Origin of the sequence: Streptomyces sp. NPDC088732, from assembly GCF_044751205.1 — a bacterium.
Classification (GTDB): Bacteria; Actinomycetota; Actinomycetes; order Streptomycetales; family Streptomycetaceae; genus Actinacidiphila.
Genome location: NZ_JBIVLI010000008.1, coordinates 57,672 through 115,342, shown reverse-complemented (window position 1 = coordinate 115,342; position 57,671 = coordinate 57,672). Strand labels below are relative to the sequence as shown.

At 72.1% G+C, this 57,671-nt stretch carries 39 protein-coding genes and 1 pseudogene (2 of these 40 cut by a window edge); 23 read left to right on the top strand and 17 right to left on the bottom strand.

What is annotated here, in order from left to right; all coding sequences use genetic code 11:
- A protein-coding gene (locus ACIP9H_RS15870) for an amino acid adenylation domain-containing protein (RefSeq protein WP_401959458.1) crosses the window boundary here: on the top strand, positions 1–1,635 show its final stretch. Its footprint begins 3,177 nt before the window's first position; the window shows 1,635 of its 4,812 coding nt (coding positions 3,178–4,812); its start codon lies beyond the left edge, outside the window; its stop codon occupies positions 1,633–1,635.
- A gap of 123 nt (positions 1,636–1,758) precedes the next feature.
- Here ACIP9H_RS15870 and ACIP9H_RS15865 read toward each other — a convergent pair whose 3' ends face one another.
- Positions 1,759–2,199: a hypothetical protein gene (locus tag ACIP9H_RS15865; protein WP_401592208.1), complete on the bottom strand. Its 441-nt coding sequence runs from the start codon at positions 2,197–2,199 to the stop codon at positions 1,759–1,761.
- 556 nt (positions 2,200–2,755) lie between these two features.
- A complete protein-coding gene (locus tag ACIP9H_RS15860) occupies positions 2,756–4,429 on the bottom strand; it encodes a B12-binding domain-containing radical SAM protein (RefSeq protein ID WP_401592210.1) in 1,674 nt (557 codons plus the stop codon).
- Positions 4,430–4,909: 480 nt separating this feature from the next.
- Between ACIP9H_RS15860 and ACIP9H_RS15855 the strand changes: the two genes are divergently transcribed.
- The 5 genes from ACIP9H_RS15855 (at position 4,910) to ACIP9H_RS15835 (ending at position 25,573) form a co-directional block, all read left to right on the top strand.
- A complete protein-coding gene (locus ACIP9H_RS15855; RefSeq protein ID WP_401959457.1) occupies positions 4,910–11,245 on the top strand; it encodes an amino acid adenylation domain-containing protein in 6,336 nt (2,111 codons plus the stop codon).
- Positions 11,242–12,555, top strand: a complete 1,314-nt coding sequence (locus ACIP9H_RS15850; protein WP_401592214.1) for an ATP-grasp domain-containing protein — start codon at positions 11,242–11,244, stop codon at positions 12,553–12,555. The genes ACIP9H_RS15855 and ACIP9H_RS15850 overlap by 4 nt, the downstream gene beginning before the upstream one ends.
- 94 nt (positions 12,556–12,649) lie before the next feature.
- Positions 12,650–17,983, top strand: a complete 5,334-nt coding sequence (locus ACIP9H_RS15845) for an amino acid adenylation domain-containing protein (RefSeq protein WP_401592216.1) — start codon at positions 12,650–12,652, stop codon at positions 17,981–17,983.
- Between the two features lie 97 nt (positions 17,984–18,080).
- Positions 18,081–24,524, top strand: coding sequence for an SDR family NAD(P)-dependent oxidoreductase (locus ACIP9H_RS15840; protein WP_401959455.1), 6,444 nt, complete (start codon positions 18,081–18,083; stop codon positions 24,522–24,524).
- Positions 24,521–25,573, top strand: a complete 1,053-nt coding sequence (locus ACIP9H_RS15835) for a ketoacyl-ACP synthase III family protein (RefSeq protein WP_401959453.1) — start codon at positions 24,521–24,523, stop codon at positions 25,571–25,573. Before ACIP9H_RS15840 ends, ACIP9H_RS15835 begins: the two co-directional genes overlap by 4 nt.
- Before the next feature lie 79 nt (positions 25,574–25,652).
- Here ACIP9H_RS15835 and ACIP9H_RS15830 read toward each other — a convergent pair whose 3' ends face one another.
- Together ACIP9H_RS15830 and ACIP9H_RS15825 are read right to left on the bottom strand one after the other, a co-directional pair.
- Positions 25,653–26,006 carry a nuclear transport factor 2 family protein gene (locus ACIP9H_RS15830; protein WP_401959451.1) on the bottom strand — a complete coding sequence of 118 codons (354 nt, stop codon included), beginning with the start codon at positions 26,004–26,006 and terminating at the stop codon, positions 25,653–25,655.
- A gap of 109 nt (positions 26,007–26,115) precedes the next feature.
- A pseudogene (locus ACIP9H_RS15825) lies at positions 26,116–26,861 on the bottom strand (SDR family NAD(P)-dependent oxidoreductase).
- A 122-nt stretch (positions 26,862–26,983) separates the two neighbouring features.
- On the opposite strand from ACIP9H_RS15825, the gene ACIP9H_RS15820 reads away from it, so the two are divergent.
- Complete coding sequence (locus tag ACIP9H_RS15820; protein WP_401592226.1) at positions 26,984–27,595, top strand: TetR/AcrR family transcriptional regulator; 612 nt, start codon at positions 26,984–26,986, stop codon at positions 27,593–27,595.
- Positions 27,596–28,211: 616 nt separating this feature from the next.
- Positions 28,212–28,673: a pyridoxamine 5'-phosphate oxidase family protein gene (locus ACIP9H_RS15815; RefSeq protein ID WP_401959450.1), complete on the top strand. Its 462-nt coding sequence runs from the start codon at positions 28,212–28,214 to the stop codon at positions 28,671–28,673.
- Positions 28,674–28,716: 43 nt separating this feature from the next.
- Here the strand turns inward: ACIP9H_RS15815 and ACIP9H_RS15810 are convergent, their stop codons facing one another.
- Entirely contained in the window at positions 28,717–29,148 is a 432-nt protein-coding gene (locus ACIP9H_RS15810) for a hypothetical protein (RefSeq protein ID WP_401959448.1), read from the bottom strand.
- 159 nt (positions 29,149–29,307) lie between these two features.
- Here ACIP9H_RS15810 and ACIP9H_RS15805 point away from each other — a divergent pair, with 159 nt between their 5' ends.
- Complete coding sequence (locus ACIP9H_RS15805) at positions 29,308–31,446, top strand: HEAT repeat domain-containing protein (protein ID WP_401959446.1); 2,139 nt, start codon at positions 29,308–29,310, stop codon at positions 31,444–31,446.
- Positions 31,447–31,451: 5 nt separating this feature from the next.
- Complete coding sequence (locus ACIP9H_RS15800; RefSeq protein WP_401592234.1) at positions 31,452–32,228, top strand: alpha/beta fold hydrolase; 777 nt, start codon at positions 31,452–31,454, stop codon at positions 32,226–32,228.
- A gap of 39 nt (positions 32,229–32,267) precedes the next feature.
- Here ACIP9H_RS15800 and ACIP9H_RS15795 read toward each other — a convergent pair whose 3' ends face one another.
- Positions 32,268–32,756 carry a cupin domain-containing protein gene (locus tag ACIP9H_RS15795; protein WP_401592236.1) on the bottom strand — a complete coding sequence of 163 codons (489 nt, stop codon included), beginning with the start codon at positions 32,754–32,756 and terminating at the stop codon, positions 32,268–32,270.
- Between the two features lie 273 nt (positions 32,757–33,029).
- On the opposite strand from ACIP9H_RS15795, the gene ACIP9H_RS15790 reads away from it, so the two are divergent.
- Together ACIP9H_RS15790 and ACIP9H_RS15785 are read left to right on the top strand one after the other, a co-directional pair.
- Entirely contained in the window at positions 33,030–33,614 is a 585-nt protein-coding gene (locus tag ACIP9H_RS15790) for a helix-turn-helix domain-containing protein (RefSeq protein WP_401959444.1), read from the top strand.
- Positions 33,615–33,712: 98 nt separating this feature from the next.
- Positions 33,713–34,864, top strand: a complete 1,152-nt coding sequence (locus ACIP9H_RS15785) for a hypothetical protein (RefSeq protein ID WP_401959442.1) — start codon at positions 33,713–33,715, stop codon at positions 34,862–34,864.
- On the opposite strand, the gene ACIP9H_RS15780 is transcribed toward ACIP9H_RS15785, so the two are convergent.
- The gene (locus tag ACIP9H_RS15780; RefSeq protein WP_401959441.1) at positions 34,834–35,856 is read right to left on the bottom strand and encodes an LLM class flavin-dependent oxidoreductase; all 1,023 of its coding nucleotides are present in this window, start codon (positions 35,854–35,856) and stop codon (positions 34,834–34,836) included. The genes ACIP9H_RS15785 and ACIP9H_RS15780 overlap by 31 nt on opposite strands.
- 71 nt (positions 35,857–35,927) lie before the next feature.
- Positions 35,928–37,193 (bottom strand): cytochrome P450, encoded by a 1,266-nt coding sequence (locus ACIP9H_RS15775; protein ID WP_401959439.1) that lies wholly within the window; start codon positions 37,191–37,193, stop codon positions 35,928–35,930.
- 194 nt (positions 37,194–37,387) lie between these two features.
- On the opposite strand from ACIP9H_RS15775, the gene ACIP9H_RS15770 reads away from it, so the two are divergent.
- The 3 genes from ACIP9H_RS15770 (at position 37,388) to ACIP9H_RS15760 (ending at position 40,784) form a co-directional block, all read left to right on the top strand.
- Complete coding sequence (locus ACIP9H_RS15770) at positions 37,388–37,705, top strand: hypothetical protein (protein ID WP_401592246.1); 318 nt, start codon at positions 37,388–37,390, stop codon at positions 37,703–37,705.
- A gap of 174 nt (positions 37,706–37,879) precedes the next feature.
- Positions 37,880–40,306, top strand: coding sequence for a SpoIIE family protein phosphatase (locus ACIP9H_RS15765; RefSeq protein ID WP_401959437.1), 2,427 nt, complete (start codon positions 37,880–37,882; stop codon positions 40,304–40,306).
- 82 nt (positions 40,307–40,388) lie between these two features.
- A complete protein-coding gene (locus ACIP9H_RS15760) occupies positions 40,389–40,784 on the top strand; it encodes a hypothetical protein (protein ID WP_401592250.1) in 396 nt (131 codons plus the stop codon).
- A gap of 380 nt (positions 40,785–41,164) precedes the next feature.
- Here ACIP9H_RS15760 and ACIP9H_RS15755 read toward each other — a convergent pair whose 3' ends face one another.
- Both ACIP9H_RS15755 and ACIP9H_RS15750 read right to left on the bottom strand, forming a co-directional pair.
- A complete protein-coding gene (locus tag ACIP9H_RS15755) occupies positions 41,165–41,833 on the bottom strand; it encodes a hypothetical protein (protein ID WP_401959435.1) in 669 nt (222 codons plus the stop codon).
- Positions 41,834–41,917: 84 nt separating this feature from the next.
- A complete protein-coding gene (locus ACIP9H_RS15750) occupies positions 41,918–42,565 on the bottom strand; it encodes a hemerythrin domain-containing protein (RefSeq protein ID WP_401592254.1) in 648 nt (215 codons plus the stop codon).
- A 73-nt stretch (positions 42,566–42,638) separates the two neighbouring features.
- On the opposite strand from ACIP9H_RS15750, the gene ACIP9H_RS15745 reads away from it, so the two are divergent.
- Positions 42,639–43,262, top strand: a complete 624-nt coding sequence (locus ACIP9H_RS15745; RefSeq protein ID WP_401959434.1) for a TetR/AcrR family transcriptional regulator — start codon at positions 42,639–42,641, stop codon at positions 43,260–43,262.
- A 159-nt stretch (positions 43,263–43,421) separates the two neighbouring features.
- On the opposite strand, the gene ACIP9H_RS15740 is transcribed toward ACIP9H_RS15745, so the two are convergent.
- The 3 genes from ACIP9H_RS15740 to ACIP9H_RS15730 form a co-directional block, all read right to left on the bottom strand.
- Entirely contained in the window at positions 43,422–43,901 is a 480-nt protein-coding gene (locus ACIP9H_RS15740; RefSeq protein ID WP_401592258.1) for a hypothetical protein, read from the bottom strand.
- Between the two features lie 217 nt (positions 43,902–44,118).
- A complete protein-coding gene (locus tag ACIP9H_RS15735; protein ID WP_401592260.1) occupies positions 44,119–45,732 on the bottom strand; it encodes a peptidoglycan-binding protein in 1,614 nt (537 codons plus the stop codon).
- Between the two features lie 183 nt (positions 45,733–45,915).
- Positions 45,916–46,758 carry a phosphotransferase family protein gene (locus ACIP9H_RS15730; protein WP_401959433.1) on the bottom strand — a complete coding sequence of 281 codons (843 nt, stop codon included), beginning with the start codon at positions 46,756–46,758 and terminating at the stop codon, positions 45,916–45,918.
- 299 nt (positions 46,759–47,057) lie between these two features.
- Here ACIP9H_RS15730 and ACIP9H_RS15725 point away from each other — a divergent pair, with 299 nt between their 5' ends.
- Together ACIP9H_RS15725 and ACIP9H_RS15720 are read left to right on the top strand one after the other, a co-directional pair.
- Complete coding sequence (locus ACIP9H_RS15725) at positions 47,058–47,732, top strand: RraA family protein (protein WP_401959432.1); 675 nt, start codon at positions 47,058–47,060, stop codon at positions 47,730–47,732.
- 254 nt (positions 47,733–47,986) lie between these two features.
- A complete protein-coding gene (locus ACIP9H_RS15720) occupies positions 47,987–48,661 on the top strand; it encodes a flavodoxin family protein (RefSeq protein WP_401959586.1) in 675 nt (224 codons plus the stop codon).
- 45 nt (positions 48,662–48,706) lie between these two features.
- Here the strand turns inward: ACIP9H_RS15720 and ACIP9H_RS15715 are convergent, their stop codons facing one another.
- Positions 48,707–50,542 carry a hypothetical protein gene (locus ACIP9H_RS15715; RefSeq protein ID WP_401959431.1) on the bottom strand — a complete coding sequence of 612 codons (1,836 nt, stop codon included), beginning with the start codon at positions 50,540–50,542 and terminating at the stop codon, positions 48,707–48,709.
- Positions 50,539–51,600 (bottom strand): ATP-binding protein, encoded by a 1,062-nt coding sequence (locus tag ACIP9H_RS15710; protein ID WP_401592268.1) that lies wholly within the window; start codon positions 51,598–51,600, stop codon positions 50,539–50,541. Before ACIP9H_RS15710 ends, ACIP9H_RS15715 begins: the two co-directional genes overlap by 4 nt.
- Positions 51,601–51,938: 338 nt before the next feature.
- On the opposite strand from ACIP9H_RS15710, the gene ACIP9H_RS15705 reads away from it, so the two are divergent.
- The 3 genes from ACIP9H_RS15705 to ACIP9H_RS15695 all read left to right on the top strand — a co-directional run bounded on the left by ACIP9H_RS15705 (position 51,939) and on the right by ACIP9H_RS15695 (position 54,102).
- Complete coding sequence (locus ACIP9H_RS15705) at positions 51,939–52,280, top strand: antibiotic biosynthesis monooxygenase family protein (protein WP_401592270.1); 342 nt, start codon at positions 51,939–51,941, stop codon at positions 52,278–52,280.
- 288 nt (positions 52,281–52,568) lie between these two features.
- On the top strand, positions 52,569–53,438 hold the full coding sequence (locus tag ACIP9H_RS15700) for a D-alanyl-D-alanine carboxypeptidase family protein (protein ID WP_401592272.1): 870 nt from the start codon (positions 52,569–52,571) through the stop codon (positions 53,436–53,438).
- A 214-nt stretch (positions 53,439–53,652) separates the two neighbouring features.
- Positions 53,653–54,102: a peptidoglycan-binding protein gene (locus ACIP9H_RS15695; protein ID WP_401592274.1), complete on the top strand. Its 450-nt coding sequence runs from the start codon at positions 53,653–53,655 to the stop codon at positions 54,100–54,102.
- 103 nt (positions 54,103–54,205) lie between these two features.
- Here the strand turns inward: ACIP9H_RS15695 and ACIP9H_RS15690 are convergent, their stop codons facing one another.
- On the bottom strand, positions 54,206–55,534 hold the full coding sequence (locus ACIP9H_RS15690; RefSeq protein ID WP_401592276.1) for a VanZ family protein: 1,329 nt from the start codon (positions 55,532–55,534) through the stop codon (positions 54,206–54,208).
- Between the two features lie 96 nt (positions 55,535–55,630).
- Complete coding sequence (locus ACIP9H_RS15685) at positions 55,631–56,101, bottom strand: hypothetical protein (protein WP_401592278.1); 471 nt, start codon at positions 56,099–56,101, stop codon at positions 55,631–55,633.
- A 218-nt stretch (positions 56,102–56,319) separates the two neighbouring features.
- Between ACIP9H_RS15685 and ACIP9H_RS15680 the strand changes: the two genes are divergently transcribed.
- Both ACIP9H_RS15680 and ACIP9H_RS15675 read left to right on the top strand, forming a co-directional pair.
- Entirely contained in the window at positions 56,320–56,757 is a 438-nt protein-coding gene (locus ACIP9H_RS15680; RefSeq protein ID WP_401959430.1) for a hypothetical protein, read from the top strand.
- A 73-nt stretch (positions 56,758–56,830) separates the two neighbouring features.
- Positions 56,831–57,671, top strand: the 5' portion of a protein-coding gene (locus tag ACIP9H_RS15675; protein WP_401959428.1) for a hypothetical protein. It continues 1,064 nt past the right edge of the window; 841 of the gene's 1,905 nt are visible here — the first part of the coding sequence; the start codon lies at positions 56,831–56,833; its stop codon lies off the right edge, out of view.

Sequence of the window (57,671 nt, the reverse complement as noted above, 5' to 3'; positions counted from 1 at the left end):
CTGGCCGTCCTGTCCGCCCGTGCCGCCTCGGGACTGCTCGCCGCCGGGACAGGCGCCGGGGACGTCGTGGGCGTGAGCGTGCCCCGCGATCATCTGCTGCCCGCGGTCCTGCTGGCGGTGTGGCGGGCCGGCGCGGCCTATCTGCCGCTCGACCCGGACCAGCCGGCCGAACGGCTTGCGGGGCTCGCCGCGGACGGCGGCGTCAAGGCCGTGATCGTGCGCGGGCCTGCCGTACCCGGCCTGCCCGGCGCGCTCGACGGCGACGCGTTGTTCGCCTGCGACGCCGTGCGCGCGCTGCCCGGGGCGTGCCCCGACGACCTCGCCTACGTCCTGTACACCTCGGGGTCGAGCGGCCGCCCGAAGGGTGTCGAGGTCACCCACGCCAACCTGGCCGCCTGCGTCGAGGGATTCCGCGTGACGCCCGGGGTCGGACCGGAGGACGCGATGGCGGCCGTCGCGCCCCTGTCCTTCGACATCTCGGCCCAGGAGATCTGGACACCGCTGGCGGCCGGAGGCCGCTGCGTCGTCGTCGAACGGGCCTGCGCCAACGACGGGTACGCGCTGGCCGAGCGGATCACGGGCAGTGGCGTCACCCTCGTGGACCTGACCCCCACGACGATGCGCATGCTGCTCGCCGCGGACTGGCCGGGAGGCCCGGGGACGAGGGCGGTCACCGGCGGCGAGGCGCTGGACGCGACGCTCGCCCGTGAACTGCTGGCCAGAGTCGATGAGTTGTGGAACGCGTACGGGCCCACCGAGGCGACCGTGACGACCACCGTGCACCGCGTGACCGAGTCGCCGGACGGGCCGGTCCCGATCGGCCGGCCCGTGGCGGGCGCCCGCTGCTACGTGGTGGATCCGCTCGGCCGCCTGGTGCCGCCAGGGGTGACCGGCGAGCTGTGGGTGGCCGGTCGCGGCGTGGCCCGCGGCTACCGGAACCTGCCGTCGGCGGCGTTCACGGACGACCCCTTCGTGCCCGGCGAACGGTGCTACCGCACCCGCGACATGGTCCGCCGGTCGGGCGACGGGACGCTGGAGTACCGGGGCCGCCGCGACAGCCAGGTGAAGGTGCGCGGTTACCGGATCGAACTGGGGGAGGTGGAGGCCGCGTTGCGGGCCGACGCCGAGGTGGCTGACGCTGCGGTGGCGGTCTCCGGCGAGGGCGGTTCCGCCCATGTGGTCGGCCACCTCGTCCCCGACGGCGTCGACACGGCGGCCGTCGAGGCCCGGCTTCGGCGCCTGCTGCCCGACCACATGGTGCCCCGCCGATGGCTGACGTCGGCGGCGCTGCCGACCCTGCCGAGCGGCAAGGTCGACCGTGCGGCGCTTCCGCAGCCCCCGGAGAGTTCGGGGCGCGCCCGGGTGCCGCTGCAGGGGGAGGCCGAGTACTTCGTCGCCGACGTCTGGACGTCGGTGCTGGACGTTCCCCGCGTCTGGTCGGACGACCACTTCTTCGCGCTCGGCGGCCACTCCCTCGCCGCCACCCGCGTCGTCGGCCGGCTGCGCGAGGCCTTGCGGGTCCAGGTGGCGGTGCAGTTGCTCTTCGACCACCCCGTCCTCTCCGACTTCGCGACCGCCGTCGAGGCGCTGCTGATCGACGACGTGACCGGTGAGGACCGGGGCGCCCCGGACTGAGCGGCGGCGTCGACCGTGGCACGACCAACCGCCCGACCCCACTCGCCCAAGCCCTGGCGGGGCCCGCCTGCAATAAGTGCTTTGACGCGGTTTTGTGCGGCGCCCTCGACGCCCCGCCGTGCTTTACGGCTGAACGGCAGGATCAATCGCTCTTACCACGTGACCCTCTGCATTCCCTCCTGTGCATTTCCAGACCGCGGTCTCATGGAAGTAACCCACATGCAGACCGCGGTCGTGCTCGTGGCAGACGGGCCAGGTCACGCGATGGTGGCTCATGACGAATTCCTGCACTCCTTCCGCCACAGCACCCAGAACCTCTGCCGAATCGGGTGCGGAGACCTCCGCCGACTTGATGTGGACCACGCCGACCGGTCCCAGGTCCGGGTCGCGCACGTAGTCGATGCAGCAGAAGTCGTCGCCGGTGGCCCCTTTCCCGGTGTCCTGCTCCGCCGACCTGGTGACCGTCTCGAAGGCCGATCTCGCCATGGAGAAGGTTCGCGCGGTCCAGGATTCACAGAACTCCGATTCGCGAATTTCTCCACGCTCGCTGTACAGCTCGGCCATCCACGTCAGTACCTCCTCGGGGAGCTGCTCCCCGTGCCGCCAGACCGCTCGCAGCATCCGGTCCTGCCAGTCCGAGAAACTCGACATCATCGCTGCCTTCCGATGGCAAGGAAAGCCGGGGGAGAAGTGGTTGCCCACTTCTCCCCCGGCGGTGAGCAACCCGTATGGTCTCAGGTGAAGAGGCCGTGGACGTTCAGGTTCGGGTTCTTGGCGCAGATGTTCATGACGGTGAACTTTCCGCTGAATGCAACGTTGTCCGACCAGTCGAACCAGAAGGTCATGCCCATGGCCCTGTACTTCCCCAGGTGCCCGACTCCAGGTGGCCGTAGTTCTGATTCCTCTTGCCGTAGTACTGCACCAGGTCAGAGACGTGACCTTGGCCGAGGACGCCTCACCATCCACACCGGCACCGCACCCCGCGCCATGGCGACCCTCCGCAACCTCGCCATCGGCCTGCTGAGAATCCTCGGACTCGAGGAACTTGATCAAGCCCTGGCCCGTCAGGGGTGGCACCGAAGCGTCGGTGCCACCCCTGACGGGCCGGTCGGCCGGCGGGTCAGCGGAGTTGGGTGAAGATCTCCTGGAGCAGACGGCGTTCGTACGTCTCCTCGTGGTCGACGCCTCCCAGCATGTAGCCGCCGAACTTGATGTTGCCGCCGGCGTTGTCCAGGGCGATGACCCCGCGGCCGAGTTCGGTGAGGGCCGCTTCGACGTCCGCCAGTTCCACTTCGGTGTTCTCGCGGATGTACAGTTCGGAGAGCTTCCTGATGGGAAGCAGTTCGCCGTGCCATTCCCGGACCACCGCGTGCTGCTTGAACGCGTCACGGTACATGCGGGAGCCGGGAATGATCGCGGGCGCGGCGACGGATATCGTGGTGATCGATCCCGCGTAGGTCTCCGCTATGGAGAGCCAGTTGTCGACTTCTTCCTTCAACTGCCGCAATGTGGTTCCCGGAAGGCCCAGGATTCCCGAGAGGTACATCTTGTAGTCGAGGCTCTGCGCCAGGTCCAGGGCCTCGATGACCCGGTCGGGCCCCTTGTTGATGCCCTTGGAGTTGTCCTTCAGCAACTTGGGGTCGAACGCCTCGATGCCGACGTTCCAGGTCTTCACGAAGCCCTTGCACAGCTCGGCGGACTGCAGGAATTCGTAGACGAGTCCGTAGGCGAGCATGAACCGCTCGCCCCGGAGGATCTCCGACGCGGCGCAGGCCTCGGCCAGTTCGTCGAGGAACGAGGTCTGCCCGCCCCATTGCGCTTTCGACATTCCCAGGGTGGAGTCGCCGGCGGCGTAGACATTGGACTTCAGCTCGCCGACCAGGATCTCCAGAGCGGAGACGGCCGCGTTGACGTCGGTCGTCTTCGGGGTCAGTCCCTGGATGGAACAGTGCAGGCACCGGCGGGTGGGGCGCCGGCCCCAGTTGCAGCCGCCGTCGAGCGGGAAGGTGACCATGCGCTGCAATGCGTAGTGCGACGCATACCAGACCTTGAACGCGTCGTCGTAGTGGGCCTCCAGTTCGGCCTCGATGAGACGGTAGTCGGGGAGCATCCGCTCGTTCAGCGGATAGGTGGGCGCCGGCTGGTTGCGGACCTCCCCGGAGGCGTCCCGGTAGGCCAGCGACGGGATCCGGGAGAGTTCCAGCCCTCCCTCGAGCCAGGACAGCAGCCCCATCATGGTGAAAGGCCCGTTGTTGCCGGTGCAGACGAAGTCCACGATCTTCGACCCGTACGCGCCCGTCAGGACCTCGCGGTGCAGGATCCCCGGGTGGTCGTTGCCGAAGACGATCACGGCCCGCGGATTCACCCGCTTGATCTCGGCGGCGACGATGTAGGCCCACATGGCGGTCGAGGAATAGACGGTGAAGGCCGCCACGTCCGGCGGGTCCGCCTGGATCCGCGCCCGCACGTTCTCCCAGTCGAGATGGCTCATGTCCAGGTACTGCCAGCCGATTTCCGGGAAGCACGCGTTCTGATACGTGATCATCTCGACCAGCGAGGAATGCGGATAGACCGTTCCCTCATTCGCGTAGCGGGACTGGTCGCCCGCGTCGTCGATCAGGGCACCGCCGCCGGAGTGGCTGCCGCGATGAGCGGATGTGAGCGGCAGCCCGACGTACCAGACCGTCCGGACCTTTTTCTCCCGCGAGCCCGCGACGGGCTGATCGACCGGATAGGACCACACATATCGGGAGTCGGTGGCGGAGACCAGCTCTTCCACTGGCTCAAGGCTCATCATCACGGTCTCTCAGCTTTCTGAAAAGGGGAGCTCGCTGCGATCGGCGTACTCGCCGGCATCGCATTCATCGGTGCGACCAGGTCGCCGACGGCCCGGTGTCGCCATTCCGGCTCGATCGGTCAGCGGTCCCGTGCACGACAAGGAGCATCCGCCGCACCAGATCGTACGGGGGCGGCCCGTGTGGATCACGTCAAGACGGGATCGATCGCCGTCATGAAAGCGTCAATCGCCGAGTGACCGGCCGGGGTCCGATTCATGATGATCCGCGGACACCCCTGGAAACAGAAGTCCGCCCGCGTCGCGCACGGTTGGAGGACGACGGCCTCCCCGGAACCAGAAAGGGACCGTCCCAGGAATGCGTGCCCGGGTTTCCGCTCCACCGGAAGCGCAACCGGAATCGCACCCGGAAGCGCACGTGCCGCTCACTGTGGCGGGAACCCTCTGGGCGAGCCCGGCGAAAGAACGAAGAAGAGGAACATGAGCAACACAGGCGACGGCCTGCGCGAACAGCTGACGGTGCGCTTCGCGGCCGGCCGCGAAGCCGTGGCCCGGGCAACGGCGCTCCCCGCGACCGCCGCCGCGGAAGGGCCTGCCCCGCTGTCGCCCGTGCAGCGCCGACTGTGGTTCCTCTCGCTGCTGGAACCGGACAGCGCGGCGTACAACGTGCCCGTGGTCGTGCGGCTCACCGGACAGGTGGACGAGCCGGCGCTGACCGGCGCCCTGCGGGACCTGGCCGAGCGGCACCGGGTGCTGCGCGGCGTCGTCGACGCGGACGGCCCCGAGCCGCTGGTGCGGACCCGCCCGGCCGCCGAGGTCCCGGTGACCGTCACCGACCTGGGCGCGGACGAGCTGGACGCGGCGCTCGCCGAGGAGACCGGCCGCCCGTTCCGGCTCACGGCAGAACCGCCCATGCGCGCCGTGGTGTTCCGCACGCCGGGCAGCTGGGTGCTGGCCATGACGCTGCACCACATCGCCACGGACGGCTGGTCCCAGCGCATCCTCATGGCGGACCTGGCGGCCCTCTACGCCGTCCGGCGCGGGGACGGCGAACCGCTGCCCCCGGCACCGCAGTACGCGGACCTGGCCCACGACAGGCCCGATGAGCCGGGTGCGCCGGACGCGCCGGACGGGCTCGACTGGTGGACGGCGCAGCTGGCCGGGCTGCCCGCCGTGCTCGACCTGCCCACCGACCGCCCGCGGACCCTGGAATCGGCCTGGCCGGGCGCGGCGGCACCGGTCGCCGTACCGCCCGCGACCGCGGACCGGGTGCGCACGGTCGCCGCGGAGACCGGGGCCTCCCCGTTCATGGTGCTCATGGCCGCCTGGCAGGCCCTGCTCGGACGGCTCGCCGACACCACGGACATCGCGGTGGGCGTACCGCACGCGGGCCGCCACACCGAGGCGAGCGAGCCGGTCGTCGGCTGCTTCCTGGACACCGTCGTGGTGCGCACCGACCTCAGCGGCGAGCCCTCCGGCCGCGACCTGATCGCCCGCGTGCGGGCCGGATCCCTTGACGCCTTCGGCCACTCCCGCGTCCCGTTCGAGCACGTCGTGCGGCGGCTCCGCCCCGAGCGGATCCTGTCGGCCACCCCGGTCTTCCAGGTGCTGCTCAACCTGTACGACGAGGTGGCGCCGCCCGCGCTGCCCGGCACACGGGCCGAGTGGTCGCACGTGCCGCCCCGCACGGCCAAGTTCGACCTCGGCATGGAACTCGCCGACTCAGGCCCGGGCCTGGGGCTGAACGGCCGGCTGGAGTACCGGCGCGACCTGTTCGAGCCCGGCACCGCGGACAGGATCGTGCGCTGGTTCCTCGCCCTGCTGGAGGCGATGACCCTCGACCCGGGACGTCCGGTCGGCGACATCCCCCTGGAACCGGCGACGGGTCCCGCCCTGGCGGGCCCGGCCGCGGAACCGGCCGAAGTGCCGGTCCACGTGCTCGTCGAACGCCAGGCGGACGAGCGCCCCGACGCGACCGCCGTGACCGCGGCGGACGGCTCCCTCACCTACCGCGAGCTGGATGCCAGGGCCAACCGGCTCGCGCACCGGCTCATCGCCCTCGGCGTCGTCCCGGACCAGCCGGTGGGCATCCTGCTGGACCCCGGGACCGGCTTCGCCACGGCCGTGCTGGCCGTCCTCAAGGCCGGTGGCTCGTACCTGCCGATGGACACGGCCTGGCCCGCCGCCCGCATCCACGCCCTGCTCCGCACCGCGGGCGCCCGGCTGGTCGTGACGACGGGCGAACCCGCCGACCGCGTCCGCGGGTTCGCCGACGTCGTGGAACCCGGTGCCGCCTCCGACGCCTGGCCCGACACGCGCCCCGCCGTGCGGATCGCCCCCGAACACCTGGCCCACGTCGTCTTCACCTCCGGATCGACCGGCGCGCCCAAGGGCGTGGCCGTGACGCACGGCAACCTGGCGCACTGCGTGACCGGTCTGACCGCGCGTATGCCCCATGTCGCGGGCGGGTCCTTCGCGATCGTGTCCACGGTCGCCGCCGACCTGGGCCTCGCCTGCCTCTACGGCGCGTGGCTCACCGGCGGCACCCTCCACCTGCCGGACCGGGAGACCGCCACCGACCCGCGGGCCTTCGCCGCGTACCTCGCGCGGCACCGGGTGGACGTGGTCAAGCTCGTCCCCAGCCACCTGGCCATGCTCGCCCGCCACGGCGACCTGGCCGCCGTCCTGCCCGCGAAGCTGCTGGTCCTCGGCGGGGAGGGCTGCCCGTGGTCCCTGGTGGAGGAGGTCCGCCGGGTGCGGCCCGGTCTCGGCGTGCACACCCACTACGGGCCCACCGAGGCGACCATGATGTCGCTCGTCTGCGACGTGGACGAGGTCACCGAGCAGGGGCGCACCGAACTGGTGCCGCTCGGCCGCCCGTTGCCCAATGTGACCGGCCTGGTCGTGGACCGCGCGGGCCGGCCCCGGCCGGCCGGCGTCCCCGGTGAACTGCTGCTCGGCGGGCCCGGTGTGTCCCGCGGCTACGTGGGGCGCCCGGACCTGACCGCCGAGCGGTTCGTGGACGGCCCGGACGGCGGGCGCTGGTACCGCACCGGCGACCTCGTCCGGCTGCGCGACGGCGGCGAGGTGGAGTTCCTCGGCCGCACCGACGACCAGGTCAAGGTGCGCGGCCACCGGGTCGAACCCGGCGAGGTGACCGCCGCGCTGCGAGCGCTGCCCGAGGTCGCCGACGCCGTCGTCCTGCCCGAGGGGGACGGGGACCAGCGGCGGCTGGCCTGCTGGGTCGTGCCCGCCCCCGGCCGCACGATCCGGGCGGACGCGATCCGCTCGCGGCTGAGGGAGTCGCTGGCCGCCCACATGGTGCCGGACGCGATCGTCGTGGTGACCGGCATCCCGCTGACCCCCAACGGCAAGCCCGACCGGGCGGCCCTGCGGGAGGCGCCGCGGCCCGTCGAGCCCGGGACCGCCCCTGCGGCACCGGCCTCGCACGCCGAGCAGGCGGTGGCCCGGGTCTGGGAGGCCCTTCTCGGCCTGCCCCGGGTCGGCGCGGCGGACGACTTCTTCGCGCTCGGCGGTCACTCCTTCGCGGCCACCCGGATGGTGGGCATGCTGGCCGAGGCCACCGGTTGCAGGCTGCCGGTGCGCGTCGTCTTCGAACGGCCGGTGCTGCGCGACCTGGCCGCCGAGCTGGAGCGCCGCACGGAGGGGCCGGCGGTGTCCGGGCCGGTGCCCCGGCGCCAGGACCCCGGCGCCCCGGTCCGGTTGTCGCCCGCACAGGAGCGGCTGTGGTTCCTGTGGCGGCTGCGTCCCGACAGCGACGCCTACAACACCAGCGTCGCGCTGCGGCTGGGCGGCCCGCTCGACGTCGAGGCCCTGCGCGCAGCGGTGTGCGACCTCGGCGCCCGTCACGAAGTGCTGCGTGCCGTCGTCGCCGAGACGGAGGCGGGGCCGGTGGCCGTACCGGCCGCCCCCGAGTCCCTCGCGATGCCCGTGACCGGGGCCGCCGCGGACGAGGTCGGTGCCGCCGTGCGCGCCGAGACCTCGCGCCCGTTCGCGCTGGACGCCGAACCGCCCCTGCGGGCCCTGCTGTTGCGGGTGTCCGCCGCCGAGCACGTCCTTGTGCTGACGGTGCATCACATTGCCGTGGACGCATGGTCGTGGACGACCGTCCTGGACGACCTGTCGGCCCTGTACGCGGCGCGGCGCGGCACCGGCCCCGCTCCGGAGCCGCTCACCGTCCAGTACGCGGACCTCGCCGAGTGGCAGCGCACCGGGCGCGACCGCGCGGACGCGGACGCGCACCTGGCCTGGTGGACGGCGCACCTGGACGGCCTGACCCCGGTCGCCCTCCCGGTGGACCGGCCGCGCGGCCCGGCGGCCGGCTGGTCGGGAGCGTCCGAGCCGGTCGTGCTCCCGGCGCATCTGGCCGTACGGCTGCGGAAGGTCGCCGCGGAACTGGACTGCACGCCGTTCATGGTGCTGCTGGCCACCTGGCAGGCGCTGCTGGCCCGGCTGGCCGGCACCGAGGACGTGCCGGTCGGCGTCCCGGTGTCCGGACGCAACCGGCCCGGCACGGAACGCATGGTCGGCTGCTTCGCCAACACCCTCGTGCTGCGCGGCGACCTGTCGGGCGACCCCACGGTCAAGGACGCGCTGCTGCGCACCCGGGCCCGGGTCCTGGAAGCCCTCGACCACGCCGAGACGCCGTTCGAGGAGGTCGTGCGCGAACTCCGCCCGGAACGCGACCCGGACTCGACCCCCCTGTTCCAGGCGGTGCTCAACGTCATCGGCCTGCCCGCGGCGACCGACCGGTTCGCCGACCTGGCGGCGACGCCGGTCGACACGGCGCGCGAGGCGGCGCAGACCGATCTCTCGCTCGCCCTGGTCGACGACGGCACCGGGTTCACCGGCACGCTGACCTACCGCACCGGCCTGTTCGACCGGGCCACCGTACGGCGCTGGGCGCGCTGGTACATCGCACTGATCGAGGCCGCGCTCGGCGAGCCGGACCGGCCGATCCTCGGACTCGACCCGCTCTCGGCCGCGGACCGCGCGGAACTGCGCTCGGCCGCCACGGGCCACGCCCTGCCGGAAGGCCGCCCGGCCACCGTCGTCACCGCCGTCCTCGACCAGGCCCGCCGCCGGCCGGACGCCGTCGCGGTCGTCGCGGCCGACGGCACGGTGGACTACGCCGAACTCGCCGCCTGGTCGGGGCAGGTCGCGGCCGTTCTCGCCCAGCAGGGCCTCCGGCCCGGTGAGCCGGTCGGCGTCTGCCTGCCCCGCGGACGGCGGCTGCCGGGCGCGCTGCTCGCCGTCCTGCGCGCGGGCGCGGCCTATGTGCCGCTGGACCCCGAGCACCCGTCCGACCGGCTGGCGCGCCTGGCCGAGGACGCGGGCGTGCGGTGCGTCCTGGCGGACGGCACCGCCTCCGCGGTGGCCGGCGCCCTGCCGGGCGTCACCGTGATCGACGTGACCGACGTGGACGAAGCCGCCGCCCGGGCCCTCACCGCCGACCTGCCGGAGCCCGATCCGCGGCAGGTCGCCTACGTCCTGTTCACCTCCGGCTCGACCGGGCGGCCGAAGGGCGTGGAGGTCACCCACGCCAATCTCGCCGCCTTCGTCGCCGCCCTGTCGGCGAGCCCCGGCATGACGGAGGACGACGTCACCCTCGGTGTGGTGCCGTTCACCTTCGACGTGTTCGGCTACGAGCTGTGGGTGACGCTCGCCAATGGCGCCCGGCTCGCCCTCGCGGACCGCGACACGACCGCCGACGGCCACGCCCTGGCCGACTGGATCGAGCGCACCGGCGTGACGGTCGCGACGGCGACCCCGACCGCACTGCGCCTGCTGCACACCGCCGACTGGGCCGACCGTCCCGCGATGCGGGTGATCAGCATCGGCGAACTGCTCGACCCCGTACTCGCCCGTGAACTCGCCGGGCGCGTCGGCGCGTTGTGGAACGCGTACGGGCCCACCGAGACCACGGTCTACTCCACGATCGGCCGCGTCGAACACCCCGCCGACGAGCACGCCGTCCCCATCGGCGGCCCCATCCCCGGTACGCGCGTCCACGTGGTCGACCGGTGGGGGAGACCCGCCCTGCCCGGCAGCGCCGGCGAGTTGTGGATCGCCGGCGCGGGCGTGGCCGACGGCTACCTCCACCGTCCGGAGCTGACCGCCGAGCGCTTCGTCACCGGCCCCGGCGGCGAGCGGTGCTACCGCACCGGCGACCTCGTCCGGTGGCAGGGCCGGCAGCTGGAATTCCTGGGGCGCACCGACCTCCAGGTGAAGGTCCGCGGCCACCGCATCGAACTCGGCGAGATCGAGTCGGTGCTCCGCGAAGACCCCGGCGTCGCCGACGCGGCCGTCGTCGTCGCGGGCCCCGACGGTGAGAAGCACCTCGTGGGCTACGTCGTGCCCCGCACGCCCGGGCACACGTCGTTCGAAGGCCATCTCGCCGCCCGGCTGCCCGACTACATGGTCCCGCGCCGCTGGGTGCTGATGGACGCCTTCCCCACCACACCCAATGGCAAGACGGACCGCGCCGCGCTGCCGGAACCCGCCGAGGCGGACCGGCCGGCCACGGCCCCGGAGTCGATGATGGAGCAGCTGGTGGCCAAGGTGTGGGGCGACGTCCTCGGCACCGACGCGATCGGACGCGAGGACGACTTCTTCCGGCTCGGCGGCGACTCGTTCTCCGCGACCCGGGTGATGGGCCGGCTCCGCGAGGCCCTGGGCCAGCGGCTGCCGGTGCGGGCGCTGTTCGACCGCCCGGTGCTCGCCGACTTTGCCGAGCACGTGGAGCTGACGATGCTCGACCGCCTCGCGGCCGAGCCGGACGGTGAGTCGCGATGACGGCGCCGAACACCCTTCCCGCGTACGGCTCATCGTGCCCTCTGGTCCTGGTGGGCTTCACCTACGCGTCCCTGCTCGCCGTGGGAGGCTTCGAGCCCGACGGCTCGGTGATCGTCGTCGAGGAACCCGACGTCGTCCGCAAGCGCGGGCTCCGCGACCAGGCGCGGGCCGTGCCCGTGATCCGCGAACTGATCGAGTGGCCCTACCAACGGGAAGGTGCCGCGGACGAGTTCTTCGACGCCCACCCCGATCTGGCCCCCGCGGCCGTCGGGCCCACGGGCGAGTACGCGACGTACTTCGCCGCGCGCTTGGCCGAGCGGTACGGGCTGCCCGGGACCGGCTCCGGTGCGGCACGGCTGCTGCGCGACAAGTCGCTGCTGCGGGAGGCCGCCCGCGGGGCCGGACTGCCCAACCCCGCGTCGCAGGCCGTGGCCAGTGCGGCGGAGGTGCGGGCGTTCATGGCGGCGCACCCCGGGCCCGTCGTGCTCAAGCCGGTCGACCTGCAGGGTTCCCTCGGTGCGCGCATCCTGCGGTCCGCCGACGAGGCCGACGAGGCCTGGTCCGGCAGCCTCGCGGAGTGCGCGGCCCAGCGGGACGGAGCCTCCATGCCGGACCGGGACGTCGCCGTCCGCATGGTGGCGGAACACCACGTCGGCGGCCGGCCCTTCAGCGTGGAACTGCTGGTCTCGAACGGCCGCGTGGTGTTCGGCAACGTGACCGAGGAGGTCATGTTCCCCGGGCCCCGGCCCGTCGAGCGCGGGCAGCTCGTCCCCGCCGAGCTGCCCGCCGATCTCGACGCCCTGCTGCGGGAGCAGACCGGGCGGATCGTGACGGCCACGGACTTCGGCACGGGTGTCGTCCACTGCGAGTGGATCGTCGAGGACGGCACGCCCTATCTGATCGAGTGCGCCGGCCGCCTGCCCGGCGACAGCATCGTCGACCTGATCGAGTGGGCCTACGACATCGAACTCGTCCGCGCCTACTGGACCCTGCTCAAGGGCCGCCCGCTTCCGCAGCCGCTGCCGCGGCACCCCAAGCGGGCGGCGGCCGTCCGGTTCACCCACGCCGCACCCGGCGTGGTGGAGAGCGTCGACGGACTGACCCAGGCCTACGCCGTCCCCGACGTCATCCACTGCGAGGTCCTGGTACGGCCCGGCGCGAGGGTCGAGACGCTCCGCAGCTCCCAGGACCGCAGCGCGTACGCCCTCAGCTGCGCCGCGACGCCCGCCGAGGCGGTGCGCCGGGCCGAGGAGGCGATCGGCCGCCTCAGGATCACCACACGGCCGCCGTCCGGCACACCCGGTCCCTGAGGCCCCGGTGCCGGACCTGCCGGAAGTTCACAGCACACACGCTTGCCGAAGGATGAACGCCATGGGAGCCGGGGCTCTCGGAGAAGACGCGCGCATGACCACGACCGACGCACGGGAACGCACCCGCGCGCTGCTGGAGCAGCGGCTCGCCGCCGCCCTCGCCGAACCCGCCGCCACCCTGCCGCGCCGCACCGACCCGTCTGCGCCGGTGCCGCTCACCTCCGCGCAGGCCCGGCTGTGGTTCCTCGAACAACTCGGCACCAGCGGTGCCGCGTTCCACGCCCGCGTCGTCCTGCGGCTGCGCGGATCAGTCGACGGGCAGGCCCTGCTCGGCGCCGTCCGGGACCTGGCCGAGCGGCACGAGGTGCTTCGCGGCCGGATCGAGGAACGGGACGGGGCACCCGTCACCGTCGTGGGCGGCGCCGACGACGTGCCGGTGCTCGCCGAGGACGTCGCGCCGGAACACCTGGAGGCGGCACTCGCCGCCGAGTCCGACCGGCCGTTCGACCTGGCGCGGCGGCCGCCGATGCGCGCCGCGCTGTTCCGGACCGGCGATGTCTCGGTGCTCGCGCTGACGTTCCATCACATCGCCATCGACGGCACGTCCATGGGCCTGATCCGTGCGGAACTGCCGCACCTGTACGCGGCAAGGCTCGGACTGCGCGAGGCCCCGGAGCTCCCGGCACAGCACACCGACCACGCCGCCTGGCTGGCCTCCCGCCCCGAACCGGCCGACGACCTCGACTGGTGGGAGGAGCGGCTGTCGGGCCTCGCGCCCCAGCTGAACCTCCCCGCCGACCGCCCCCGGCCCGCCGTCGCCGGCCCCGAGGGCGGCGAGGTCGACCTGGAGATCGCCGCCGACCGCGCCGAGCGGGTCCGGGCGCTCGCCGCGCGGACCGGCTGCACCCCGTTCATGGTCTTCCTCGCGACCTGGCAGGCACTGCTGTCGCGCATGTGCGCCACCACCGACGTGCCGGTGGGCGTGGTCGAGTCGGGCCGCCGCCACCCCGGCACGGACGCCATGGTGGGCTGCTTCGTCAACACCGTCGTCATGCGCACCGACCTGTCCGGCGACCCGACCTGGACGCAACTCCTGCAGCGGACCCGGGAGGTGGCACTGGACGCGTTCGCCCACGCCGACGTGCCCTTCGAGCGGCTCGTGGCCCGGGTGCGTCCCGACCGCAGCGCCACCACCGCCCCCATCGTGCAGACCCTGTTCAACTTCATCGTCCTGGACGACGAACCGTCCGCCTTCCCGGGACTGGAGGCGGACGCCGTGAGCAGACCCGTGCTCTCCGCCAAGTCCGACCTCCACCTCACCCTGGCCGAAGGGCCCGCCGGCTTCACCGGCACCCTCAACTACCGCAGCGACCTCTTCGACGCCGAGACCGTACGGGCCGTCACCTCCTGGTACGGCAACCTGCTGGCGCGGATGCTGGACGACCCCGAAGGGCGTGTGAGCGAGGCCGCGTTGGCGCCCACCGCCGACTCGGTGCTGCGCGGCCCGGTGCGCGAGGACCCGCCCCGCACCCTGCACCCGCTCGTCGAGCGGTGGGCCGACCGCACCCCCGACGCGCTCGCCGTCGTGGCCCCCGACGGACGGCTGACCTACGGCGAACTCGACCGCGCGGCCAACCGCATCGCCCACACGCTGATCGCCGCCGGAGTCACTCCCGACCAGCCCGTCGCCGTCCTGCTGGAACACTCGGTGGCGCTGCCCGCCGCCCTCCACGGCGTCCTCAAGGCCGGCGCCGGCTACCTCCCCCTGGACGCCATGTACCCCGCGAGCCGGATCGCCTCGATCCTGGGGACCGCGGGGGTCCGCACCGTGGTGACCGTGCGGGAGTTCGCCGACGCGGTCCGTGGAGAGGGCAGGCACGTCGTCGTCCTCGACGACCCGGACGTGCTCCGGGACCGCCCCGAGCACCGGCCCGACGTCCCGGTAGGCCCCGGCCACCTGCTGCACGTCATCTTCACCTCGGGGTCCACCGGAACGCCCAAGGGCGTCGCCGTGGAGCACGGCGGCGTGACGGACTACCTGGACGGCGTCCTGGAACGACTGGGCGAGGACGTCCACGGCGGCGTCTACGCCGTGATGTCCACCATCGCGGCCGACTTCGCCCACACCTGCTTCCACGCGGCCCTCACCACCGGCGGCACCCTCCACTTCGTGGCCCGCGAGACGGCCATGGACCCCGCCGCGCTGGCCCGCTACCTCGCCGGCAACCCCATGGACGTCATCAAGCTCGTCCCCAGCCACTTCGAACTGCTCGCCGCCCACGGCGACATCGGCGCCGTCCTGCCGCGCAGGCTGCTGATGTTCGCCGGCGAGGCACTGCCCTGGTCCATCGTCGAACGCGCCCGCGCGGCCCGCCCCGGACTGCGGGTGCAGAACCACTACGGGCACACCGAATCCACCATGGTCCGCACGGTCTGCGACGTCGACGACGTACCGGAGGGCCTGCGCGCCGGCATCGTCCCGCTCGGCCGCCCGATCCCCAACACCACCGGCTTCCTCGCCGACCGGGACGGCCGCCCGCTGCCCGCCGGCATACCGGGGGAGTTCCTCGTCGGAGGCCCCGGGGTCGCCCGCGGCTACATCGGCGCACCGGAACTGACCGCGCAGCGGTTCGTGACCGCGGACGGGCAGCGCCTGTACCGCTCGGGCGACCTCCTGCGAATGCGGCCGGACGGCTGGGTGGAGTTCCGCGGCCGCGTCGACGACCAGGTGAAGGTGCGCGGCTACCGGGTGGAACCGGGCGACGTCGCCGAGGCCCTGCGCGGGCTGCCCGGAGTCGCCGAAGCCGTGGTGCTGCCCGTCGGCGAGGGGCGGCAGCAGGGCCTCGCCGGCTGGGTCGTGCCGGACCCCGGTACCCGGCTCGACTCCCGCGAGGTCCGTACCGGACTGCGCGACCGGCTGCCCGAGTACATGGTGCCCGCCACCCTCACCGTGCTCGACCGCTTCCCGCTCACACCGAACGGCAAGGTCGACAGGGCCGCCCTGCCGCGCCCCGCCGCACAGGACGCCGGGGACCGCGTCCTGCCCGGCACCCCCACCGAGCACCGTCTCGCCCAGGTGTGGGCACAGGTCCTCGGACTGCCCGCCGTCGGCATCGACGACGACTTCTTCGCGCTCGGCGGCGACTCGTTCACCGCCGTCCGTGCCGTCCGGGCCTGCGACCCCGGCCTGCGGGTCATCGACATGTTCACCCGCCCCACCGTGCGTGAACTGGCCGCACACCTCGACGCGTCCCACACCGGGCAGGGCCGTCTGCTGCACCGCCTGAGCGGGTCGCCGAACCCCAGGGCCACGGTGGTCTGCGTCCCGTACGGCGGCGGGTCCGCGGCCGTCTACCAGCCGCTCGCCGCGGCACTGCCGGACGATCTGGCGCTCCTCGCCGCCGAGTTGCCGGGACACGACCCCGCCCGCCCCGCCGAGGAGTTCCTGCCGCTCGACGAACTCACCGAACGGCTCGCCGCGGAGATCGAGGCGACCGTCGCAGGGCCCCTGGTCGTCTACGGGCACTCCGTGGGATCCGCCGCCGCCGTCGCACTCGCCCGCAGGCTGGAGGCCGCCGGACGAGACGTGCTCGGCGTGGCCGTCGCGGGCAACTTCCCGTCCGCGCGGCTGCCGGGACGCACGTCCGCCTGGGTCAACCGCGTCCTGCCGCTGGAGCGCTGGGCCTCCAGCCGGCACTACCGCGACGTCCTGCGCACGACCGGCGGAATCCTCGACGACATGGACGAGGCGACCACGCGGACCGCGCTGCGCGCCATGCGGCACGACTCGGCCGAGGCCCGTGCGTGGTACGCCAGGGAACTGGCCGCGCCGCGCGCCGCGCTGGCCGCGCCCGTCCTGTGCGTGGTGGGCGAGGCCGACCGCTCGACCGAGCTGTACCAGGAGCGCCACCGCGAATGGGGGGCCTTCGCCGACCGGGTCGAACTCGCCACCATCCCCAAGGCGGGGCACTACTTCCTGCGGCACCAGGCGACTGCCCTCGCCGCCCTGCTCGCGGCCCGGATCACCGACTGGACCGAAGGACGCCTGCCCCGGCCGCTCGCCGGGACCGGCGCCGCGCGGCCCACCGGCCTGCGGGCCTTCTACACGGTCGCCGCCGGGCAGTTCCTGTCCATGCTGGGCGGCAGCCTCAGCATGTTCGCGCTCGGGGTGTGGGCCTACCAGCGCAGCGGCCGCGTGCTGGACCTCGCGCTCGTCACCATGCTCGCCACCCTGCCCGCACTCCTGGTCACCCCGGTCGGCGGAACGGTCGCCGACCGGGTGGACCGCCGCCGCGTCATGATCGCGGCCGACGGCACGAGCGCACTCGCCATGGCCGCCCTCGCGGTGCTCCTGGCCACCGGCCGGATGTCCCTGGCGGGCGTGTGCCTCATCGTGGCCGTCACCTCGGTCGCGACCGCCTTCCACCGGCCCGCGTACCTGGCGGCCACCGCCCAGCTGGTGCCCAAGCCCTATCTGCCGCAGGCCAACGCGCTCGTGGGCCTCGAACTCGGCTTCGCCACCGTGGTCGGCCCGCTCCTGGGCGGCGTGCTCGTGGCGTTCGCGGGCGTGTCCGGCGTCGTGGGCGTGGGGGTGGGCGCGTTCGCCGCGGGCATCGCGTCCCTGCTGGCCGTCCGCTTCCCCGACCGCATGTTCCCCCGCCGGCGGGAGTCCTTCGGGCGGGCACTGACCGGGGGCTGGCGCTTCGTCGTCCGGCGCAGGCCGCTGCTGCTGCTCGTCGGCTTCGCCGCCGTGCTCAACCTCTTCGCCTCGGTGGTCTTCGTCGCGGTGCAGCCACTCGTGCTCTCCTTCGCCGGCACCGCGCAACTCGGCCTGGTGACGACGGTGGGCGGCGCGGGCGGCGTGCTCGGGGGACTGCTGATGATCCCCTGGGGCGGCACCAGGCGCCGGGCCATCGGCATGATCGCCGCCACCCTCGGCGTGGGCGCGGGCACGGTGGTGATGGGCCTGCACGCGTCCCTGCCCGTGGTGGCGACCGGCCTCGCGCTGCGGATGGGCGCCATGGCCGTGATGAACGCCCACTGGCTGTCGATCATCCAGGTCAAGGTCGGACAGGAACTCCAGGGCCGGGTCATGGCCACCAACGTCATGCTCGCGCTCGCCACCCAGCCGATCGGCTTCCTCGCGGCGGGCCCGCTCGCCGACGGCGTGTTCGCCCCCGTCCTGCGCGGCCATCCGGCACTCGGCGACGTGCTCGGCACCGGTCCCGGACGCGGCATGGCCCTGCTGATGATCGTGTGCGGGCTGTGCATCGCCGCCTGGGGCACCCTCGGCCTCGTCCACCGGCCGCTGCGGCGGCTCGAGGACGACCTGCCCGACGCGACACCCGACGCCGAGACCGAGCACGACCTGGACGCCGTCCAGGAGCGGGCGGACCGGCGGTTGGCCGTCACCCGGCGCCAGGACTGAGTCCGCAGCCCCGCCCCCGAGCCCCCAGCAGCAGTCCGGACAGCACCACTCCGCGTGGCCTCCCCGAGGCCACCCACCCAGACACGAGGAACAGACCGTGCCCGTGCACGACAAGCCCAGCCGCACACCGGAGCGGGAGCCGGCCGAACCCGTCGCCGTCATCGGCATGGCCGGCCGGTTCGCCGGCGCCGACACCGTCGACGAGTTGTGGGCGCTCCTGCGCGACGGCACCGACGCGATCACCGAGATCCCCGCCGACCGCTACGACGTCGGCCCGCACTACGACCCCACCCCGCGCACCCCCGGCCGCACCGTCAGCCGGTGGGGCGGCTTCGTCGGGCAGGTCACGGACTTCGACGCCGGCTTCTTCGGCATCACCCCGCGCGAGGCCGACAAGACGGACCCCCAGCAGCGTCTGCTGCTGGAGGTCGCCCACGAGGCCCTGGAGGACGCGGGCGTCCCGCTGTCCGTGCTGGCCGGCTCCGACACCGGCGTCTACATCGGCCAGATCGGCGACGACTACTGGCACGTGCAGCGCGCCGCACGGGACCGCTTCGACCTGTACGACATGACGGGGGCCGGCCTGCGCGCGACCACGTCAGGGCGCCTGTCCTTCGCCTTCGACCTCCGCGGCCCCAGCCTCACCGTCGACGCGGCCTGCTCCTCGGGCCTGGTGGCGGTGCACCACGCCGTGCAGGCACTGCGCTCCGGCGAATGCCGCATGGCCGTCGCGGGCGCGGCCCACCTGCTGCTCCAGCCCGACATCGGGGTCGCGTACTCCAGCGCGGGCATGCTCGCCAAGGACGGCCGCTGCAAGTTCGGCGACGCCTCCGCCGACGGCTTCGTCCGCAGCGAGGGCATCGCCGCCGTGATCCTGAAGCCCCTCTCCCAGGCCCTGGCCGACGGGGACCGCGTCCGCGCCGTCCTGCGCGGCTCCGCGGTGGGCAACGACGGCCGGTCCGGGGGCTACATGGTGGCCCCCGCGGTCGAGGGCCAGCGCGACGTGCTCGTGCGCGCGTACGCCGACGCGGGCGTGGACCCGGCCGACGTGGACTACGTGGAGGCGCACGGCACCGGGACCCCCGTCGGCGACCCGGTCGAACTCCAGGCGCTCTCCGAGGTCCTGGGCACCGGCCGGCCCGCCGGCCGCCCCGCGCTCGTCGGCTCGGTCAAGACCAACATCGGGCACAGCGAGGCGGCGGCGGGCATCGCCGGGCTCATCAAGGCCGTGCTCTGCCTCGAACACCGCGTCGTCCCGGCGAGCCTGCACTTCCACGAACCCAGCCCCGCCGTCCCGTGGACGACGCTTCCGCTGACCGTCGCGACGGGGAGCACGCCGCTGCCCGACACCGGCAGGCCCGCACTCGCGGGCGTCAACAGCTTCGGCATCTCCGGCACCAACGCCCACGTCGTCCTGGAGGAACACGTGCCCGCCCCCGCGCCAGCGGACGACCCGGCGCAGGAGCGCCCGGAACTGCTCACCCTCTCCGCCGCGACCCCCGAGGCGCTCAAGGCGCTCGCCGCGTCCGTCGCACGGTTCCTGGCCGGCGAGGACGGCCGCGCGCACCGGCTCCGCGACATCTGCCACAGCGCGGCTCTCCACCGTTCCCACTTCGACAGCCGGCTGGCGCTGCCCGTCTCCTCGCGCGAGGAGGCCGTACGGGCGCTGACCGCCTTCACCCAGGACGACCCCGAACCCTCCCTGTCCTGGTCGGAGTACACCGACCCCGCCCGGCGCCCCTCGGTCGCGTTCGTCTTCCCCGGCCAGGGCTCCCAGTGGATCGGCATGGGCCGTGAACTGCTCGACGGCGAGCCGGTGTTCGCCCGAGCCATGCGGACGTGCGACGCCGCGGTCCGGGCCGAGACCGGCTGGTCGGTCATCGACCTCCTGCGGAACGGCCGCGAGGAACGCCTCGCCGAACTCGACGTCGTCCAGCCCACGTTGTGGGCCATGGAGATCGCCCTTGCCGAGGTGTGGCGCTCCTGGGGCGTCGAGCCCGACGTCGTCATCGGCCACAGCATGGGCGAGTCGGCGGCGGCGTACATCGCGGGAGCCCTGAGCATCGAGGACGCCGCGGCCGTCATCTGCCGCCGCAGCCGGATCGCCAAGCGCCTGGCCGGCCGCGGCGCCATGGCCGTCGTCGCGCTGCCCGCCGACGAGGCGGCCCGGGCCCTCGCCGGCCACGAGGACACCGTCTCCGTCGCGGCCGCCAACAGCCCTTTCTCGACGCTGCTCGCCGGGGACGCGGACGCCCTCGCCGAGGTCCTGGCGGCACTCGACACGCAGGGGACACCGAACCGGCTCGTCAGGGTCGACTTCGCCTCGCACTCCCCGCAGACGGACGCGCTCCGCGACGACCTGCTGGACGCGCTGAAGGACCTCACCCCGCGCCGGGCCGTCGTCCCGATCCACTCGACCCTGCTCGGCGAGGTCGTCGACGGCACCGGCATGGACGCCGGCTACTGGGCCAGGAACCTCCGGGAACCCGTCGACTTCGTCGGCGCGGTGCGCCGCCGACTCGACACCGGCGACACCGTGTTCATCGAGATGAGCCCTCACCCCGTGCTGGTCAACGGCGTCAAGGAGACCGGTCGTGCCGCCGGCCGCGAGACCACCACCGCGGTCGGTTCGCTCCGCCGCGACGAGGGCGAACGCACCGCCCTCTTGGCGGCGGCCGCGAACCTCCACACCGCAGGAGTGCCGCTGGACCTCGCGGCCGTCGTGGACGGCGGCCGCCGCGTGCCGCTGCCCACGTACCCCTGGCAGCGCACCCGGCACTGGACGCCCGCTCCCACGGCGCCCGCGCGACCCCGGCTCGACACCGCGTCCGGCCACCCGCTCCTGGGGACCCGTACGGCGGCCGCGGGCAGCACCACCACCTGGGAGGGCCCGCTCGACCCGCACCGCAACGCCTACCTGGCCGACCACCGGATCCAGGACACCGTCATCGTGCCCGGCACGGCCTATCTCGAACTGCTCACGGAAGCCGCCCGTCAGCTCCTCGGTGACGGACCGGTGGCGCTGACCGACGTCCACTACCGCCAGGCCCTCTACCTCGACGGGAACGGCCCCGCCCCCACATTGAGGGTCAGCGCCGTCGACGGTGAGGAAGGCCTGGAGCTCCAGGTCCTCGGCCGATCCGCAGGCGAGGCCCAGTGGGTCCTGCACGCCGAGGCCACGGCCCGCGCCCTGCACGAACCGGACCAACCGGCTGCCGTCGACCTGGCGGCCGTCCGGAAGACGCTTCCCACACACCAGAACGCCGCCGAGTTCTACCCCTACAACGCCGAACGCGGCAACCAGTGGAACGGCGTGTTCCGGGGGCTGGCGGAACTGTGGCGCCGGGACGGCGAGGCGCTGGCACGCGTCGAGAGCCCCGAAGGACTGCGCGCCGCCCTTGCCGAGCACCACTTCCACCCCGCGCTGCTCGACGCCGCCTGCCATGTGATGACCGCTGCCCGTCCGCGCACGGTGGCGGACACCGAGAGCGTCTTCGTCTTCGGCGGCATCGACGAGTACCGCTCCTACCACCGGCCCGGCCGCGAGGTGTTCAGCCACGCCCGCCTGGTCCCGACCGCGCGCGAGGACTCCTTCGCCGCTGACATCCGCGTCGCCGACCCCACCGGCCGCCTCCTCGCCGAGATGCGCGGTGCCCGAATCCAGTACCTCGCCGGCCACGCCCCGGCACTCGAGGAGGCCCCCGTGAACGCCGCCCCCGTACGCTCACCCGCCCCCGCCCGGCCGGAGGACGACCTGGACAGCCTGCTCCACGAACTCCGGTGGACGCCGCTGCCCCGCACCGTCCCTGCCACCACGCCCACCGGCCGCGGAACCTGGGTGCTCCTCAGCGACAGCGGCCCCTTCGGACGCGCCGTGGCCAGGGGACTCGCCGCCGAGGGCCAGGACACCGTCGTCGTGACCGCCGCCGCGAGCTACCAGGCCGCCGGCGACCGGTACCGCATCGACCCCGCCGACCCCGCGCAGTACGCCGCGGTCCTGGACGACATCGCGGACCGCGGCCCGCTCCGGGGCATCGTGCACCTGTGGTCCCTGGACGCGACAGCGGGACGCGAGGCCACGGGGAAGGAGATCGACCGGGCCCAACTGCTCTCCTGCGGCAGCGTCGTCCACCTCGCCCAGGCCCTGACCGCCAGGGAACACCCCGGCGCCCCGGGCCTGTGGCTGGTCAGCCGCCACGCCCAGCGTGTCGCCCCCGAGGACCGCCACGTCGCCCCCTTCCAGGCGCTGCTGTGGGGCCTGGGACGCACCCTCGCCGCCGAGCACCCGGAGCTGCGCACACGCCTGGTGGACCTCGACCGCAACCTCACGAGCGTCGAGGCCCTGGTCGCGGACCTCCTCGGGCCGGACGACGAGGACCAGTTCGCGCTGCGGGACGGCACGCGCCGAGTCGCCCGCCTGGTCGCGCGCGGCAAGGCCTCCGCGGAGCCGGGACCGACGGCGGCCGTGCGGCTCTCCCTTCCGCGGCCGGGCACCCCCGGCGACCGGTGGCTGACCCCGTTCACGCCGCCCGCGCCGGGGGCGGACGAAGTCGCCGTCCGAGTCTCGCACGCCGCCCTCGACCACCCCGACGCCCCCTCCGGCGAGGACCCGGCACTGGGCACGGGCTGCTCCGGGACGGTCGTCGCCGTGGGGGCCGGCGTGCGCGACGTGGCCGTCGGCGACCTGGTCGTCGCCCTCGCCGAGAACGCGACGGCCTCGCACGTCGTTACGAAGGCGGTCCTGACCGCGCCGCTGCCCAGCGGTGTCACGCCCGCCGAGGCGGCCGCCCTGCCGAGGGCCTACCTCACCGCGTACTACGCGCTCCACGACGTCGCCCGCGTCGGGAAGGGCGACCGCGTACTGGTGCGTTCGGCGAGCACCGGAGTCGATCTGGCCGCGGTCGACGTGGCCCGATGGCTGGGCGCGGACGTCCACGCCGTCGCCACGAGCGCGGACGAGCGGCAGCGGCTGACGGAGCGTGGCGCCCGGCACGTCACGGACCGCACGGTCACCGGCGGACCCGGATTCGACACCGTCCTGAGCACGGCCGCACGCCGCCGTGCCGACCTCGCGCTGGCGGCACCCTACGGCCGCTTCGTGGAGCTCACCGGACCCGAAGACGTCGATGCCGCGCCCTTCGACCGGACCCTTCCCGCACCCAACCTCTCCCTCCACGCCGTCGACATCGCCCACCTGATGCGGTATCAGCCCGGGCGTGCGGGCTCGGTGTTGCGGGCCGTCGCCGAAGTCGTCGGCAAGGGGGAGCTCTCCCCGCTGCCCCACCGCGAGGTCGGTGCCGCCGAAGCCGGCCGGATCATCCAGCGCACCGGCACGTCCGGTCAGCGCGGCGTCCAAGCCGTCATCGCCTTCCCCGACGAGGTGCTGCCCGCCGCACCGCGCCACCGGGAACCCGTGTCCTCCGCACCCGTGCGCCCCGCGGGTACCTACCTCATCACCGGTGGCGCGGGAGGCATCGGTGCACGGCTCGCGTCCTGGCTCGCCGACCAGGGAGCCCGCACCCTCCTCCTGACCGGCCGGACCTCCCTGCCCGACCCCGGCCCGCTGCGCGACCTCGCGGGCCGGGGCGTCGACGTCGAGTACGCGGCCGTCGACGTGGCCGACCACCAGGCCATGCGGGCGCTCCTCGCCGACAGGGCCCACCGGGGCAAGGCACCGCTGCGCGGCGTGTTCCACGCGGCCGGGACCTACGACTCCGTCCCGGTGACCGACACCACCCCCGAGCACCTGAAAGCCCTCCTCAGCGCGAAGGTCTCAGGAGCCTGGAACCTCCACCGGCTGGTGCAGGACATGCCCCTGGACATGTTCGTCCTGTTCTCCTCCGGCTCCTCCGTCCTGTCATCGCCCCTGCTCGGCGGCTACGCGGCCGGCAACGCGTTCCTCGACGCCCTCGCCCACCACCGGCTCGCCGCCGGCGCCCCGGCCACCTCGGTCAACTGGGGCTACTGGGACGGCGTCGGCATGATCGCCCGCCACGAGGAGGACACCGGCCGCAGCCTCGTCCCCCACGGCATGGCGAGCTTCTCGCCCGACGAGGGGCTCGGCGTGCTGGGCGGCATCCTCGCCGAAGGCAGTTCGCACCGCGTCGTCCTGCGGATCGACTGGCCGTCCTGGGCACGCGTCCATCCCGAGGCGGCCCATGTCCCGCTGCTCGGCGAACTCCTCGACCGCGCCCCGGCGCGGCCCGCCCCGGCGCGGACGGCACCACGTCACATCACGCCTGTCCCCGCACCCCGGGACGAGACGGATCCGGGGGTCGTCGAAACGGTGACGAAGCTGGCCGCCGCCATCCTCGGCCTGAACCCGGAGCGGCTGAACGCGAGCCGGCCGCTCAGCAGGATGGGCATGGACTCGATGATGGCGGTCCAGCTCAGGAACGAGATCGACCGCCGCCTCAAGGTCAAGCTGCCGATGGTCAAGGTCCTCCGCGACAGCTCCGTCGACTCCCTGGCCCGGGCCGTCGCCGAAACGAAGGCCGCCACCACGGCCGACCACGCGCCGGAAGGAGCGTCCGCGAAGTGAAGACACCCGACCTGTACATCGCGGGACTCGGCGTCCATGTCCCCGCCGTCCTGGACGCGGGCAAAGCCGTGGAACTGGGCCTGTACGACCCCGAGGACCACGAGTTCCAGGGGTGGACCGGAGCCGCCGTCGCCGGCGACACACCGCCGCCGGACATGGCCGTGCTCGCGGCACGCCAGGCGACCGGACGCGCCGGCAGCCACCCCCACGACCTCGTCCTCCACATCCACGCCTGCATGCACAGACAGGGGCCCGGGGGCTGGTCGCCCCAGCACTACATCCTGCGCCACATCACCGACCAGGACATCCCCTCCTACCAGGTCAGCCAGGCATGCAACGGCCTGATCGGCTCCCTCGAACTCGCCGCCTGCTACCTCCGGGCCGTCCCCGAGCGCGCCGCCGCACTCGTCACGGGCGCCGACAACCTCAGCACCCCGCACTTCAACCGCTGGGCATCCCTGGAGAACGGCGTCCTCGGCGACGGGGCGAGCGCTGTCGTGCTCACCAAGGAACCGGGCTTCGCCCGGCTCCTGTCGATCAGCAGCGGCTCCACCGCCGAGGTCGAAGAGCGGTTCCGCGACGAGGAGTTCCCTCCCGTCACGACAGTGGACGCGGACGCCGAGGACCGGCCGGCGGCGGCCGTGCCCGAGGACGAGGCGATCTCCGAGGCCGTGGGACGCCAAGGGGAACTCCGGACGGAACTCGCCCTGCGCACGATCGCCGAGGCGGGCCTCGACGTCGCCGACATCACCCGCGTGGCGCACATCTTCACCGGCCGCGAGAGCTACCTCAAGGGCATCCTCGCCCCCATGGGCCTCCGCACCGAGCAGGGGCTGCTCCAACTCGGGCGCCGACTCGGGCACATGACGGTCAGCGACCAGATCGTGGGCCTCAACCACCTCGTCGAAACACGCGAAGTCGGCCCGGGCGACCACGTGCTGATCGTGGCCCACGGCGGCGGCGTCTCGATCACGTGCGCCGTCGTCCGCATCGAGTACCTCCCGTCCTGGGCCACCGGCCGGCCCTCCGCGGTGCCCGCGGACGCGTGACGCCGCATCGCCCGGCGAACGCGGATGCCCTCGGCGCAGGCCGCCGAGGGCTGGGCCGTGTTTGAGAACGTGACGGAAGTCAGGCGGTGAACATGGTCAGGATGGTGGCGATCCTTCCGTGGCGGACGGTGATGACGTCGATTCCGCGGACGGCGGAATTGCCGGGCGCACTGAAGGCCCAGGCAAGAGCTCCGGTGCGGGAGCCGGCGTAGCGCATGCCGTCCTCGGTGAACTCGAAGTCGGCCGGGGCCTCGGCGAGGAGGGTGGTGACCTTGCCCTCGATGGCGTCGCGGCCGGTGGTGACACCTTCTGGGTCGGTGAAGACGACGTCCTCGGTGTAGATGCGGTCGATGGCCGCGCGGCGGGACACGGGGTCGCGGTTGCCGAAGACTTCGTGCAGGTTGGCTGCGAGCAGGTCGGTCACGGGGTGCATGGCGATTCCTTCAAGGACGGCCGGGGCGGCCGGTCGGCTCGGGGAGCTCGGCCGGCCGCCCCGGTGCGGACGTGTCAGGAGCGGAGGTTCAGGCGGTCGGCTGTGGTGGTCAGATCTGGCTGGCCCCGCCGTCGACGTATATCTCGGCACCGGTCATGTAGCTGCTGGTCCCACCGGCGAGGAAGAGGACGGTTTCGGCGATCTCCTCCGGGCGGCCGAGCCGCTTCATGGGGACTCCGGCGGCCAGGCCCTGAAGCAGTTGTTCGGCGGCCTCGGGACCGCCCGCGAGGCCGCTGAGCCCGGGCGTCTCGATCGGCCCGGGCGCGATGCTGTTGACGCGGATGCCACGGGTGACCACTCCGCCGCCCAGCTGCGGGTGAGGGAGCGCAGCGCGGCCTTGGTCGCGGCGTAGACGCTGAAGGAGGCGGCTCCCTTGGTGTCGATGTTGGAGCTGGTCAGGATGATCGATGCGCCGGGGGTGAGCAACGGAAGTGCCTTCTGCACGGTGAACAGGGTGCCGCCGACGTTGGTGTTGAAGGTGTCGGCGTAGTGGTCCCAGGTGATGTCGGGCAGGGCCGCGAACTCGCCGCCGCCGGCGTTGGCGAAGACGATGTCGAGGCCGCTGTGCCGCTCGATCTGCGCGAAGAGGCGGTCGAGGTCGTCGAGGTTCGCGATGTCAGCGCGTACTCCGGTGGCGCGGTCGCCGATGGAGGCCACCGCCTCGTCGATCGCTTCCTGACGGCGGCCTGTGAGGAAGACGTGGGCGCCTTCCGAGGCGAGCCGTCGCGCGGCGGCCAGGCCGATGCCGGAGGTGGCGCCGGTGACGAGGGCGGTCTTGCCGTCCAGCTGTCCCATGAGGGGTTCTCCATTTCCGTACCGTTCGGTACTTAAGTCGTTCGGTAGGGGAGAACCGAGGCACCGGTACGCCTATTCCGTACCGCTCGGTTAAAATATGGAGGGCTGACACAGGAGGCGTCATGGCGGTACGCGGCAGACCCAGGGGCTTCGACGCGGATGCCGCGCTGGAGCGTGCAGTGGAGGTCTTCTGGCGCCAGGGGTACGAGGGTGCGTCGCTCACTGACCTCACCGAGGCCATGGGCATCAACCGCACGAGCATGTACGCGGCGTTCGGGAACAAGGAGGAGCTGTTCCATCGGGCCGTCGCTCGCTATGCCGAGGCCGACATGGCCTATGCCCGCGAGGCCCTCGCCGAACCGACCGCGCACGAGGTCGTCGAATCCTTCCTCCGGGCCAACGCCGACGCGCTCACCCGTGCCGACCGCCCTTCCGGATGCCTGTCCGTGCAGGGAGGCCTGGCCGAGGGCAGCGACAGCGGCCGTATCGCCACGTTCCTGGCCGACAGCCGCCTCGCCGGCGAACGTGCCCTGGCGCAGCGACTGGCCCGCGCCGTCGAGGAGGGCGACCTGCCCGCGGGGACCGACCCTCACGCACTCGCCCGCTACGTCATGGTGGTCAGCGAGGGCAACGCGGTGCACGCTGCTGCCGGTGCGGCACGTGCGGCCCTCCATGCCACCGTCGATATCGCCCTGCAGGCGATACCTCGGACTCGCGCAGACGCGGCCGTCTGACAGTGCCGGCACCACGCCTGTGCGAATTCCGACAACACCTTCGCCGTGATCCAGCCTGATGAGGACGATCACGCCTGGTTCGCATCCATCGCTGCCCTGGACGAGGGCGGCTACGAGATCGTCCTTCGTGACACAGCTGGGCGAGGTGATCCCACGCCCACTCCGAGACGCCGCTCACCTTGGCCGCGGCTCTGGCCGGGTCACCGGTTCGGACGGGCTGGTCGACCTCGAAGTCGTAGCCGGTCAGGCCGCTTTCCTCCTCGACGATACGGGCGATGCGGTAGACGAGGTCCATCACCGCCGACGCCGCCGGCCCCGAGTAGCGGTACGCCACCTCGATGTCAGCCGTGTCCCCCGAGTAGTCGAGCTGCACGCGTCCCGGCGACCCCGCAGCTGCGGAAGGTCGGCATCGGGGTCGAAGCCGGCGTTGAGGAGGTCGAGCGTCTGCTGCAGCGTCAGGCCCGCTCGCACGCGCGCGAGCGTGATGTCGTAGGTCACCGGGGCAATCCACGCAGGGACGACCGCCGCCCGCTCCAAGGCCGAGGTGTACCTCGGTCGCCGGGAGTAGGTCCCGCGGCTCAGGCGCTGCTCGCTCCCGCCTGACTAGGGTCGGCCCATGGAGAGCACGGAAGGCATTCGGCGTCATTCCGCGGAGCGCATGCGCGACGCGCTCGAACGGCTCGGCACCGAGCGGGACGTATGGGTGTCGACGGCTCACCCCGAACACGGGCCGCACCAGGTGCCGCTGTGGTTCCTGTGGGACGGGCAAGCCGTGTGGATGTGCACCGGGGCCACGTCCGTGACGGTACGGAACATCCGGAGGGATCCGCGCGTGCACGTGTCGCTGCCGGACACCTTCGACGTGGTCCTCCTCCAGGGCGAGGCGGAGTGCTTCCCGGACCAGGAGGTGCCCGCAAGCGCGGCGGAGGCGTTCGCCGGCAAGTTCGGCTGGGACCCACGCAAGGAAGCGGCTGCGTTCGTGTACGTACGCGTGGTCCCGAGGACCGTGCGCGCGTGGCGCGGCGAGCCGGAACTCCGCGGCAGCGTCATCATGCGCGACGGCATGTGGCTGGAATAGCCGAAGGCGGTCCGCCGCACGGTCGGTGACCGGCCGGGCCGCCTCAACCGCCGCCCGTGGTCCTCTCAACTGCCGGGACAAGGAGGGCGATCTGCTGGGGCGTGGCGCAGTCCGCCGTCTCGACGGCCGCTTCGGTACGGCAGCCGGCGCAGGCGAGGTTGGCCCCGTCCAGTCCCATAGGCCCGCAACAGCCGGCGCGCCGGCTGCCGAGGCGGATCGGTTCGAGGCGGAGTACGTCCTGCGGGCACAGCACGAACTGCACTACCGGCATCGCGCCTTGAAGACCGGGGTACTGGTCGAGGCCCGGGACGGAGAGGTACTCGACGGCAAAGGCGCCGGGAGCCATGCGCGGTGGGCAGTCGTGGCCCTCGGGCATCCTGAAGGGCAGCGGGGCGTCGTCGTACTCCGGCAGTTCGACCTCACGCACGGCGCGGCTCAGCACGGCTTGGCAATTGCGGCAGCGGAAGACGACCACGTGTTCTCTCCTGTCGCGCGAGACTGTTGAGGGACCGGCCCTCGCCGCCAGTGGGGCAGCCGCCCGAGCCCGCACTGGGCGCGCCGTCCGCCGTCCGAACGCCCCTACTCGCGGCCCGGAACAACCCCGTTGTCAGTGCCTCCTGGCATCGTTCACGACATGTTCGACGGACTTCACGACATCGACTGGGCCTCAATGGAGCACGCGTACGGCTCCGCCGAGGAGGTGCCGGGGCTGCTGAGGGCGCTGCGCTCCCCGGACGCCGAGGAACGCCGCAAGGCCCTCGACCGCTTCTACAGCGCGGTCCACCACCAGGGCAGCGTGTACCCGCCCACGGCGGCCAGCCTCCCCTTCCTGTTCGAGCTGGCTGTCGACGGCGCCACGCCCGACCGGGCGGCCGTCGTCGCGCTGATGGTCAGCATCGGCCGGGAGTCACTCGACCGGGGCTTCGAGGTCGACGGCACGGAGATCGAGTACTACCCGCCGATGGGCTGCGGACAAGCCGTCGCCTTCCTGCGCGAACGTGCGGACGGGATTACCGAACTCGCCCGCGACGCCGACCCGGGCGTGCGCCTGGCCGCGATTCCCGGGCTCGGGCTCTTCCTCGACGACGCCGACCGGGCCGCCGCGGTACTGCGGGAACGGCTGGCCGCCGAGCGCGGCATGGCCGCGCGGCTGCGGATCGCGGCTGCGGCGGCCACCTTGGCCCTGCGCCTGCCGGTGGCCTCGCGGCAGGTCATGGACTGGCTCACCGGACTCGCGGCCGACCCGGACCAGGGTCCCGCGACCCGTCTGGCGGCCCTGGTCCAGCGGGCCCGGTGCGCCCCGGACGAGATCGGCGAGGACGTCGTACCGGCCGCCGTCGGCCTGCTGCGCGAGACCGCCCGCGCGATACCCGTGCGGCGCATCGCACCGGTCCCGGAGAGCCCCGCGGTGTCCACCGACGGAGTCGCGCCCCAGATCGTCGAGGCCTTCGCGGATCTCGACCGGCACACGCGCGTGCTCGCACCCACAACGGCCCTGCTGCGTACGTTCCACGAAGCCCTGGGCGCGCGGGTGCCCGAGCGCACCGCTGTACTGGCCGAGCAGTTGAGCAGCCCCGACCCCGGTTCCCGGCTCGACGCGGTCCGTATGAGCGGGGAGCTGATGCGGGCCTGGCGCGGGGACCACACCCGGCTGCTCCTGCTGGTCGCCGGCCAGCTCACCACGGCCGACGCGGAGGTCGCCGCCGAGGCCGCGGCCGTCCTGGAATCCTGCCACCCGATCGCCGCCCCGGCCCGGGACGCTCTCGCCGCGCACATCGACGCACAACTCGTCCAGTACGGCCCCGATGTGTGGGCGGCGCCGGAGGCACCGCTGCGGAGAAGCCACCAAGAGGCCGTCCGGGCGCTGGCGCGCCTCGGCGACGTACGCGCGCTGCCGTGTCTGCTGACCGCGTTGGACAGCGACGTGGACGCCTGGCGGGCGATCCAGGTGGCAGGGCATCTGCCACAGGCCGCCGACCAGTTGGTGCCCCGGCTTTGCGACCACCTGCGCCGCGTCGATCTTTCCCGGCAGTGGACCGAGATGAGCGCCTGCGCGATCCTTTCCGCCCTGGGGGCACTCGGCGACGCGGCCGCGGTTCCGGCGGTCGTGCACACACTCGTTGCCGCGCCGGGCCACGGGCAGGCCCGTGTCACGCAGTCGGCCCTGCAGGCGCTGAGGGCCTTCGGGCCGGCGGCGGCCGGTGCGCTGGACGTGATCCGGTCTCTGACCGTGGCCTCGGACGTGCACGTACGTCGTGCCGCCGTAGCCGCGCTGTGGGCCGTGGGCCGCGACCGGGCCGAGATGCTGCCGCTCCTGCTCGGCCTCCTCGACGACGACTTCAGCTTCGGCATCAGTGAAGCGGCCGACCCGCTCGCCGAGATGGGCCCGTCAGCCTCCGTGGCACTGCCCCGCCTGCGGGACCACCTGGCGGACGACTACACCTGGATCCGGGTGCACTGCGCGGCGGCCCTCTGGGGGATCGGCGGCGAGGCCGAGGCGCCGGCCGTCGTGGACGCCCTGCTGCGGGCCATGGCGGAGAACCCCCAAACCGCCAACCATGTCGTGGCCTGCCTGGACCGCATGGGTCCCCTCGCGGCGCCGGCCCTGCCCCTGCTCCGCGAGCAACTGGCCCTGCCCCGGCGCGGCGGCAGGTTCCAGAGCATCGGCAATGACGAGGAACTCCAGCGGGTCGGCCGCGCCCTCATCGCCCGGCTCGACCCCCCGCAGGAACCCACGGACCACGAGACACTCAGGGCAGGCCGACCCGTATGAAGCCGATGTTCCAACCCGAGCCGGCACGCGCGGCATTCGAGGTGGACGGGCGGCGCCTGTCCTACCTCGACTTCGGTGGCCCGGGGAGGCCCCTGCTCGCCCTCCACGGCCACTTCAGCGAGGCCCGCACCTTCACGGCTCTGGCGCGCGCACTGGCACCCGCGTGGCGAGTCGTGGCCCTCGACCAGCGCGGACACGGCTTCTCGGACCGGCCGCCGGACTTCTCGCGCGCAGGCTACGTCCACGACGCCGCAGCGCTCCTCGCCCACCTCGGCCTGCCTCAGGTGGTGGTGCTCGGCCACTCGCTCGGCGGAGTCAACGCCTACCAGCTCGCCGCGCACCACCCCGACGCGGTCGGCGCCCTGATCATCGAGGACATCGGCGTGGAGATCGACGACGACCTGTCCTTCTGCCTGGCATGGCCGCACCGGGCGCCCACCCGTGCGGCCCTGGTCGCACAACTCGGCGGCTCGGCACGCTACCTGACCGACGCCATCCGCGAACATCCCGACGGCTGGGGCCTGGCCTTCCGCCCGCAGGACATGGTCGCCTCCGTTGCCCAGGTCAACGGCGACCACTGGGACGACTGGCTCGCCGGCGACTGCCCCGCCCTGCTCGTCCACGGCACCCGGAGCGACACGCTCACCGCGGAACACGCCGCGGCCATGGCGGCCCGGCGCCCCCGCACCCGGCTTGTCACCCTGGCGACCGGGCACACCGTGCACGAGACCGACCCCGCCGGCTTCGCCGAGGCCGTGAGTGCCTTCCTCGACGGCCTGTGACCGGCCGACGCCACCGCCGGCCGGCCCGTCGCGCTCCGGCTACTCGGCCTCGTGCATCTGCTGCCAGGACGCCTCGTGGTCGTCCGGCCCTCTCGTGCCGAACCGCTCGTTGAGCTCCGCGAGCTGCCGCTCGGTGGGGTGCGGGCCGAGCTTGCCCATCTCCAGGAAGAGCTCCTCGTTCCCCGACGGCGACGACACGAACAGCGCCCGTCCGCCGGTCGGAGTGGTGAAGGTGTGCTGGCTGCCCCTGGGCACCACGACCACGGTCCCCGGTCCTCCGGAGAAGGTCGCGTCGCCGACCCGGAAGTCGTAGTGGCCCTCCAGGATGTAGATGACCTTCATGAAGTCGTGGTGGGCGTGCGGAGGGTTCTCGGCGATCACGTCATGGGTGAAGACGAACACCCCGAGGGCGTCGCCGACCTCCTTGCCGCGTACCAGCACCTCCAGCCAGTGCCGGCCGCCCGGCTCCACACGCTCACCCTCACCCGGCGCCACCGCCCAGCCGTCCGTGCCCCAGTTGCCCATCATGTCTCCCGCCCATCGGTCGTGTCGAAAAGAACGCCAGAAATGTGCGCGCTTCACCGCGGAACGTGTCGAACCATGACTGTTCGTACGAACCGCACCGCAGGCGCGCACCGCCACGATGGGCGAGCGCCAGGGAGCCGGACAAGAAGTGTTGCTGTTTCCGGGAATCGGGCCGGGGAACACCACGTTCCCCTGGACGTGGAATCTTCCGGCGCCATCACCCAGACACTGGCCGAAGTGGGCCCTCAGCTGCGACGTCTCCGCTTGCGGAGCGGCGTGACCCTGACCGCGCTGGCCAAGGCGACCGGTATCTCCAAGAGCACCCTGTCGCGACTGGAGGCCGGCCGGCGGCGCCCCGGCCTGGAACTGCTGCTGCCGATCACGCAGGCACTGGGCATCGCCCTGGACGACGTGATCCACGTCGCACCCCCGGAGGGCCCCGTCAACCGGCTCGCACCGCAGCCGTGGAACGGGATGGTGCGTCTGCCGCTCGCGCAGGAGATCGGCCCGATCCAGTCGTTCAAGCTGATCGTGCCCCCGGGCCGTACCGATCCCGTGCCCCAGACCCACGAGGGGCACATGTGGATGTACGTTCTGGCCGGCCGCCTGCGTCTCGTTCTCAACGACATGGACCTGCAGGTCAGGGTCGGCGAGTCGGCGGAGTTCAGCACGCGGATGGCGCACTGGTTCGGCAACAGCGGCCAGGAGCCCGCCGAAGTCCTCTGCCTGTTCGGCCGCCAGGGCGAGCGGATACGACGCCGCGTGGCACCGCCCTCCACGGGACACGGCGCCGCCTCCGACATCGCGGCCCCGGACCGGGCCCGCGAGGAGCCCGCCGGCCCTCACGCCACGAGCGCGTGACCCGTCGGCCCTGACGAATCCCACGACGGACGGGAATCCGGTTGGCCGGTACCCGCGGGTCTGCGACGATGCAGTCGTTCCCCGACCGGAGAGGGCCCTTGTTCGTTTTCGTCTGCGCCCGGTGCGGCGCCGAGCTGACCGTCCCTCTCTCCCAGGTCTCGCTTCCGGTCCATGCCCGCCAGGTGTACGGGAACGGCCTCCAGCTTCCAGTGCTCATGGAGTCCGGGACCTTCGCCGTCGACCCGGATCCGTGGGGCAGGCCGTGGCGGCTGTGGGACGAGCTCGATCCGGGCGAGGCGGAGGCACGCGGCATCTACGCGCCCGTGCACGCGCTGTCCGACGCCCCGGCCGGGCAGATCGTCATAGCACCCGGTGACATCCACGGGACCCGGCTGATCCCCGGGAAGCGCGGCGGCGCCTGCTGCGGCATCGACGGGGCCGACGGGCCCAACATGGCCTGCCTGGGCTGCGACCTGCTCGTCGCGACACGCTTCGACGACTGCTCGCTCTGGCAGTTGGTGCGGCTCGGCCCGGACGCCGTGCGCCGGGTCCGGGTGGGTGCGGACGCCGCGCCGCTCTCCTGGGCGGAACTGATGGAAAAGGCGGAGAGCGCGCCGCCGTTCGAGCCGATCACCTCGTGGGGGGAACGACGTGGGTCGGGCCGCCACTGGTCGTGGAGCCCGCAATGGACGGCGGCAGCCGGCCGGGCCCTCGCCCACCTGCTGGTGGCCTCCCAAGGGCAGCCCGTGGAGGTCCCCGACGGCATGACCGCCACGGTGTTCCAGCACGCACTCGACACCATGCTGCCCGCCGGTGCGCCGGCCCGGCACGCCGTCCTGGCAGGACCGGGACGGCCCGTCCCCGTCGAGGGCGCCGACATCCTCCTCGTGCCGGTCCATCCCGGGACCGGCCGGACCTGGGCCCCCGCCGGCCCGGCGCCCGCCGCGTACTCGGTGCCCCTGCCGTCGGCGGTGTGGCGGTGGCTGCACTCCCCCCAGCCGTACTCGTCCCTTCCCGCGTCGGGCCGTATACCCCTGGACGTCCTGCGCGACGAGTCGCTCCCGCCGCGCCGCGACGAACGCTTCCGGGCCGACTGGCGGACGTTCCAGCACACCTTGGTCCGGCTGCCGGCCGTGCGCAGCCCGTGGCTGCGCACGATCGTCGAGGCGTTCAGGCAGGACAGGGCCTATGGCCTCTTCCGGCCACCGCTGACCCGCCCTCAGCGCCAGCCGAGTTCGGGTGCCACGTAGGTGAGGATGCTCTCCAGCAGGTGCGCGTTGTAGTCGACCCCGAGCTGGTTCGGGATGGTCAGCAGCAGGGTGTCCGCGGCCTGGATCGCCTCGTCGTCCCGCAGCAGCTTCACCAGTTCCTCCGGCTCCGCGGCGTAGGAACGCCCGAAGACGGCCCGGGTCGTGTCGTCGATCATGCCGACCTGGTCCCGGGAGCCGCGGTCGCGGCCGAAGTACGCCCGGTCGAGGTCGTTGGTCAGCGCGAAGATGCTGCGGCTGACCGACACCCGCGGCTCGCGGTCGTGGCCCGCCTTCCGGAACGCCTCGCGGTACGCCTCGATCTGCTTGCGCTGCTGGACGTGCAGCGGCTCGCCCGACTCGTCGTTCTTCAACGTCGAGCTCTGCAGGTTCATCCCCAGCTCGGCGGCCCAGACCGCGGTCGCGTTCGAGGCGGAGCCCCACCAGATCCTGTCGCGCAGCCCCTCGGAGTGCGGTTCGATCCGCAGCAGCCCGGGCGGGTTGGGGAACATCGGCCGCGGGTTGGGCGTGGCGAAACCCTCGCCGCCGAGGACGGTGAGGAACGCCTCGGTGTGGCGGCGGGCCATGTCGGCGTCCGTCTCGCCCGGCGCGGGGTTGTAGCCGAACAGCCGCCAGCCCTCGATCACCTGCTCCGGTGAGCCGCGGCTGATGCCCAGTTGCAGCCGGCCGGACGAGATGAGGTCGGCCGCGCCCGCGTCCTCGGCCATGTACAGCGGGTTCTCGTAGCGCATGTCGATCACGCCGGTGCCGATCTCGATCTTCGAGGTCCGCGCACCGATCGCCGCGAGCAGCGGGAAGGGGCTGGCCGCCTGCCGGGCGAAGTGGTGCACCCGGAAGTACGCACCGTCCACGCCGAGTTCCTCGGCGGCGACCGCGAGGTCGATGGACTGGTGCAGGACGTCCATGGCCGACCGGGCCTGCGAGTGCTCGCTGGGCGACCAGTGGCCGAAGGAGAGGAATCCGATCTTCTTCACGCCGTGCCCAGCGCTCGGCGGCCACGTTTGATTCCCGCCGCGGAGCCCCGCGGAGCACGGACGAGAGGGCGTCAGCCTCGTGGCAGGACGGGCCCGTAACGCACCGGCAGGCTGAGCGGGCCGCGGATCATGCCGGAGGGGATCCAGTCGATCTCGTCGAGAGGGACGGCCGCCTCGAGGCCGGGGATGCGCCGCAGCAGCACTTCGAGGCCCGTGGTCGCCTCGAGCCGGGCCAGGGGAGCGCCCAGGCAGTGGTGGATGCCGTGGCCGAAGGCCAAGTGCCGGGCGGCAGGACGTGACACGTCGAGCACGGAGGGGGCCTCACCCGCGGGCATGGGTGCGTCACGGTTCGCGGACCACAGCGCGATGCCGACGATGCTTCCGCGGGGGATGAAGTGGCCGCCGAGTTCGAGGTCGCGGGCGGCATAGCGGTGGGACGCCACTTCGACGGAGCTGTCGTAGCGCAGGAACTCCTCCACGGCTCCCGGTATGAGGTCGGGCGTCCCTTCGAGCAGGCGCAACTGCGCCGGATCACGCAGCAGCCCGAGGAGGGCGTTGCCCAGGAGGTTCACGGTGGTGTCGTGGCCCGCGATGACCATGAGGATGCAGGTACCGACGAGCTCCTCGTCGGTCAGCCGTCCGTCGTCCTCGTCGCGCGCCCCGACCAGCGCCGAGATCAGGTCGTCCTGCGGGCGCGCCCGCTTCTCGTCGATGAGCCGTCGCACCAGGCCGTGCAGGCCGGCCACGGAACTGCGGTGGTCCTCGGCCGCGGTGTCGAGGGCCTTCCTGCTCCAGAGGCGGAAGCGGGCGCGGTGCTCGTCGGGGATGCCGAGCAGTTCGGCGATGACGGTCATGGGGAGCGGCGCGGTGAAGGACTCGACGAGGTCGGCGGTACCGCGTGACGCCATGGCGTCGATCAGGTCCTCCGCGATCTGCCGGACGCGCGGGGCCAGCCCGGCCGTGCGATGCGGGGTGAAGACCCCGGACACCAGGCGCCGCAGGCGGGTGTGGTCCTGCCCGTCGGCCTCCAGCATGTGGCCCCCGAGGCCCACTCCGGGCTTGTTCAGGACGAAATCGGCGGCCGCGAGGGCGTCGGCCGCGGGGGAGGGGTCCTTGAGCAGGGCCGGGTGGGTCAGCGCCTCACGCGCCAGGTCGTAGTCGACGACCAGCCAGCCGTACAGACCCGGGTACAGCTCCGCCCGATGCACCGGGCCCTGCCGCCGCAGCGCCTCGTAGCGGTTCGGCGCGTCCGCCTTGAAGGCGGCGTCCAGATGTACGGGCGAGCCACCCGCCGGGCGACCGGCGTCCTCGGAACGCGTGCGGTCCGTGCACCTCATAGATCATCGTCCTCTCACACATCCCCGAGCGGACCACTACGGGTAGTACAAGTCGACGAAAGTCAGCATTTCGTACCAAAGGGTACTACCGCGCCGTGGTGTGCGACGCGGCCTGCTTTTCCGAGCTGAGCCGGACGGGCCGGGCCGGACGGGCCGGTCGCAGTGGCCGACGGATCGCCCGCCACAATGCCGGCGTGACGAGACCGACCGGGCCTGTGATCATCTTCGATGACGCGTTCCACATGTACGTCCTCAGGGACCAGGCGTTCGCCGAGGCGTGGTGGGAGGAGCCCGGCGAGTACATCTGCGGTTTCGACGCCTTGGCCAGGCCCCTTCGGATGACGGGTGAACCCCACCGGGTCCACCTCGAACTGACCGGCGCGGAACCGGACGAGGCGGAGCTGCGCCGGCTGGTGGCCGGTCACTACCACCGCTGTCTCCGCGGTCAGAGGCCGCCCCAGGCGGCGGACCTCGCGGAATTCGTGGCGGCACTGCCCCGCGAGAGAGGGTGACCGCGGCATTGGCCGCCGAGTCGTGAGCCCGGGGGCACGGCGTCCTGGGCCGGGGCGCGGTCCGCGGAAGGGGCTCGCGGTGCCGGAGCCCGGCAGCCCGGTCGTGGATGCCGACCGGGTTGAACCCGTTCGTACCTTTTACGCCGTACAATCAGCCGACATCGCCTTGACGGGATGGGTCCGGCCATGCTTACAGGAATCGCGGAGTCGGGGGGCACGCACGGAGGGCCGGCCCTCGCTTGCCTGATCGCGGTCGTGTCCGTCGACGGCAGGGGCCGGGTGAACGGATGGAGCGACGAGGCCGAGGCCATCCTCGGCTACCACCGCGACGAGGCAATGGGCCGCCCGGTGAACGAATTCGTCGCCGACGGGCAGCAGGGTCCCCCGCCGGCCGGCCGCACCCGGCAGGACCGGCCGAACCGCACGGTGCTGCGGCACAAGGCCGGTCACGGTGTCGAGGCGAACGTCCAGGTGCAGCGGGCGGTCGCCGAAGGCGGCCCCACGGTCTGGTTCCTGAGCCCGGTGTCCGCGACGGACGCGGCGGGCCGCGACGTCGGCCTGCTCGAAGGGGCGTGGACGCAGTCCAGCGCCGCCATCTGCCTCTGGTCGACGGAGCTGCGCCTGCTGTGGGCGAACGCATTCTCGTACGTGGTCTTCAAGGCGGGCACCGACGAGGTGCACGGACGGCTGCCCACCGAGATCTTCGCGCCCGACAGCCAGCACCACGCGCTCGAGGAGGCCATGCGCCAGGCACGGGACACCGGGACCGCACGCTCCGTCCTCACCTACGAGAAGGTGCCCGGCGAGAACCGGCCGCACGAGTGGGCGATCCACATCGACCCGGTCCGCGACCGGCACGGCGGGGTGATCGCGCTGTGCACCATGGCCCGGAACAACTCCACGGAGTTCTGGGCCCGCCAGCGGCTCAGCCTCCTGGACGAGGCACGCCGCACCATCGGGCACTCCCTGGACGTGGAGCGGACGGCCCGCGAACTCACGGACCTCTCGGTGCCGGACCTTGCCGACGTCGCGCTGGTCCACCTGCTTCCCGAGACCCTGGGCAACGACCGGACGGGCGTGCACGGCCCCGTGGAGACACGGCTGGTCGCGGCGAGCGGCGAGCGGGGTCCGGCGGCGCAGGGTGCCGGCGTGAACGGCGCGCGGCACGGACGGGCTGCCGGCCGCACGGACTGGCGGGCCGTGGAACGCGACTCCCTGCCGGGCCGGGCGCTGTGGGAACGGCGTGCCGTGCGCGTCGATCTGCCCCACCCCGCCGTCGCCTGGCCCGGCTGGGGCACCGACCTGCCCGCGGGCCGGTCCGGGGGAGGGGCGATCTCCGCACCGCTGACCGCACGCGGCATCACGCTCGGTGTCGTCACCTTCCTCCGGCACGAACTGCCCTTCGACGCCGAGGACCTGCTTCTCGTCGAGGAACTGGCCGAGACCACGGCCGTGTGCATCGACCACGCCCGCCACTTCGAGCGGGAGCACAGCACGGCGCTCGCCCTTCAGCAGAGCCTGCTCCCGAGGGAGCCTCCCGCGCAGAGCGCGGTGGACGCCGCGTACGGCTACCGGCCCGCCGACCTCGCGGCCGGGGTGGGCGGCGACTGGTTCGACGTGATCCCGCTGTCCGGCGCGCGGGTGGCACTGGTCGTCGGTGACGTCGTGGGGCACGGCGTGGAGGCGGCCGCGACCATGGGGCGGCTGCGTTCCGTCGTGCGGACGCTCGCCGACATCGACCTCCCGCCGGAGGAACTGCTGACCTCCCTGGACGACATCGTGAACCGGATGGACCGCGAGAGGGAGGCCGACGCCTCCGATCCGGAGGTCGGGGCGTCCGTGCTGTACGCCGTGTACGACCCGGTGTCGCGCCGCTGCTGTGTGGCCCGCGCGGCGCACGTGGCGCCGCTGCTGGTGCTGCCGGACGGGACGAGCGAGCTGCTGGACGTGCCCGGGGGGCCGCCGCTGGGACTGGGCGGGCTGCCCTTCGAGTCGGCCGAGGTGGAGCTCCCCGAGGACTGCCTGCTCGTGCTGTTCACCGACGGCGTCGTGGAGTCCCGGGACCGCGACCTCGGCGCCGGGATCGCGCGGCTGCAGGAGTGCCTGGTCGACGCCGGCGGTTCCTCGCCCGCCGCCGTGTGCGACGACGTCCTCGCCGCGATGCTTCCGCGGCGCGGCGACGACGCGGCCCTGCTGGTGGCCCGGCCCCGCACGCTGGACGCGGCCGACCTCGCCCAGTGGGACGTTCCGCCCGACGCCTCCGCGGTGTCCGCTGTGCGTGGCATGGTGACGGAGCGGCTGGCCGCCTGGGGCCTGGACGACCGGTCGTTCACCACCGAGCTGATCGTCAGCGAGCTGGTCACCAACGCGGTGCGCTACGGCAAGGCCCCCATCCGGCTGCGCCTGATCCGGGACCAGGCGTTGATCTGCGAGGTCACCGACGCCAGCGACGCCGCGCCGCACATGCGGCGCGCGCGCAGCTTCGACGAAGGCGGGCGCGGGCTGTTCCTCGTCGCCCAGTTGTCCACGAGCTGGGGCAGCCGCCACGTCACGGACGGCAAAATCATCTGGGCGGAACAGCAACTCGCTCCCGCGGAGTGACCTGCGTGGCACGGCAGTTCGTGCACATTGTCGGAAGTGACAAAGGAGGCGGCGCCCCATGCCGTCCCAGGGGGAGGGTTCTGTGAGTTACGACATTTATGTCCACCGCTTCGAGGGTGGTGAGTCGGCCCCCTTGGACAAGATCATCGTGGCCGAGGTCCTCGACCCGTACGTCGTAGTACGTGTACCCGACAATGAATTCCTTCAGCTGGACATGGGGCGGAACGAGCGGGCTGATGTCTACTTCAGCAGTGACACCAGCGTCACTTTCACTCGCTTCGGAGGGGAGAGGATCATGGACGTTGTCGCCGAACTGCTGGAACGGCTGGGGGCGTCTCTGGTTCTCCTGGGCGGGACGGTGGTCCTCCGGCAGGAGGCGGACCGCGAGCATCTGCCCCAGCTCATGCGGGACGACGACTGGTCCGTCGTCGTTGCGCGGACCGGGCAGGAGATCATGCGGGCGATCGAGGCATCGTGACCCTCCGAGGCGGCCCGTGCCGGTACCGGTTCGGGGTTCCCGCCTCTGCGGTGGCTCCGGCCGTCGTCCGTGGACCACCTCACTCGGTCGCGTCCGGAGGCACGAGCACGCTCACCCGGTAGAACGGCGGAGACGGAAACCGCCCGCACCATGTGTCGACCCGCACATGACGCAGGTCGACCTCGGGTCGCTCCTCGGCCAGAGCGCCCGAACCTCGGCGGAGTCCTCGGTTTCGTAAAGGACTTCCCAGCGCCCCCCGGCTCCGGCCGCGGCAGCTCGCTCGTACTCCTCGCGTACACGCCGCTTCCTCTTCCGCTGTCCGGGCACGGTCATCACCATGGCAGCGGGCGGACCCCCTGGCAACGGCGGTTCACGCCTGGTCAGGTGATGCCCCGGCGGGCCAGGACCCCGCTCACGGCGGGCGTGGGGGAGCCTGAGCCGCCGCTGAGGGGCGAGTCCCACGCGGGGTCGTGCCAGGGGCTCCCGGAGGGGTGCTCAAGCAGGTGCTGTGCGGCCGTCCCGGCGGTGTCCGGAGGGGCTCCTACCGCGATCAGTGCCGCGGTGAGCGTCGTGATCGCCTCGTCGGACGGTTCGTGCGCCGTGAGCAAGGGGAGCAGCAGCAGAAGACGGGCAGCGGGGTCCTTGATCCCTCCGCCTGTCGCGCTCGGACTGTCGGCGATGCGGATGAGGTCACGCCAGGTCAGTGTCTCCCCGTGCCAGTCGCCGTCCCAGCAGGCGACTCGCTGCGCGGTGCTCCAACTGGGATGCGTCAACAAGTAGTCGACTCCGTAGTCGTCGACGAGATTGCGGTAGACCACCACGGCCTCGTAACCGCCGTCCAGCGGCATCCGGAACACCGGCCATCGCTCCGGGTCCATGAGCAGGTCGGACATGGCGTCGACGTCGGCTCCGTCATCGCCGAACCACTCGGGCTCGGCGCCCGCATCACGACAACACGGGCCCCACAGATGGTTCGACCAGAAGCCCGGGCGGTCCACCAGTGGCTCGCCCGCGACCAGCGGACCACCGTTGTATCCCTCGATCAGCACACCGTAAGCCTGCCATCTTCCTTTGCCGGACCGCCCGAACGGGGTGGGGGCGGTCCGGCCGCCCGTGTCGGCTCGGGCAGTGGGCTACGCGGCGGAGCCGCGCAGGCTTGCGAGGTCGGCGTCTGCCTGCCGGCGCATCGCGGGGACGAGCGGGCGCAGCGGCTCGGGCAGGACCGCCATCATGGCCTCGACCTCGCCGGGCGCGCCCACCTCGTCGATGAAGCCGAACATGAGGTGCGCGGCGACGGGCGGCGCGGTGGCGATCACCCGCTGGGAGAGCTCCGCCCAGTACTCGGGGGTGACGTGCGCGCGCAGGGCGGGGAAGAGGATGGGCTCCTCGTGGTCCAGGTGGCTGTGCACCGTGTCGCGCACCGCGACGGCCGCCTCGTGGAGCTCGGCCCGGGCGCCGGCCCCGGCATGGTCCTCGGTCAACGCGACGGCGGCGAGGCGGTCGAGGTCGTCCTCCAGCCGCTCGTGCTCCTCGCTCAGCCCCTTGAGCCCCTCAGCGGCGGCCGGGGCCGTCGCGACGATCTGCGGCCACAGTTCCTCGTCCTCCGTCTCGTGGTGGTGGCGCAGGTTCACCACGAGGAAGTCGCGCAGTTGCGCCAGCGTGTCCAGGGGCGCGGACGGGCGGAGGGCGGCCTCCGCGAGCAAGGTGGTCGCGGCGCGGTGGACCTGGTGGGCAAGGCGGGTCTCGATGACGGCCATGGGCTCAGCGGCGGAATTGATCATATGGTGGAACGTATTGAATATGGGTGTCTATTGTCAATATGGTCACTTGTAGTGAAGGGCGTACACTCCTCCTGTGACCAGCCGGAAGTACCACTCACCCCTGCGCACCCACTCGGCGTCAGCCACCAGGGAAGCGATCCTCGGCAGTGCCCACGAGCTCTTCTCGGCCAAGGGGTATCCGCAAGTGACGATCGGGGAGATCGCGGAGGCGGCCAAGGTCGCGGTGCCCACGGTGTACAGCACCATGGGGAACAAGTCGAAGATCCTGACGGCCCTGCTGGAGCCGGCGCTCACCGACCCCGCCATCGCCGACGCGCTTTCCGCGGTCGACGCGAGCGACGACCCGCGCGCCGTGATCGAGCTGACCGCGGAAGGCACCCGGCTCACCCATGAACGCCACTGGGACCTCGTGTACGGGCTCTTCTACCGCGACCCGCCCGGTGAACCGGCCGTCAAGGCCGTCCTGGACAAGGGAGCCGACGACTACGTCCACGCCCTGACCCGCGTGGCGGACCGCCTGGTGGCACTCGGATCACTCGCCGCCGATGTGAGCCACGCCGAGGCCGTCGACCTGCTCTGGTTCCACCTCGGCCCGCACGCCTGGATCACCCTGGTCGGTGAACGCGGCTGGCCCTTCGACCGCGCCCGGACCTGGATCGCCGACGCCGCCTGCAGGGCACTGCTCCGGAACCCCTGAATCAACTGGGGTTCACGCGGGTTCCCTTGAGCCCTCTGATGGGAGAACGGTGCAAGTGAGGAGGCGAGAGCCTCCTCGCCGACTGTCACTCGTTGCGCGTACGGTCAGTACCTCGCAAGGTCATGGGGGAAGCGGGAAGTCGCCGCCGCCTGACGTTGCTCAGGCGCTGGACGAGATCCAGTCCTCGTTGCTGCGATGGCGGTCCAGCCCCACGGCATCGAACTCGTCCTCGCCCAGACTCCTTCGGGCGCCCAGCCGCCGCAGGGCCTGGGAGATGGGGCTGACCGCTCGCGAGAACCGCTTCTTCGTCGGCTTGTCCAGCGGCCCCAGTACCAGTGCGCCGTCAGCCCAGACAGCGGCCCGTTGCTCGCCGACTCCGCCGAAGTATTCGGCCTCGACATAGGCGAGCGGCCCTGCCGCAGACCACTGAGCCAGCAACGTGTCGAAGCCTCCTGGCAGCCGCCAGAACCCCAGGCCTCCTCCGTCGCTGCCGTCCGTGACGGCATCGAAGACCTCATCGGTCATCGGCATCAGCGACAGGCCCTGGCCAAGTGGCACCACTTGTGATCCGGGAACCTCGCGCGAAGCGACGCGCAGCACCTCGTCACTTGCGATGACCGCATGCAACGCGTAACCCACCCTGAGCCCTCCCCAACCGATTGGAGCCTCATCCTGCCTGACACATCGCGCCTGAACCCGCGCGCCCCCACCTCAGAACCCACACCCCGCCAGTGGGTTCCTGCCACGTGAACCCTCGGAATCCGCGAACCCGCCGGTTTCGTCATGGGAAAGCCGGCAGGCCCCCTCCACCCCGGAGAGGACCTGCCGGCTCCGCAAAGCGTGCGCCGGAGGCCGGTCAGCGGACGCGGATGAACACCACGTCGTAGCCCTGGTTCGTGCCGCGGTTCTTGATGTAGACGCCGTCCTTGCCGCCGTTGGGGTTGCCGGTGTTGCCCTCGACGGTGGTGAAGGAGGCGCCGCCGCTCACCGTGCGCACGATGCCGATGTGCTCGTTGCCGTCGTTGAAGTTGCTCCCGCCGTTCCAGTCGAAGGCAACGATGTCGCCGGGCTGCGGGTTGGTCGTCACGGACAGGTGGTAGTTGCCGGCGCGTGCCTGCTTCACCCAGCCGGAGACATAGCTGTTGCGGTAGGAGGTGGCACCCGTCTGCTTGGCCACCCAGCTCACGAACGTCGCGCACCAGGCGTAGTTGTTGGTGGACAGGGACAGGCCCACGGACGCACCGTAGCTGTTCGCCCTGGCGCTGCCCTCGACCGTGCCGACCTCGGCGGCGGCGACGTCGAGGAGCTTGGCGTAACCACCGCCGGGCGGCGGGGACGAGGGCGGGGTGACCGCGCCGTACAGGGCGGCCTTGGTGTTCGGGCCCACCCTTCCGTCGACGCCGAGACCCTTCTCGGCCTGGAAGTCCCGCACCGCGCTGTCGGTCATCGGCCCGAAGTCGCCGTCGACGGCGAGATCGGCGCCGTGGTGGTTGAGGAGGCTCTGCAGTTCGGTGACGCAGCCGCTGCGCTGGCCCTGGACGATGTCCGTCGGGCACGAGGCGGAGTTGAGGTTGATCGGCGCGGGCGCACCGTTGCCGCCGCCACCGCCGATGTTGGAGTAGAGGGCGTTCTTGGTGTTCGGGCCCACTTCGCCGTCGACCGACAGGCCGGCCGAGGACTGGAACGACCGCACCGCCGCCACGGTCAGGGGGCCGAACTCGCCGTCGACGTCGAGGTGCTGGCCCTTGCCGTTGAGCAGCGCCTGGAGGGTCGCGACGCAACCGCCGGTCTGGCCCTCCACGATGTTCGACGGGCACGAGGACGATCGCAGGTCGAGGCCCGTCGACGGCGCCTCGTCGGTGTCGTACAGCTCCCGCTTGGTGTTCGCGCCGACCTCGCCGTCGACCGACAGGCCGTGCGAGGACTGGAAGCTGCGGACCGCGCTGTACGTCTCCGGCCCGAACTCGCCGTCCACGCTCACCGCGTAGCCGAAGTGGCGCAGCAGCCGCTGGAGTTCGGTGACGCAGCCGCCCTTGGCGCCCTGCACGATGTTCGCGGGGCACGACGAGGACGTGAGGTTCACCGGCGAGGGCGCGGTGCCCCCGGTCGCGTACAGCTTGCTCTTGGTCTGCGGACCCACCCGGCCGTCCACGGCGATCGCGGTGGCGGCCTGGAACTCCCGTACGGCGTAGAGCGTGTTGGCCCCGAACTCGCCGTCCACCAGGAGGCCCGCGCCGTGCGCGTTGAGCAGGTTCTGCAGCTCGGTGACGCAGCCGCTCACCTGGCCCTGGACGATGTCCGTCGGGCAGGACGACGAGGTGAGCTTGATGGGCGCGGGCGCGGCCATCGCCGGGCCGGCGCCGATCAGGGTGGCGGTGGTGAGGATCGCCGCGGTGGCCGCGAAGCTGACGACCCTGGCACGCCAGCCGGGTCTGGGGCGCGAGGCGGGGAGGCGTAAGGCGTTTCTCATGACGGCGGAGGTCTCCTTCGACGGATCATCTGATGAGCGTCCGGGTCGCGTGGCCGCCGGGCGGCCGCGCACGACGCTGACAGCTGCCGCCCGGGCGGGCAATCGGGTTCCGAACAACTGACCGGATTTCGCCGCCGTGTCCGGGAGGGGGGCTCCTGCTGCACCTCCTCCGGACCGCGCGCGTCAGTGGGCGTGGGCTTCGAGCCAGGGCACGATGTGGTCGACGTAGCTGTCGACGTTGGACAGCGGCGCGCCGGGCAGAACGGCGATGAGGTGTTCGATGCCGAACGTCCGGTCCCAGACCCGGGCCCGCCGGTAGGTGTCGTGGTCGACGGCGTCACGGACGGTGTGCCAGCCGTGCCAGGCCATGCAGGCCGCGTCGACGGCGGGGTCGAAAGGCAGGGCGAGATCCCAGTCCAGGACGCCGACGAGTGCGCCGTCGGGGCCCCAGTGGATGTTGGAGCCGCCGAGGTCGCCGTGGACGAGCGCGTCCGGTACGGGCTCCAGCGCGAGGGCGTCGTCCAGCCGGCGCCGGCCTTCGTCGCGCCACCGGGCGGGCAGGCGCGGGATGACATCCTCGGCCAGGACGCCGGCCCAGCCTCGTGCCGGTGCCGGTTGGTGCGCGGGGGACAGGGCGCGACGGAGTTCCGCGGTGAGGGGGACATCGCGCAGGGCCCGCAGGAGTTCCGCGATCCGCGCGGGGTCGCCCTCGCCTTGGGGGAGCGCGGTGCCGTCGATCCACGACACCGCGACAGCGGCGCGGCCGTCGAAGGCCGTGACGGGCGTGAGCGGCTCGGGAACGGCGAACGGGAGGCCGGCGGCGCCGACGGCGCGCAGCAGTTCCGTCCGGCGGGGCAGCGCCTCCGCGCCCGACGGGCGCTTGCTGATCCGTACGGCCGCGGTGCCCGGGAGGAGCACGACGTGATGGATGTTGCCGTCGGCGGCCAGCCGCGCGCCATCCAGCGGCGCACCGGGCAGGAGCGCGTCGACGATCGCCAGCAGGTCCGCGGGCACGTGGTGGCTCACGTCTGAATCCCCTTCAAGTGTTGTGTCCGCGGTCATGGGCCCGTACGCGCTGCCTCAGCACCCCCGGAATGAGGGCTCCTATGCTGCCGCAGCGCGGGAAGCACGAGAAACCGGCCGGGCCCCGGCTTCGCGGGGATGCGCGGTCCCATCGCGTGTGGTCCGATGGACGCCCGGGCCGAGGGCGCACGTCCCGGACCGGCACCGTGCCGTGCGGCGCCGGCACTCGCACCGCGGGAGGCCCTGATGCGTGGAGGATCGCGGGACCGCGCGTCCCTCGTCCGCCCGAGCGCGTGGTCCGGATGACGGAGGACCTGCGCGGCCTGCGCGCCCTGCTCGAGCAGGTCGACAGCGCGTCCCTGGTGGACGCCATGGGACGCGTTCACGGGCACCGCGCGGACATCGTCGACCTCGTCAGCCCCGACCCGTCCCGGGTCATGTTCGGACCGGCCGTCACGGTCGCGTTCCTGCCGTACCGCGACGATCTGCCGGAGAAGGACCTGGGCTTCGCCACGGTGTTCTACCGCGCGGTCGGCGACGCCCCGGAGGGCAAGGTCGTGGTGCTGTCCAGCGGTGGCCATCCCGACGTCTCCCACGCCGGTGGCACCAAGCTGTCGCGGTTGCAGAACCACCACGTGGCGGGGGTGCTCGCCGACGGGCGGCTCCGCGACTTCTCCGAGCTCGCCGGCTACGGGTTCGCCACGTGGTGCCGAGGCCAGGCCACCCACTGGGGCGGAGACACCGTGATGCCGTACGCGGCCGACATCGCCGTCGAGATCGGCGGCGTCTGCGTCGTGCCGGGCGACTACGTCTACGCCGACTCCGGTGGCGCCGTCGTCATCCCCGCCGGCAGCGTGCGGCGTGTGCTGGAGGAGGCGGTCCGCATCGAGGCCGAGGACAAGCACAGCGCCGAGGTGATCCGCGCCGAGGACCCCGTCCGGCTGCGGAGCGGCGAACAGACCGCGAGCGAGACGTAGTCCGAAGAGGCGGCCGTTCGGGACGGCCGTCCCGCTGCCGAATGGCTCACGGCCCGCGCGTCGCGTCGTGATCGGCTGGCGGACCGCGTGGGCGGACGTCATTCTGGCAGGAAGATCGCCGACCGCGTAGCCGCCGCCGGGCCGCTGCGCAGGGCCCGGTGACGGAGTGACGGACACCCTGGAGAGCCCACGTGACCGGCCAGCCGGAATTCGCCGACAGCCCGCCCGCCCGTTACGACGACCTGCGTGCCCTGATGATCAACTGCACGCTGAAGCGGTCGCCGGAGGTCAGCAACAGCCAGGGGCTGGTCGACCGGAGCACGAGCATCCTGACCGAACAGGGCGTCGGCGTGGACGTCATCAGGGCGGTCGACCACGACATCGCCACCGGCACCTGGCCGGACATGACCGAGCACGGCTGGGAGAGCGACGCGTGGCCCGAGCTCTACCAGCGGGTCCTGCGGGCGGACATCGTCGTGCTGGCCGGCCCCATCTGGCTCGGCGACAACAGCTCGGTGATGAAGCGGGTCATCGAGCGGCTGTACGCGTGCTCCAGCCTGCTGAACGAGCGCGGCCAGTACGCGTACTACGGGCGGGTGGCCGGCTGCCTGATCACCGGAAACGAGGACGGGGCGAAGCACTGCGCCATGAACGTCCTCTACAGCCTCCAGCACCTCGGTTTCACCATTCCGCCGCAGGCCGACGCCGGATGGGTCGGCGAGGCCGGCCCGGGGCCCTCCTACCTCGACCCCGGTTCCGGCGGGCCGCAGAACGACTTCACCAACCGCAACCTCACCTTCATGACGTGGAACCTGCTGCACCTGGCCAGGGCCCTGAAGGACCTCGGCGGCATCCCCGCCTACGGCAACCAGCGCAGTGCCTGGGACGCGGGCTGCCGCAGCGGCAACGCCAACCCCGAGCACCGCTGACCGTCCCCCGGAGGCCGGCCGTCCTCCCCGTACGGCAGCGGCGTGTCAGCGCATCCGGAAGACCGGCCCGCGCGGGGTGAACGGCAGCACCGCGCGCTGCGGCACGAGGAAGGCGTGCTCGCGGCGAATGCGGAGGACGTCGCAGTCGCCGTCGGTGATCACAAGGATCGGGGCCGTGGGCGGGAAGTCCTCGGCCCGCTGCAGGAGGTCCACGGCCGGTTGCAGCACGGTGCCGCCGCGGCCCCGCACCCGTACCCGGTGGGCGATCTCGGCGACGGGCAGGTAGCCGGCGTCGAAGGGGGCCGCGTCGCAGAAGACCACGCGCGCGCCCGTCACGTCGCGGGCGGCGGCGTAGGAGGCGATCGCGCCGAGACCCTTGCCCAGCAGCGTCCTGTCCATGGACAGCGAGGTGTCCAGCAGCACGCCGAACGTGCAGCGCGCCACCTCCTCGGGCGGGAAACTCCGGCCCGCCCGGGGGATGTCCGGCGTGGAGGCCTGACGGCGTGCCGGACGGGCGTAGCTGCGCACCGCTTCGGGCCGCGGCACGTACTCGTCGAACCAGCGCGCCAGTCTGGCGTCCCAGGGCAGCGGCGGATGGGAGAGCGCCTGGATCTCCTCGACGAGTCCGGCGGGCAGGAAGCCGCGTTCGCGCCGGTGCAGGTCGAAGCCCTGGCGCAGACCGCGCCGGTAGAACTCGTCCAGGTCCACCCAGGCCGGGGCGGTCTCCCCGGGGCGCGGCAGGGGTTCGCCCAGGACGTCCCCCAGCCCCTTGCCGCGCAGCGTGGCGAGTCGGCGCAGCCTGCGCTGGTCCCGGGCGATGCGGTCGTAGACCTCCTCGGTGGACAGGCCCGCGAGCGCGGTGTCGTGGAGCAGTCCGTCCGGCATATGCCCGACGTCCATCTCGACCAGCCACCCGTTGATCACGTAGTCGGCGGCGACATTGAACAGGTACGGGTCGCGCCCGCCGAGGCGCTCGCCGTGGCGCAGCGCGGCGTGCAGCATCTCGTGGGCGAGGACGAACCGCCATTCCTCGTCGGTGTACGCGCACAGGGGGTTGAGGTAGATCTCGCCCGCCTCGGCGTTGACGGCGGCGACCGAGATCCGCTGAGCGCGGGCGAGTTCGGCGTCGGCCACCAGGGTCATCCCCGCCGCGATGCCACCCAGCAGCGGGTAGGAGGAGACGAACCAGCTCAGCGCCCGCTCCCAGGGACGCTGGGGCCGGCGTGCCCCGGTGAGCTCCTCACGGCGGCCGCCGGCGACGTCCATGGCCGCCGACATCGTCCGGGTCAGGGCGCTCGCGAAGGCGGCGGTCCAGTCCTCGGGGCTCTGCCAGGGCCGGTGCCAGGGGCGCAGCAGTTGGTCGGGGTGCGAGCCCGCCGTGCCGCACGCGGCGTGCTCGGGCGGGATGCCGTCGCGCCGCCAGCGCGCGGCCAGTTCGTCCTCGTCGCCGCCCGGGAAGTTCTCGGGGAGGGCCACGGGTGCCCGGCCCACGGCGAAGGTGGCCAGGAAGCGGTTGACGACCGTGCAGCGCGCGGCCAGGTCGAACCGGTCGGGCTGCTCCCGTGTGCCCCGGGCCGCCGGGACATGGCCGAAGCCCAGGTGCAGGAGGCAGTGCGCCAGCACCCAGGCCCACTCCTCCGGCTCCGCGCGGCGCAGCGGGTCCGCGTGCACGACACCGTCCGAGGTCACCGCGGCCCAGCCGCCGCCGCGGGGGTGCTCCGCGCAGTCCTTGCTGCGGCACAAGGTGCCGTTGACGGCGGACAGGGCGGCCAGCGCGGTATTGCGGCGCAGCAGGTCCACCCCGGCCGCGAACGCTTGGGCCGCCGGGTCGTCCTTGACCTCGGAACGCTTGCGCGACGACGAGCCCCGCGCTCCGCTCACCGGCGCGCCTCGACCAGCCGCGGCATGTCGCGGGCGGCCTCCAGCAAGAACCAGGAAGGCAGCACAGGGTTGTCGTCGGCGCCCTCGGCGATCACGGTCTGGGCGACCTCGACGGAGATCTCGGCCAGCTGCACCAGCAGCGACTTGGCGCGGTAGGCGGTCTGGCGCACGGCCGGGGAGGCATGCTCCTTGTTCGCCGGAAGCTCCTTGATGAGGCGGCCGCGGAAGGAATCGGCGAGGTAGTAGAGCAAGTCGCGGTCCTCGACGCGGTGCGGCCAGGTCGCGTCGCCCTTGAGGATGGCCTCCAGGCCGTACGCGTGTCGGACGATCTTGACATAGCCGCAGAAGGCCACGGCGTGCGCGGGGCTGAGCATGCCGTGGGCCAGGACCTTGAGCGTCTCCTCGTCCAGGGCGGGGCCGAAGGAGTGCAGCGCGTCGGAGAGCATGTGCCAGGACCGCGGTGTGGAGAACGGCTCCTCGGTCTTCGGCGGGGCGGACCACAGGTGGTCCGGCCGGTCGGTGAGGTGGTCGGTGATCCACGGATGGATGCCGGCGGTCGCCGCCCACTCCAGCCAGTCCTTTGCGGAGGCCCGAAGATGCACGTGCGCGAGCCGGTTCACCAGGGCGGAGGCCATGGGCCGGGCCAGTGCGTTGTCGGTGGCGCGATTGCCCGCACCGATCACGATGCTTCCGGCGGGCAACTCGTACGAGCCGATACGCCGGTCGAGGATCAGGGAGTAGAACGCCTTCTGCACATCAGGGGTGGCGGCGTTCAGCTCGTCGAGGAACAGGCAGTAGGGCTCGTCTCGGGCGATCGACTCGGGCGGGCAGAACCGCGACCGGCCGTCGACGATCTGCGGGACCCCGATGAGGTCCTCCGGAGCCAGCTGGGTCCCGATGAGGCTCACGCAGTCCAGCCCCAGCGACTCGGCGAACTTCCTGACCAGCGACGACTTCCCGATCCCGGGTGCGCCCCACAGGAACACGGGCCGTACGGTGGCAAGGCCCAGCAGCAACTCGGGCACCTGGGAAGGCGAAACGGTGACAACACCCTGCAAGCGTGGGCTCCTTGGCGGACCGGGAAGGCGTGACGGGAACGGGCCCCGCGCACGGCGCGGGGGGACGTGACCAGCATTTCCCGGGAGGGCGCCCGCACGCACCTGCTTTTCGCGCAGGGGGCGCGGCAGCGGAACAAGCGGTCCGTACCCGAGTGTCCGCGGCCTCCGCCGCACTGAAGCAGGCGATTCGTGAAGCCTGTCAGGCAGAGGGGCCGAGCATGCCCCCCGAACGACGACCGGATCGTGGAACTCTCGCTCCAGCCCAACGTCGTCGACGCGCCCTGCCTCGACGTCACAAGTTCGCGACGTGCCCGGTCTTCAGGGGCATGAGTAAATCCTTGGAGTCGAAGACCGGAGTCGACGAGCCGGTCACCGTGGTCAAGAACTACGCGGTCCCCGCGGATGAGGCGGACTATTTCGTCGAGGTGTACCGGGAGAACGCCCGGATCATGTCGACTCAACCCGGTTTTGTGCGCTCGCGTTTGCACAGGTTGCTCGCGGAGGCGCCTGAGGCGCGATTCGTCCACGTCGCCGACTGGAACTCGGGCACCGCGCTCGACCGGGCCACCGCCAATCCCGAGTGGCTTGCGTCGCTGCGGCGCATGTTCGACGACCCCGGCCTTCACATCACGTCAGAACCCGCTGCGTGTCGCGTCGTCGTGGAACTTCTGCCCTCCTGACCGCGCCCCGCCGGGGCGGGTGGGCAGCAGGCGGATGGGGTCGCCCCGGGCCGCTCGTGACGTATTTCCGGCGGCAATGTACTTCGTGCCCTATGGAGCCCAAGTCTCCCGTTTATGGGCGAATTGCCATTTCTGTGCACGTACTCATGCGAGAGAAACTTAGAAAATTCTTGCGATGGGATGGGCATCCTTTTGCCTTCTTCGGGAGTCTCCATTCGGGCGGCATCGTCATGCCGTCAGCCCGTAGGAACATTTGAGGTATACACTTTGAAAAACGGCATAAAGAACATGTCCCGCGTGTCCGCGGTGACAATCACCGCGGGAGCGGTGATATCCGCCGGAGCGCTCGTGGCTCCGGCTCACGCCGCGACGATCGCGGTGCCCACGATCACCGCCAAGGGCGGCTTCGTGATGAACAACGGGACCGGCGCGACCCTCTACTCGAAGGCCGCCGACACCCGTCGCTCCACCGGCTCGACGACCAAGATCATGACTGCGCGGGTCGTACTCGCCCAGCCGCATCTGAATCTCGACGCCAAGGTCACGATCCAGAAGGCGTACAGCGACTACGTCGTCTCCAAGGGTGCGTCCTCGGCGCACCTGATCGTCGGCGACAAGCTGACTGTCCGTCAGCTGCTGTACGGCCTGATGCTCCCGTCCGGCTGTGACGCGGCGTACGCCCTCGCCGACAAGTTCGGCACCGGCACCTCGCGGGCAGCGCGGGTCAACTCGTTCATCGGCAAGATGAACTCGACCGCCAAGAGCCTGGGTCTGAAGAACACCCACTTCGACTCGTTCGACGGCATCGGGAGCGGGGGGAACTACTCCACCCCGCGCGACCTGACCAAGCTCGCCAGCAACGCGATGAAGTACGCCAACTTCCGCACGGTCGTGAAGACGAAGTCGACCAAGCAGAAGGTGACCACGAAGAGTGGCGGCTACCGCTACATGACGTGGACCAACACCAACACCCTGCTCGGCAGCTACGCCGGGACCATCGGGGTCAAGACCGGCTCTGGCGCGGTTGCCAAGTACTGCCTGGTCTTCGCCGCGACCCGGAACGGCAAGACGGTCATCGGCACCGTTCTCGCTTCCTCTTCGGTGGCCAACCGTACGGCGGACGCGACGAAGCTGATGAACTACGCGTTCAAGAAGTAGTCGCACCGGCTTGAAGGAGGGGCTGTTCACGACCGCTCGGTCGTGGGCAGCCCCTTCGTGCTGCCGGAGAGAGGTCCGGCAGGCCGGGCGGGGTGCGTCTGGGGATCCCCAAGTCACCCTAAAAATAGGGTAGTTCGAAGCACTCCGCCTGTGATCGGCGTGTTAGCCTCCCGCGTCAGTCGCCAGTGACCGTGCACCCCTCGATTGGAGTCTCATGGCCTCAACAAGGCTGGGCCGGATACGACATGCCTTCCCCGCCGTCGCGTTGGTGCTGGCCGCGGGAGGCTTTGCCGCCGCGGCTCCCACGACCGCTGTCGCGGCCGCCTCTGCTTCGATCTGCACCTCCAACGTGAAAGCGACCGGTGTGAGCGGGCTGTGGCTCGAAGTGCCCGGCACCTCGTCCGGAAGCTCGACGTGTTTTCTCGAGCAGGGCGACAACAGCGAAGCGGTCCGCGCGCTGCAGTACTCGATGAACCGCTGCTACGGCAAGGCCCTGACGCTCGACGGGGACTTCGGCCCGGCGACCAGGAGCGCACTGATCTCGGTCCAGAAGGCCATCGGCGCCGCACAGGACGGCGGGTACGGCACCGAGACGCGCGGCAAGATGCTGCACGCGGGCACCGTCAACGGCTGCCAGAAGTGGTCGCACGACGGCTGGACCTGACGGGCCGTCGCCTGGGTCGAACCGCGCCATGACCCGGCGGCACGGTGGTGTGAGGGCGCGCCGGGGCGGCTCAGCGCCGGTGCGCTCTCACACCGGCTCATGGTCAGCCGTCCCGCGTACGAAGCGGAACGGAGCGCCCGGTTGCGGAGTCGATCGCGATGACCTGTTCCGTGTCGTCACCGATTCCGGTGGGGAACAGCCAGACGGTGTGCCACGTCCCCTCCTGGTCCGCGAGCGCGAGGGTGCCCTTGCCGATGGTGACGTCCGAGGGCAGGTTGAGGTCCGCACTGCGGCGGGCGGCGGCCCTCGCCTGGGACTCGGTGAGCCGGGTAGCCGGCACGTCGACGGGGTCGGCGACCTCCCGCACACGGATGCCGTAGAGCCGGCCCGTGCGGTCGATCTTCACGTCGAGGCGCATGGGCATGAGCACGCCGCGGACGGTACGGCGCCAGCCGATGTTCCACCCCGGCCCGCCTTCGGGGTCCAGGTGGCTCTCGATCCGTGAGCCGGGCAACGCCCAGGGGAAGTGCTGCCGCGCGTAGTACGTGGCGATCGTGCGGGCGTCTTGCGCGCTCTTCGGGACGGGAAGGTTGTCGACGACCGCGATGGAGCTGATGAGAGAGGAGTCCACGCCCTGCTGGTACGGCATGAAGTCGGCGCTGAACTCTCCGTCGTCGGGCCAGTTCAGCATGATCGATCCCTTGCCTATCGCGGCCAGAATGAACTTGTCCCTGGGAACGTATTGCACCTTCCGGACGGTGAGCTGAGTCCCGAAGGCCTCGCGGGTCCTGGCCTCGGCGGCCTTGCGCATCTCGGAGCTGCCGTACTGCACGCTCGTGGCGTCGACGAAGAGCAGTTCCATGAGCAGGAATCCGGCCAACGCGTCGACGGCGAGCACGCCTGCGAGGGACCAGGCGAACGGTCGGGGGTTTCCTCGCCAGGCCGGGACACGTATGCGCGCGGCCGCAACCGTCAACGCCCAGCCCAGGGCCGCACCCAGAACCGCGCCAGTGGAGTTGGCCACCCAGTCCGAGCTGTCGCAGGTGCGCGCCACCACGGGCACGGTGCCCTGGACGACCTCGATGGTCAGGCTCAGCGCGCCGGCGCCCAGGGCCACGGCGACGGGCTGCCGGAGGGCGAGGGCGCCGAAGAAGCCCAGAGGGACGAACATGGCGACATTGAGAAGCCCTTGATCGTTGAGGAAGGCCTCGCTCACCTGGCGGTTGATCGTGCAGTGCCCCACGTACCCGCTGCCTGATCCCCAGAAGGTGAGCAGCAGGACGGCGGCGGTGCTGCCGGCGAAGCAACTGGTGGCCCACGGACGGGGATGACCGCGGCGTGCCCGCACATAGGTGGCCGCCATTGTCGCGAGGGTCAGGAATAAGGCGATGGCGACGAAGAGTCCGTGGCCGTTGAAGACTACGTGCAGCATGTGAATGGAGTTCCAGGGATTGCGGTCGGCCGATGGGTGGTGACAGTGTGTCAGTCGGCGGATCCGTGGAATTGATGCAGGTCGTGCTGTACCGGATCACGCTGTCCGGGGCGGTTGTCCCGCGCGCCATATGTGCCTGAGGGCTTCGAGTTCGACGCGGGGGAAGTTCCCGCCCCACTTGCCGTGGTATCCGCTGTCTCCGTACTTCCGCGCAACCTCGTCGAAGCACCGGATCACCGCACGGGCGACGGCATCGACGTGCTGCCGACTCGACCAGATCTCGGCGCCGGCGGCGTCGTTCTTGCCGCTGTGCGCCATCTCCAGCAGGCGAATCCGGACGTCGCTGCCCACGCGAGCGAAGATCCAGCGGAAAGCGGTGGGCTCCGCCTCGAACTGTGCACGGGTTTCCGTCTCACCGGCGAGCAGACGGGCGACCGCTGTCAGCAGATCCTCCGGCGCGGTCGTGATGTACGAGGCGGTGATGGCGGCCTCGGCTCGGTCATCGGCAACGGTGCAGTCGGCCCAGCCATGTCCGCTGAGAGTCCAGACGAGTCGCAGGTCAGCCATGATCAGTGCCGGACCTCGGCCGGCCTCACCTCGGCCACCTCGATTGGAGAGTGCTCATCCGCTGAACAGTAGGGCAGGCGGTCGCCTGCCGTCACCGTGGTTGTCGGCCGGGCAGGTGGCAGGGACCGACGCGGCGCCCCCCTTCGCCCGAGCGGTCGGGCCGATGTGCCCGCGGCAGCCATTCGGCATGGGGTGCTGCCTGCGGTTACGCTCCCGGTATGACCAGCGAGCAGGGGACCGGTCCGACACGGCGCCGACCGTGGGAGGTGGCTGCGGAGTCGGCCACGGGCATGCTCTGGTCTCTCCTTTTCCTCGGACTGCTGGCACTCGTCGCGTGGCCTCTGGGCTGGCTGCCGGACGACCTCGGCCTGATGTGCATGGCGGCTGTGGGGGGTGGAAGCGGGCCCGTCGCCGACCTGTACCGGACCCGGCCCGCGGGCCGGCGCTCCGGAGTGGCCGCGATCTTCCTCACCATGCTGGCGTCGGCAGGGGCGGGCAGCGCGGCGGCATCATGGGTGTCGCCCAGCGCCGAGGACCTCGGATTCATCCTGGGTGCGGTCATGGGGCTGCCCCTCGGAGCGGCTTTCTTCGTGTGGTGGATCAACCACGTCAGCCGGAGGGCGAGCGGGCCGCCGGATCTGGCTGGTGCTGCGTGACGCGAGGCATTCGCCTGGTGCCGTGATCCCACGGGAGGGGCGCTGTCAGAGCTTGCCGGTAGGTTCCGCCGTCATGAGACCTCCCGAGGAACTCGACATGGTGGACTGGTTCGCCCTGAAGGACGCGTACGGTCCGGCCGGCCAGGTGCCCGTATGGATCCGCGCGCTGTACGCGGAGAAGGACCCGGAGACCGAAGACGGCGAGTCGGTGATCGAGGAGCTCTTCAACAACATCAACCACCAGGGGTCGATCTACCCGGCTACGGTCGCGGCCGTACCCTTCCTCGCGCACCTTGCCATGCACACGGAATATCACCGGGCAGGTCTCCTGTACCTGCTGACCCGTCTTGCCGGAGATCCCGAGAAGGGAGTCGACCACGACTCTCTCCGCGGGCGGCTGCGAGCCGCGGTCGTGGCCGAACTACCAGCGCTGACCGCCTGCCTGACCGATCCGCACCCCGCGGTGCGGCAGCAGGCGATCCGCATGACCGTGGTCGCCCCCCAGCCACTCGATCCAGCCGTACGGGGTACCCTGAGCGATCTGTCCGCACATGATCCGGATGCATGGACCCGGGCGGATGCCATGACCGCCCTCGCTGTGACCGACCCGGACCAGGACGCCGTGCTGTGCGGGGAAGCCAGGGCACTCGCGGACGACGCACCTGAAGTCCGTCTGTCCGCCGCCCAGCTCGGGCTGGAACGCGCGCAGCGGCCGTTCCCGGCCGCGTTGGTGAACATCGTTGCCGTTGACGGCGCGAGGGACCTCGGCTGCTATTGGGCAACAGGGCGCTCAGAACCCTTTCCGTCCCCCGGCCCGCCGGACGGTCGGCTCCGCGAGGTCCTGCTCCAGGACCCGCAGGCGGCGCTCACCGTGGCCGAGGCGTGGATCGCGGCGGGCGACTTGGGCTACCGCG

What these genes read in the sequence shown, in the direction of transcription:
- ACIP9H_RS15795 (WP_401592236.1), bottom strand. Translation starts at nt 32,756, where the DNA reads ATGATGGGCAACTGGGGCACGGACGGCTGGGCGGTGGCGCCGGGTGAG.
- ACIP9H_RS15775 (WP_401959439.1), bottom strand. Translation starts at nt 37,193, where the DNA reads ATGAGGTGCACGGACCGCACGCGTTCCGAGGACGCCGGTCGCCCGGCG.
- ACIP9H_RS15765 (WP_401959437.1), top strand. Translation starts at nt 37,880, where the DNA reads ATGGGTCCGGCCATGCTTACAGGAATCGCGGAGTCGGGGGGCACGCAC.
- ACIP9H_RS15820 (WP_401592226.1), top strand. Translation starts at nt 26,984, where the DNA reads ATGGCGGTACGCGGCAGACCCAGGGGCTTCGACGCGGATGCCGCGCTG.
- ACIP9H_RS15695 (WP_401592274.1), top strand. Translation starts at nt 53,653, where the DNA reads ATGGCCTCAACAAGGCTGGGCCGGATACGACATGCCTTCCCCGCCGTC.
- ACIP9H_RS15690 (WP_401592276.1), bottom strand. Translation starts at nt 55,534, where the DNA reads ATGCTGCACGTAGTCTTCAACGGCCACGGACTCTTCGTCGCCATCGCC.
- ACIP9H_RS15815 (WP_401959450.1), top strand. Translation starts at nt 28,212, where the DNA reads ATGGAGAGCACGGAAGGCATTCGGCGTCATTCCGCGGAGCGCATGCGC.
- ACIP9H_RS15830 (WP_401959451.1), bottom strand. Translation starts at nt 26,006, where the DNA reads ATGCACCCCGTGACCGACCTGCTCGCAGCCAACCTGCACGAAGTCTTC.
- ACIP9H_RS15735 (WP_401592260.1), bottom strand. Translation starts at nt 45,732, where the DNA reads ATGAGAAACGCCTTACGCCTCCCCGCCTCGCGCCCCAGACCCGGCTGG.
- ACIP9H_RS15845 (WP_401592216.1), top strand. Translation starts at nt 12,650, where the DNA reads ATGACCACGACCGACGCACGGGAACGCACCCGCGCGCTGCTGGAGCAG.
- ACIP9H_RS15720 (WP_401959586.1), top strand. Translation starts at nt 47,987, where the DNA reads ATGATCAACTGCACGCTGAAGCGGTCGCCGGAGGTCAGCAACAGCCAG.
- ACIP9H_RS15855 (WP_401959457.1), top strand. Translation starts at nt 4,910, where the DNA reads ATGAGCAACACAGGCGACGGCCTGCGCGAACAGCTGACGGTGCGCTTC.
- ACIP9H_RS15805 (WP_401959446.1), top strand. Translation starts at nt 29,308, where the DNA reads ATGTTCGACGGACTTCACGACATCGACTGGGCCTCAATGGAGCACGCG.
- ACIP9H_RS15860 (WP_401592210.1), bottom strand. Translation starts at nt 4,429, where the DNA reads ATGAGCCTTGAGCCAGTGGAAGAGCTGGTCTCCGCCACCGACTCCCGA.
- ACIP9H_RS15725 (WP_401959432.1), top strand. Translation starts at nt 47,058, where the DNA reads ATGACGGAGGACCTGCGCGGCCTGCGCGCCCTGCTCGAGCAGGTCGAC.
- ACIP9H_RS15680 (WP_401959430.1), top strand. Translation starts at nt 56,320, where the DNA reads ATGACCAGCGAGCAGGGGACCGGTCCGACACGGCGCCGACCGTGGGAG.
- ACIP9H_RS15700 (WP_401592272.1), top strand. Translation starts at nt 52,569, where the DNA reads ATGTCCCGCGTGTCCGCGGTGACAATCACCGCGGGAGCGGTGATATCC.
- ACIP9H_RS15750 (WP_401592254.1), bottom strand. Translation starts at nt 42,565, where the DNA reads ATGATCAATTCCGCCGCTGAGCCCATGGCCGTCATCGAGACCCGCCTT.
- ACIP9H_RS15850 (WP_401592214.1), top strand. Translation starts at nt 11,242, where the DNA reads ATGACGGCGCCGAACACCCTTCCCGCGTACGGCTCATCGTGCCCTCTG.
- ACIP9H_RS15685 (WP_401592278.1), bottom strand. Translation starts at nt 56,101, where the DNA reads ATGGCTGACCTGCGACTCGTCTGGACTCTCAGCGGACATGGCTGGGCC.
- ACIP9H_RS15865 (WP_401592208.1), bottom strand. Translation starts at nt 2,199, where the DNA reads ATGGCCGAGCTGTACAGCGAGCGTGGAGAAATTCGCGAATCGGAGTTC.
- ACIP9H_RS15800 (WP_401592234.1), top strand. Translation starts at nt 31,452, where the DNA reads ATGTTCCAACCCGAGCCGGCACGCGCGGCATTCGAGGTGGACGGGCGG.